We start from the raw sequence: 55,210 nt of genomic DNA on the forward strand, positions 1-55,210 counted from the left end.
GAGCGGGTGCGGGTCAGGCGGACTTGCCGACCTTGAGCATGTAGCCGAAGCCGCGCTTGGTCTGGATGAGGGATTCCTCGGTGTGCGGATCGATCTTGCGGCGCAGGTACGAGATGTAGCTCTCGACGATGCCCGCGTCGCCGTTGAAGTCGTACTCCCACACGTGGTCGAGGATCTGGGCCTTCGACAGCACGCGGTTCGGGTTGAGCATGAGGTAGCGCAGCAGCTTGAACTCGGTCGGGCTCAGCTCGATGGGCTCCTTGCCCACGTGCACGTCGTGCGTGTCCTGATCCATCGCGAGCTCTCCGGCGCGGATGATCGACTCCTCGTCGGCCTGCATGGTCCGGCGCAGGATCGCCTGGGCGCGTGCGACGATCTCGTCGAGGCTGAACGGCTTCGTCACGTAGTCGTCACCGCCCGCGTTCAGGCCCTCGATCTTGTCGTCGGTGCCGTCCTTCGCCGTGAGGAACAGGATCGGCGCGGTGAACCCGGCGCCGCGCAGCCGCTTGGTGACGCTGAAACCGTTCATGTCGGGCAGCATCACGTCGAGGATGATGAGGTCGGGCTCCTCCTCGAGCACGGCAGAGATGGTGGCGGCGCCGTTGGCGACCGTCTTCACCTGGAACCCCGCGAAGCTGAGGCCCGTGGAGAGCAGGTCACGGATGTTCGGCTCGTCGTCGACGACAAGGATGCGCGCAGCAGTCATGACCCCATTATGGTGACTCCGCCGATGCTCTGGCTGATTATCTGCCGGTGCGCCCCGTCCGCGGCATCCTTCCCGTCGCGAGAATGGCAGGTATCGGCGCTCAGACCAGCCGTCCGCGCGATCGGAGCGTCGTGTGCAGCCGCTCGTGCGACGGGACGCGCCGGCGGGGTCACCCGTGAAGCGCCGCGCGGACGCGATCCACCAGGATGCGGGGGCGGGCGAGTAGCGCGGCCGAGACCTCGATCACGTTCCAGCCCGCCGCCCGCAGCCGGGCGAGCCGTTCGATATCCGCAGCGTACGTCGCCGCATGATGTAGGCCGTGATACTCGATGCCCACCTTCTGCCGCGGGTAGGCGAGGTCCAGGCAGGCGATGAAGTCCCGTCGATCGTCGAACACGTCCAGGTTGAGTTCCGGCTCCGGCAGTCCCGCGTGCATCAGGAGGCAACGGACCTGAGATTCTCGCGGCGACCAGGAATCCTCGCGCACGAGCTCGATCGCTTCCCGAAGGCGCGGATTGCCTACCCTCCGCCCGGCGTTCAGCGCGGCTCGGAGTTCGTCTCGGGTGGCGAAAGGTGTGCGCCCGACGTGCCGACGACCGACGCCCTCGCGCCAGACTCGGCAGAAGTAGTCGCCGAGAGCGACCAGATCGTTGAGGGGCAGGTGCCCGAGACTGGCCCAGGTGCTCGCGGGCGAGGATGCGGCGACCCCATCGCGGCGGGCGATCTTCGTGGTCCGCGGACGCGCGCGGTGGCCGGAGACGTGCGGCTCCCGGGGGAGGGGGCCGTCACCGAAGATGCTCACGTGCACGGGGAAGCCGGGCCGCGCGCTGTCGTCGGTCAGGGGAAGCGGAGCACCCCAGATGGTTGCCGCCGTCTCATGACTGAAGAACTGTGTGTCGAGCATCCGCGGGAGCCAGGCGCGCGCCGCGGCCAGACGGGCGTCCGCCTGCCGAACGTAGGGATCGTGCGATGGGGGATCCATCGTCGGCCGCACGCGTACGCCGCGGAACGGGCGGTCGTACTGCGGATGCCGCAGCTGGCCGCGGCCCACACCGGCCGATGCCGCGTCCCGCGTGCTGAACGCACGCCCCAGTCGTGTCGGTATCGGTCGCGGTCTCTGCATCCCGAGACTCTGTCATCTCCCGACGCATCCCGGGACGGCTCTCCACAGGCGCTCCTTCCGTCGCACGAAGGGCTGCTGTGAGCGTTGAGAAGAGCCGCTCGCGCGACCGGAACGGACGGCGACGGCCGTTCGCGCGATGGGAAGGGCAGGAACGCGCGGGGGCTAGACCGAGGCGAGGTCGTGCGCGTCGAGGATCGTGTAGCTGTAGCCCTGCTCCGCGAGGAACCGCTGGCGGTTCTGCGCGTAGTCCTGGTCGATCGTGTCGCGGGCGATCAGGGTGTAGAAGCTGGCGGTGTGGCCCGACTGCTTCGGGCGCAGCAGACGGCCGAGGCGCTGGGCCTCCTCCTGGCGCGATCCGAACGATCCCGACACCTGGATGGCGACGGATGCCTCGGGCAGGTCGATCGAGAAGTTCGCGACCTTCGACACGACGAGCAGCTCGATCTCGCCCTCGCGGAATTGCCGGTACAGCTCCTCGCGCTCGTCCACCGGTGTGGCCCCGGTGATCTGCGGCGCATCGAGCGCTTGCGACAGCGTCTCGAGCTGGTCGAGGTACTGGCCGATCACGAGGATCCGCTCGCCCGGATGCTTCGCGATCAGTTCGCGCACGGCGTCGATCTTCGCCGGCGCCGACGCGGCGAGACGATAGCGCTCGTCGTCGGTGGCGGCCGCGTACTCGAGCCGGTCGTCCGGCGGCAGATCGACGCGCACCTCGTAGCAGGCGGCGGGGGAGATGAAGCCCTGCGCCTCGATCTGCTTCCACGGTGCGTCGAAGCGCTTGGGGCCGATCAGGCTGAAGACATCGCCCTCGCGGCCGTCCTCGCGCACGAGCGTAGCGGTCAGGCCGATGCGGCGGCGCGCCTGCAGGTCTGCCGTGAGCTTGAACACCGGCGCGGGGAGGAGGTGCACCTCGTCGTAGACGATCAGACCCCAGTCGAGCGCGTCGAGGAGCGCGAGGTGCGCGTATTCGCCCTTCCGCTTGGCCGTGAGGATCTGGTACGTCGCGATCGTGACCGGCTTGACCTCCTTGGACTGGCCGGAGTACTCGCCGATCTCCTCGGGGGTGAGGCTGGTGCGCTTGAGCAGTTCGTCGCGCCACTGGCGTGCCGACACCGTGTTGGTGACGAGGATGAGCGTGGTGGTTTTGGTGGCCGCCATGGCGCCGGCGCCGACGATCGTCTTCCCCGCGCCGCAGGGGAGCACCACGACCCCGGAGCCGTCCTTCGCGAACGCGTCGACGGCATCCTGCTGGTAGGGGCGGATCTTCCAGGAGCTCTCGGCGAGGTCGATCTCGTGCGGTGTGCCCGGCGTGTACCCGGCGAGGTCCTCGGCCGGCCAGCCGATCTTGAGGAGCTCCTGCTTGATCTGGCCGCGGGCCCAGGCGTCGACCACGAAGGTCTCGGGAGTCGGGTGGCCGATCAGCAGCGGTTGGATGCGCTTGTTGTGCGCGACCTGCGACAGCACGGCGGGGTCGGTGGAGCGCAGGATCAGCACGCCCTCGTCGTCGCGCTCGATCACGAGACGGCCGTAACGGTTCACCGTCTCCTTCAGATCCACGGCCACGGACGGCGGCACGGGGAAGCGCGACCAGCGGTCGAGGGTCTCGAGCATGTCGTCGGCGGTGTGCCCGGCGGCGCGTGCATTCCACAGTCCCAGGCGCGTGATGCGGTACGTGTGGATGTGCTCGGGGGCGCGCTCGAGCTCGGCGAAGATCGCCAGCTCGTGGCGCGCGCTCTCGGCATCCGCGTGGGCGACCTCGAGCAGCACGGTGCGATCGCTCTGGACGATCAGGGGGCCATCAGACATAGCAGACAATCCTACCCGCGCCCGGCTGTGCGGGCGCCTACGGGGCGACGATCGTCGCGCTGCGGATGCTCGACACCGGCAGGGTGCGCTCGACGTCGGCCGCTCGGTCGCGACCGCGCAGACGTCCGCCGCCGAGTCCGGTCGCTTCGAGGAGGAGGTCTCGGGTCGATCCGTCGGGCATGCCGACGGTCACGCGCAGCACGGCACGAGCGCGGACGGCGGCTTCGAGCTCGCGGTCGAGCCAGGCGGCATCCGCGTCGGGGCCCTGTCGGGAGCGCAGTCGGGCGATCAGCGGGGCGTAGTCGACGGCAGCGGGCGTCGGCGCGGAAGTCGTTCGCGGCGGATGCCGGTCGCCGAGGAGAGGCGCGCCGTCGGCGCCGATGAGTGTGGCCGGGTACCGCGCGTCGGTGAGCGCCCAGTAGACCGTGTCGCGGCCGACCTTGGTGGTGAGGGAGTCGACGTGAGCGGTCAGCCCGAGTGGGCGCAGGCTCTGGTCGACGGCCATCGCGTCGATGAGGTGCCGGTCGTCGCTCTCGATGCGTGTGCGTCCGGTTTCATCGTCGGCCGAGACGCGCACCAGCCCGTGACGCTGAGCGGTCTGGGCGATGAGGTAGGCGAGTGGCTGGGGGATGCCGGTCAGCGAGATGCCGCCGAGGAAGTCGAGGATGCCCTGTTCGCTCTCGCCGACGACGAAGGCGTGCGCGATCGACTCGGCGGTGAAGCGGTACGAGGATGCCTGCGCTGCGGATTCGCGGGCGGCGATCGTGCGCAGCCGTACGTCGAGCGCGGGCGCGAGGGGGCCGGGGGCGATCGCCGTGAGGTCGTTCTGGAGGAAGATGCGATCGACCTCGGCGGGAAGCAGAACGTTGAGCGCCGAGGTGTCCGCGGGGGATCCCTCGCGCAGCGGCGTCGCCCAGGCGGGCTCGCTGCCGTCTCCGGCGACGAGTCCGAGCAGTCCGGCCGTCTCCCGCAGCGCGCGGCTGCGGTCGGGCCAGGCAGGATCCCACGGGTGGGCGTCGATCCACGCGTCGGTGGCGATCCATCCGCCGCTCGGGGTGCGCACGCCGCGGGGGAGCGCGTCGCGGAACGACGTCGCGAGTCTCGTCCAGCGATCGGATGCCGAGGAGCGCAACCAGCCGTCGCCATCCGCGGTCACGCGCAGGCGACGCTCGGCCGCGGTGGCGAGCCGGGCATCGACGGCGATCGACACGAGGGCGTCGACCAGGTCGACCGCGATCCCCGCGTCGGCGAGCTGGCGCTTCTCCGCGGCGCTCACGGTGCCGCCCGCGAGGAGCGAGAACGGGGTGTCCCGGGTGATCATCAGCAGGTCGGCGAGGACGGCGACCGTGGTGAAGGCGCGTTCCGCGGCGTGCGCCGACGCCGCGGGGTCGGAGGGGCGGGGCACCGAGACGTCGAGCGGTGCGGGGGCGGGGCGGCCCTCGAGCGTCGTCGCGAGCTCCGGCCAGGTCGAGCCGTCGGGCGTCAGCAGTGCAAGGGAGTCGAGGGCCTCGCGCTGATCACCGGCATCGCCCGCGCCGTCTGCACGCAGCAGGGCCGCCGCCTCCTCCGAGGTCAGCCGGGGCAGCGCCTTGGCCAGTGACGACGGATCGAGCAGGGCCTCGGCGGCGTCGAAGAAGTCGTGCCACCCGGGATCGGCGCGCACACCGCGCGCGGCGAAGAGCCGCGTGAGGTCGTCGTCGCCCGCCGCAGCCAGGCGATCGGCCAGCGGTCGTGCGTGCGTGCTCATGACGAGGCCGCCCTCAGGGTCGCGATGCGCGACCCTTCCGGATGAAGCTCATGGTCAGCAGCGTGATGATCATCGCGAAGGCGAGGGGGAGTCCCCAATAGGGGATGAAGGCGATGATGGGCCAGATGCCGTCGCCGAACGCCTTCTGGTCCATGCCGAGCGCGGTCCCGATGATGATCGCGAAGAAGCAGATGACGGATGCCGCGGCGATGCCGAGCGCCGTGAAGGCCAGGATCCGATCCACTCGGCGGATCGGAACATCCGGCTGGGAGTTCTGCGTGCTCATCAGTCTCACCCTACCCGCACCGGGACCTTCGAGATCTCGCTGCCGGCGACCGGTAGGCTGGAGGGGGTCGCGCACGGGCGCGGCTGTCTTGTTCTGCACCGATTCAGCGAGGTTTCTCCCATGCCCACCGGCAAGGTCAGGTTCTACGACGAAGACAAGGGCTTCGGTTTCATCGCATCCGATGACGGCCAGGACGTCTTCCTGCATGCGTCGGCGATGCCCGCCGGCACCGCCGTCAAGGCGGGCGCCCGCGTCGAGTTCGGCGTCGCCGACGGCAAGCGCGGTCTGCAGGCGCTCTCGGTCCGCGTGCTCGAAGCGCCCGTGAGTCTCGCGAAAGCGAAGCGGAAGCCGGCCGACGACATGGCGATCATCGTCGAGGATCTCGTGAAGCTGCTCGACGGTATCGGCGGCGATCTGCGTCGCGGACGCTACCCGTCCTCCTCCCACGGCCGTAAGATCGCGGCCGTCCTGCGCAAGGTCGCTGATGACCTCGAAGCCTGACGCCGACGAGCGTCTCATCGGAGCTCACGATCTCGCGCTCGCCGCACTGCGCGAGATCACTCCCGCGAACACCATCGGTCCCGCCGCCGGCTTCCTCCCCGAGGAGGACGGTTCGGTCTCGCTGCGTTTCGAGAACCGTCTCGCCGGCTATCCCGGCTGGTACTGGATCGTGACGGTCGCACGGGTCGACGACGAGGACCCGACGGTGCTCGAGGTCGAGCTGCTGCCCGGCGACGGTGCGCTTCTCGCTCCCGAGTGGGTGCCGTGGGCCGAGCGCCTCGCCGATTACCGTGCGCATCAGGTCGAACTCGCCGAGCAGGCGGCGGCCGCCGGTGACGATTCCGCCGAAGCGGTCGACGACTCCGACGACGACGATCTCGACGATGACGATCTCGATGACGACGCGCCGGACATCCTGCACGCCGGGGATCTCGACGGTGTCGACATCGACGAACTCGACGATGCGGAGGACGAGGCGTCGGAAGAGGAGGACTCCGACGAGGAGTCGGATGACGATGCCGACGACGAGGGTTCCGACGAGGACTCCGACGACGAGGAGTGATCCTCTCCGGCATCCGGGGAGAGGCGCGGGCTCAGGGCCCGCGCCCGCACCTCAGGAGGCGGTGTTCGCGAGCACGAAGTCGAGCGCGCGGGTGAGCTGGCGCACGTCGTCCGGCTCGATGGACACGAAGGTCGCGACGCGCAGCTGATTGCGCCCGAGCTTGCGGTACGGCTCCGTGTCGACGATCCCGTTGGCGCGGAGCGTCTTCGCGATGGCCGCCGCGTCGATGCGGTCGTCGAAGTCGATCGTGACGACCACGGGGGAGCGGTACGCCGCTTCCGTGACGAACGGCGTCGCGATCTGCGACGCCTCCGCCCAGTCGTACAGCACGCCCGAGGACTCGGCGGTGCGGGCGGCGGCCCAGCTCAGACCCCCGTTGTCGAGGATCCACCGCAGCTGGCTGTCGAGCAGGTGCAGGGTCGTCAGCGCCGGGGTGTTGAGCGTCTGGTTCAGTCGCGAGTTGTCGAGCGCGTTCTTCAGGCTCAGGAACTCGGGGATGTACCGATCGGATGCCGCGATCCGTTCGATGCGCTCGATCGCCGCCGGCGAGGCGACGGCGAACCACAGCCCTCCGTCGGATCCGAGGTTCTTCTGCGGAGCGAAGTAGTAGAGGTCGGCCTGCGTGACGTCGAAGTCGATGCCGCCCGCGGCGCTGGTCGCGTCGATGACGGTCAACGCCCCCTCGGAGGCGACGCGCTCGACGGGCACGGCCACGCCGGTGGAGGTCTCGTTGTGCGGCCAGGCGTAGACATCGACGCCCTCGACGACCTGCGCGACCGTCGCCGATCCCGGTTCGGACTTGCGCACGTCGGGGGCGTCGAGCCAGGGAGCGCCCGCAGCGGCGGCGAACTTTCCGCCGAACTCGCCGAAGACGAGGTTCTGGCTGCGGCGCTCGATGAGGCCGAAGGCCGCCGCGTCCCAGAATGCCGTGGACCCGCCGTTGCCGATCAGGATCTCGTATCCCTCCGGCGCGCGGAACAGGGCGGCGAGCTGCTCGCGCACGCTGCCCACGAGGTTCTTCACGGGAGCCTGTCGGTGCGAGGTGCCGAGGATCGACGCTCCCGCGGTCACGAGAGCCTCGAGCTGCGCGGGGCGCACCTTCGAGGGTCCGCAGCCGAAACGGCCGTCGACGGGCAGGAGGTCACGCGGAATCTCGATCGCCATGCGTCGATTCTACGGGGCGCGCATGGCGTGTTTCACCGTGCGCGAGCCCGATGTCCGTGCGGGAATGTAGGCTTGCCTAAGAACCTCGGAGGGCCAGAACATGACGGATCTGATCGACACCACGGAGATGTACCTCCGCACCATCCTCGAACTCGAGGAGGAGAACATCGTTCCCCTGCGTGCCCGCATCTCCGAGCGCCTCGGCCACTCGGGTCCCACGGTCTCGCAGACCGTCGGTCGGATGGAGCGCGACGGCCTGGTGATCGTCTCCGAGGATCGCACGCTCGAGCTCACCGAAGCCGGGCGGCGCAAGGCCGTCGACGTGATGCGCAAGCATCGCCTCGCCGAGCGCCTCCTCTCCGATGTGATCGGACTCGACTGGGCGTTCGTGCACGAAGAGGCCTGCCGGTGGGAGCACGTCATGAGCGAGCAGGTCGAGCGTCGTCTCGTCGAGCTCCTCGGCCACCCGACCGAATCGCCGTACGGCAACCCGATCCCCGGTCTCGATCAGCTCGGCGACGTTCCGGCGCGCACCTTCGACGAGGGCGTCATCGGCCTCGTGCAGAAGCTGAACGCCGCGGGTGAGCCGATCGACGGCACCGTCCGTCGACTCGCCGAGCCCGCGCAGGTCGACCCCGAACTGCTCGAGCAGCTGCGCGACGCGGGCGTCATGCCCGGTGCGCGCGGCGACTTCCGCTTCAACGAGGGATACGTCCTGATCCAGATGGAGGGCAAGGACGACGGGCTCGAGCTTCCCGTCGAGCTGGCCTCGCACATCTTCCTCGTGGGGGAGCCCGCCTGAAAATGGCTCCTGAACTGGCTCTCCGAGGATTGTCAGGTTCACAGGGTGACATGATCGTTATCTTCCGGTAACCTCGGTCGAGTCGTCCGCGAAGCCCGCAGACGATGAACCGCGTCGGTTGCCTCCCAGGCTCGTCGTCGATGCGGTGAGAAACGCACGACGTACCCGAGATACACACGTGCCACGAGAGCAGAGTGCCGACGAGTCAGCGCTACCCGAGCGCGCAGGCGCTGGAGGATGTTTTGGTCGCAGACAACGAATTGCCCGTGAAGAAATCTGAAGACCGCGCTGTCGCTCGCCGAACCGGTGGGAAGAACGGCACCCGCTCCATCGCGAAGCCGATGCGCTCGGTCGCCATCTTCGGGGCAGTCGGTGCTCTCGTCGCCGCCGTCGCTCTGCCCGCTTACGCCGCCACCAAGCCGGCAGAGGCCGCCACCACCGTCCAGCAGCTCGCCGCCGTCGACGCGCAGTCGCTCGTCGTGGCATCCGAGGCCACCGCTGCTCCTCTCGATCGCGGTACCTTCACCGCGACGACGCCGGAGGAGATCGAGAAGAAGAAGGCCGAAGAAGCTGCCGCCGCACGCGCCGCCGAGGCGGCGAAGGCCGCCGCTGCCAGCACCAGCACGAGCTTCAACACCGCGGGCTACGCGCTCGTCGCCCCCGGGTCGGGCGAGGTCCGCTACCCGCTGCCCCTCGGCTCCTGGAACGTCAGCCGCACGGTCGGCGGCGGTCACAACGGCGCCGACATGCTCGCCCCCGCCGGCACCCCGATCTATGCGGCCGCTGCCGGCGTCGTCCGCGCCTCGGCCGAGAGCATCGGCGGATACGGCGTCTGCGTCATGCTCGACAGCGTGGTCGGCGGCCAGCGCGTGCAGACCACCTACGGCCACATGATCTACGGCTCGCGCCAGGTGCAGCAGGGGCAGACGGTCGAGGCCGGCCAGCTCATCGGTTACGTCGGCAGCACCGGTCGCTCGACCGCCAACCACCTCCACTTCGAGGTGTGGGTCAACGGCGGACTCGTCGAGCCCATCGGTTGGCTCGGCGCCAACGCCGGCTGACCTCTCCGAGCGGTCGGTGTGGGCGAACACGCCCGAACGTTCACCGGCCGTTTCGCCCCTGCACCGTCCGCAATGGGTTAGCCTGAACCCGTCGTCGAACCGACGGGAGAAGCCGATGGACAGGAAACCGAGTATCCGAACCATGGATGCCCTCGGCCGTCACGTCCTCCGGCATTGCCCGCAGGGACGCCGCGGTTCTTCCGCGCGCAGAAGGCGCTGTCTCTAGACAGCGCCTTCTTTCGTCTCTGCGATCATTCCTCCGCCGGCACGGCGCCGTGTGAGTCGAGAGTGCCGGGAAGCCGTCCCGGCGGATCGAGAGGATGACGAATGCGCACACTTGTCCTGAACGCGGGCTACGAGCCCCTGGCGATCGTGTCGTTCAAGCGAGCCCTCGTGCTCGTGATGAACGACAAGGCCTCGGTGATCGAACGCATCGAGGGGGACCCCGTCTGGGGGAGCCGCGGTGCCTACGACCGCCCGGCGGTGATCATCCTCTCGCGCTACGTGCGCGTGCCGAACAGTCGACGGGTGCCGGTCACCCGTCGCGGCGTGCTGCGCCGCGACAACCATCGCTGCGGCTACTGCGGCAAGGCGGCGTCGACGATCGACCACGTGATGCCGCGTTCGCGAGGCGGAGCAGACTCGTGGGAGAACCTCGTCGCCTGCTGCCTCCGGTGCAACAACGTCAAGAGCAATCGCACCCCGCAGGAGATGCGCTGGGAGCTGCGGTTCGTGCCCCGCCCTCCGCACGGCACCGCATGGACCGTGCGCGGTACTGAGCGCAGCGACCCGCGGTGGGAGCCGTACCTCGCCCTCGCGGCCTGACCGCGCGAGTCGGCGCGGCTCAGGGCACGACGATCAGAGGAAGTAGTCGAGCGCGAGCTTCGCGAGGATGCCGATCGAGCCGAGGACGATCCCGACGACGGCCATCGTCGTATGGGCGCCGCTCGTGGGGAGTCCCTGCCGACGGGCGGTCGACTGCGTGCGGAGGGTGAACACGCCCATTCCGATGCCGATGAATCCGGCGATCCAGGGGAGGACGATGATCGAGACCGCTCCGGCGATGACCGAGATGATGCTGCTGGTCTGCGGTGACGTCTGCCGGCGACCCGCGGGCGCGGGGGCCTGACCGGGATGACCGGAGGGTGCGACCTGCTGCGCGGGCTGGACGGGCTGCGGCGGCGTCGAGTACTCCGGTGCCGCCGGTGGCGCGTACTGCGGCGCGGGTGGCGGCTGGTAACTGAACGGGCTCGCGGTCGGCGCCGGGGGGACGGGCGGGACCGACGCGACGGGCGGGACCGACGCGGCCGGCGGGACGGGCGCGCCCGGTGCGGGCGGCGGCACGTACGGGTTCTGCGTCGGATCGGTCATCGTCGTGTCCCACTCGTCGTCGGATGATCATGATCGTGCCCTCGACAGGATTCGAACCTGCGACCTGCCCTTTAGGAGAGGGCTGCTCTATCCTGCTGAGCTACGGGGGCCTTGTCTCCAGTCTAGCGACCGGACACGCTGGGCCCCCGAGGCTCGGCAGGGAGTCAGCCCAGCCCCCGGCGCCAGAGCTTCGACGGCCACCAGATCTTCTTGCCGATGTCGTAGGCGAGCGCGGGCACGAGCAGCGACCGCACGATGAACGTGTCGAGCAGCACTCCGAACGCCACGATGAACGCGAGCTGCACGAGGAACAGGATCGGGATGACCGAGAGCGCGGCGAAGGTCGCGGCCAGCACGAGGCCGGCCGAGGTGATGACGCCTCCCGTGATCGACAGGCCGCGCAGCACACCCTCGCGCGTGCCGTGCGCCAGCGACTCCTCGCGCACGCGCGTCATCAGGAAGATGTTGTAGTCGATCCCGAGGGCGACGAGGAAGACGAAGCCGTAGAGCGGCACGGCGGGATCTGCTCCGGGGAAGTCGAAGATGCCGTCGAAGACCAGCGCCGAGACGCCCATCGCGGTGCCGAACGACAGCACCGTGGTGAGGATCAGGAGCACCGGCGCGAGGATCGAACGCAGCAGCAGCATCAGGATCAGCATGATGACGACGAGGATCACGGGGATGATCAGATTGCGATCGTGGATCGAGGCGTCGTTCGTGTCGATCGCGGTCGCCGTCACCCCGCCGACCAGGGCATCGACGTCGTCCAGCTCGGCCCGGAGGGAGCGAACGGTCTCGGCCGCGGCATCCGAATCGGCGGCGTCGGTGAGCGTCGCCTGCAGCAGCACCTCGCCGCCGATCACGGTCGGGTCGGGTGCAGGGGTTCCGGGAGGGCCGACCGCGACGATGCCGTCGGTCGTCACGCTCGCGGTTCCGCTGGGGGAATCGGATGCCGTGACCGCGACGCTGTCGACGCCGTCGTTCGCGAGCAGTACGTCCGCGGCATCCTGCAGCGAATCCTCGGCGACGATCACGTAGGCCGGGCTGCCCGAGCCGCCCGGGAAGTGCTCACCGAGCGCCGACTGGCCATCGCGCGCCTCGGACGCGCCCAGGACGAGGTCGGACTGCGGCACACCCACCGCGTTCAGCTGGGTGATGCCCGCGGCGCCGACGATCAGCACCAGCGTCGTGACGATCCAGATCACACGCGGGCGACGGGTGATGCCCCCCGCCAGGCGCGCCCAGAGGCCCGTGGTGCGCATGCCGTGTCCCTCGGCGAGGACCTCCGGCTCGAAGCGCGGTCGACGCGGCCAGAACACCGCGCGGCCGAAGAGGAGCAGCAGAGCAGGCAGCAGGCTGAGCGCCGCGAGCATCGCGAAGACGATGCCGATCGCCGCGACCGGGCCGAGGGTGCTGTTCGACTTGAGATCGCTCAGCAGCAGGCACAGCAGGCCCGCGATCACCGTGCCACCGGAGGCGACGATCGGCTCGAACGACCCCTTCCACGCGGCCATGACCGCCGTGCCCTTGTCCTCTGCGATGCGCAGTTCTTCGCGGAAGCGCGCGACGAACAGCAGCGCGTAGTCGGTCGCGGCGCCGATCACGAGGATGAAGAGGATCCCCTGGGTCTGACCGCTCAGCAGCAGGACCTCGAACTTCGCGAGCCACCACACGACGAGCAGCGCGACGCAGAGCGCGAAGAGGCTGGTGGACAGCACCACGAGAGGCAGCAGCAACGATCGGTAGACGAGCACGAGGATCACCAGGACGGCGAGCAGCGCGACGCCCAGGAGGAGTCCGTCGATGCCCGCGAAGCCGGCCGCGAGATCGGCGGTGAATCCGGCGGGACCCGTGATGTAGACGCTGACGCCGTCGGGGGCGGAGGCGCGCAACTCGGCGCCGAGCTCAGCTGTGACGTCCTTCAACTCGGCGTCCCCACTGATCGGGATGAACGCCTGCACGGCGTATCCGTCGTCGGAGACGATCGCGGGCGAGACGTCGTCGGCGATGCCCTCGAGTGAGGGCGTGTCGGCGATGGCGTCCGTGATCGCGGAGATCTCGGCATCCGTCAGCGTCGTCTCGGAGGTGAAGACCGCGATCGCGGGGATCTCGTCGCTGTCGCGGAACTCGCCCAGCAGCTCCTGCACCTGGGTGGCGTCCGCCGACTCGGGGAGATAGGTGGTCTGGTCGTTGGAGGAGACCTCGTCGACCTTGCCGAAGAGCGGCCCGCCGAGCGACGCGCCCACGAGCCAGACCAGGATCAGCGCGACCGGCAGGAACACGCGCACCCAGGAATGGCGCCGAGCGCGTTCGCGGACGCTCGGTGTCGTGGCGCGGTCTGATCGGGGCATGGGTGAGGGCCTTTCGGGTACTGCGGGGGTCAGGAGACCCAGGCGAGGATGAGGATCATCGTCGCCAGGAAGCCGGCGAAGTAGTTCAGGAAGATGAAGCGACGCCAGGCTCGGTTGGTCGCGCCGGAGTCTTCATCGCTCACGCGCCACCAGGGCGCGGCGTTGACCAGATAGGGGAGGGCGAGCAGGGCACCGAGGGGTCCCGGCCAGGCCGTCAGCAGCATCAGGATGCCGGCGAGCGCCCACAGCCCCAGCGAGAGCCGCACGGTGGCGGCTGCGCCGATCACCGTCGCCACCGATCCGATGCCGGCTTCGCGATCGGGACCGACGTCCTGCACCGCGCCGAACGCGTGCGCCGCCATCCCCCAGAGGAAGAAGGCCACGAGCACGAGCACCGTGTCGCGCGTGACCCCCGAGCCCGCGAGGGCGAGTCCGACGATCGCCGGAGTCACGAAGTGCAGGCTCGAGGTCACCGAGTCGAGGAACGCGCGCTCCTTGAAGCGCAGGCGCGGCGCCGAGTACGCGATCACCGCGAACACGCTGACCGCGAGCCACGCAGTCGACGCGGCGTTGCCCGCCGCCACGAGGTAGACGAGGAACGGGACGTTCGACACCGCGGCGGCCCACAGCGTCGGGCGGTGCATCCGCGGGGCGAGGAGCGCGCCCTCGATGCCGCCCTTGCGCGGGTTCGCCAGGTCGGAGGCGTAGTCGAACACGTCGTTGATCCCGTACATGGCGAGGTTGTAGGGGATCAGGAAGTACACGAATCCGATCACGAGTGTGAGATCGAGCTCGCGAGTGGTGAGCAGATACGCGGCGGCGAACGGGAACGCGGTGTTGATCCAGCTGATGGGGCGCGACGAGAGCAGGATCTGCCCGAGGTCGCGGGCCGGCGACGGGCGCGCGGCGGGGGCGGTCATGCGCGGGTCCTGTCAGCGGAGAGGGCGTCGCCCGGAGCGGTGCGCCGCGAGCGGAGGGCGGCCCACAGCGCCGGCAGCAGCAGGGCGCCGGCGAGCGGGTACGCGAAGTCCTCGATCGGGGCGAGCCCGATGTGCACGCCGAGCAGCTGCGGCCCGGCATAGTGGAAGAGCTCGCTCGCGATCATGATCGTGTCGAACACCGCCGTCAAGGTGAGCATCACGAGCACGGTCAGGGCGACGGCACCGGCGTGCGGACCTCGACCGCGGGCGAGGAGCGTCAGAGCGATCGCGATCACCACGGCGGCGCCCAGGAACCATCCGGCGAGCTGCAGGTAGGTCATCGGGCCTGCTCCTTCCGCGCGGGGAGACGGCGACCGAGGGGGAGCACCCGCACCGCCCCGGTGTAGGCGATCATGGTGCAGATCACCAGGAACGTGAGGAAGACGGGCTCCTCGAGCGGCATCTCGGGAGCGAGCACGATACCCGTCGCGATCGCCCCCTCGCCCCGATAGAAGATGCCGGTGACGATGCCGAACACGTCCCAGATCAGGAAGAACGCCAGACCTGCGGTCGTGACGACGGTCGCCGCGATCGCATCGCGCCAGAAGAAGAGTCGGAAGCGCCGATCGAGCAGCAGCATGCAGCCCGTCGAGATCAGCAGGGCGGCCAGGTACACGAATCCCATCAGCGCGCCGTCGATCCGTGGGGAGTGCGCGCGGGCTCCGGAAGCGGGCCGGCGGAGTGATCGCCGCGGATGCGCTTGAGCACGATCTCCGCGCTGATCAGGCACATCGGCACACCGACGCCCGGGGCCGTGGTCGCCCCCGCGTAGTAGAGGCCGCGTACGCGCTTGGAGGCGTTCTGCGCGCGGAACATCGCGCTCTGCGACAGGATGTGCGCCGGCCCCAGCATCCCCCCGCTCCACGAGTGGTAGTCGTCGAGGAAATCGGCCGGGCCCTTGGTCTCGCGCACCACGATCCGTTCGCGGAGGTCGGGGATGCCCGCCCACGTCGAGACGAGGTCGATCGCGGCATCGGCCGCCCGCTCGATCGTCGCAGATCCGGTGCCGTCGGAGCCGCCGTGGCCGAGGTCGGGGTCGGCGGGGATCGGCACGAGGATGAAGAGGTTCTCGTGCCCGGCCGGCGCCACGGCGTCGTCGGTCGCGCTGGGGCGGCAGACGTAGGTCGAGGCGGGTGAGGGGATGCGCTGCTCGGATCCGAAGATCGCGTCGAAGTTCGCGTCCCAGTCGTCTGTGAAGAACAGCGAGTGGTGGGGGAGCTCGGGGAGCGCACCACGCACGCCGAGCATGACGAGCACCGCTCCGGGGCCACTCGTGCGCCGCGTCCACCAGGACTCGGGATAGCTGCGCTGCTCGGCGGGCAGGAGCGCGGTCTCGGTGTGGTGCAGATCGGCACCGGAGACCACGATGTCGGCGTCTTCGACGTGGCGTTCGCCCGCGGCATCCGTCCATTCCACGCCGGTCGCGCGCGTCGCCCGACCGCGGCCGGTGGTGCGGATGCCGGAGACCTCCGCCTCCGTCACGATGCGCGCGCCCGCTTCGCGTGCCAGCGACTCGATGCGCAGGGCGACGCCCCAGAAACCGCCCTGCGGATAGCTGACCCCCTCGTCGAGGTCGAGCGCGCTCATGAGGTGGTACATCGCGGGAGCGCTCCGCGGATCGGTGCCGAGGAAGACCGCAGGATAGCCGAGGATCTGCCGGAGCAGCGGATCGCGGAATCGCCGGCCCGCGAAGGCCTGCAGGCGCGTGCCCAGGAGGGAGAACAGCCGCGGCGCCGCGCGCAACACTTCGCCGGTCGTCAGCGTCGTCAGCCGGGTGAACGGGTTGTAGAGGAAGTACTTCTCGGCCATCGAGGTCGCGTGGTGGGCCGAGTCGAGGTAGTCGGAGAGCGCCCTCGCCGCACCCGGCTCGCGCGACTCGAACAGTCGGGAGACGGCTTCGCGTCCCGCCGGCACCGTGACCTCCGAGATCTCCGCATCGCCGTGGGGCTGCCGGAACACGCGGTATCCGGGGTCGAGCGGAACGAGGTCGAGCTGCTCGGCGGCCGAGGTGCCCATCATCGCGAACCAGTGGTCGAACACCCCCGGCATCAAGTACCAGGAGGGACCGGTGTCGAAGCGGAAGCCGTCGCGCTCGATGCTGCCCGCGCGCCCGCCGACCTGGGCGTTCTTCTCGAGCACGAGCACCTCGTGGCCGTCGCGCGCGAGCAGACCCGCCGTCGCGAGACCCGCGACGCCGGCGCCGATCACCACCACCCGGCTCATCGGGGCTCCACCGCGGTGACGAGCACGGAGCGTGCGGCGAGCAATCCCTTGATCGGGTCGGGTACGCGCACGCGACGCCGGTAGAGATCGTCGACGGGGGTCTTCGCGACGCGTCGGGTGAGTGCGGCGAACAGGGCGAGCGCGCTGCGCACGGCGGCGCGCGCATCCTTCGGCAGGAGCGGGATCGAGGCGCGGGCGTCGTCGAGTTGGGTCTCGACGGTCGCGACCCAGGCGTCGCGATCCGCGTCGGTGAGGCGCTCGGCCGTGCCGAGATAGCTGCGACGCAGCCGGTCGGTGTCGTCGGCGAGGTCGCGCAGGAAGTTCACGTTCTGGAATGCGGCGCCGAGCTGACGTGCGCCGTGCTCGAGAGTCTCGAGCTGCGCGGGCGTACGCTCGGCGTCCCGCAGGAACACGCGCAGGCACATCAGGCCGACCACCTCCGCGGATCCGAAGACGTAACGCGCGTGGGCATCGGCGTCGAACGCGGCCGCGGCGTCAGCCGTCGGGATGTCGGCGCGCATCGAGTCGAAGAACGGCTGCGTGAGGTCCTCTCCGATGCCGCACGCGCGCGCGGTCTGCGCGAAGGCGTGGAGGATGAGGTCGCTGCTGTACCCGGTGCGCAGAGACCGGTGCGTCTCGGCGATGTACGACGTCAGGGCGTCGGCCTGCGCTCCCGCGTCGAGTCCGGCCTCAGCGGCCACGCCGTCGACGATCTCGTCGGCGATCCGCACCATGGCGTAGATGTTGCGGATGTGCTGGCGGTGACGGGGCCCGAGCAGTTTGGTCGCCATGCCGAAAGACGTGGAATAGGCGCGGATCACGCCGGCGGTGGCGATCTCGGCGGTCCTGTTGAAGCGGCGCAGCGATTCATCGCCCCCGGTGGTGGGCGACGCGGTCACGATGCCCGCCCCTCGATGCGCGCGATCAGGCCGCGGATGCTGTCGATGACGTCGCCCGAGACGATGTGCGCGGACTCGATATCGACCGCGACCGCGGATGCCGCGGCGAGTTCATCGGTGACGAGGCCCTGAACGAAGCGCTCGGCGCCGCAGTCGCGCAGATGCTCGCGGATGCGCACGGCCTCGCGCTCGTCGAGCATCGTGGAGCCGAAGTGCTGACGGATGTGGGGCCACGCGGTCGTCATCCGTGCATAGGCGATGATGGCCGTCTCCTTGCCCTCGCGCAGGTCGGAGAAGGCATCCTTGCCGTGCACCTCGTGATCGCCGAACACGCAGAGCAGGTCGTCCTGCAGTTGGAAGGCGAGTCCGAGATGGCGGCCGATCGCCGCGAGATCTCCTTCGAGCTCGGCCGAGGCTCCGGCGAGGATCGCCGCCGCGCGCAGGGGGAGCGAGAACGAGTAGGTCGCGGTCTTGTAGGTGCTCATCTCGAGGATCGTGCGGAGGTCGGGTTCGATGATCCCGTCGCCCAGGCCGACGTCGATGTGCTCCCCGGCGACGGTCTCGACGATGGTGTGCTCGATCAGGTCGAGCAGGCGCAGACGTGCGGCGGTCGAGACGCGGGCGCGTGCGAAGCCGAGAACCGACGTCGCCAGCAGCAGGTCGCCCATCAGGATGGCGCTCGAGCGCGCCCAGTGCAGTTCGGAATCCTCGCGCGCCCGGCCCGTCGATGCCGCGAGGGTGCCGATGAGGTTCGGCTGCCGCCGACGCACGAGGTCGCCGTCGATCACATCGTCGTGCAGGAGGAAGGCGTAGTGGAGCAGCTCGACCTCCGCGGCGATCTCGACGGCTGCCGTCTGGTCGACTCCCGAGCCGGATGCCGCCAGGGCCCGGTGCGCGTCGAGGAGCAGGCGAGGACGGATCATCTTGCCGCCCATCGCGTGCGCGGCGGCGGAGCGCCAGAGCGCGGCGAACGGTTCACCGTAATTCTCGGCGGCGGAGCTGCGCTCGGCGAAGCGTTGCCGGAGGGCCTCTTCGACGCGGGTGCCGAGCTCGTCCTGAGTCGCGACGGAAGCCATGGTCAGAGTGCTCCGCTCTCTCGGAGCAGCGGGAGCTGCTCGACCAGCCAGGGGCTGAACGCGAAGGGGGCTCCGGCCACCGCGGCGGCGATGTCGGCGGCATCCGCCCACGCCCATTCCGCCACCTCGTCCGGCCGCGGGGAGAGGTCGCCGTCGAGTCGGGCGACGTAGACGGGGCACACCTCGTTCTCGACGATGCCGCTCGCGTCGACGGCGCGATATCGGTAGTCGGGGAGCGCGGGCCGCAGGTCGACGACGGTCGCTTCGAGTTCTTCGTGCGCTCGGCGGTGAACGGCATCCGCGATCTCTTCGCCGGGGCGGGGGTGCCCGCAGAAGCTGTTCGTCCAGACGCCGGGCCAGGTCTTCTTGGCGAGCGAACGGCGGGTGAGGAGGACCTGCCCTCGCTCGTTCACGAGGTGGCAGGAGAACGCCAGATGGAGCGGGGTGTCGGTGGTGTGGACGTCGCTCTTCGGCAGGGAACCGATCGCGGTTCCCTGCTCGTCGACAAGGGTCACGTCGTCCATGGCGTCCTCTGAGGTCTTTTTGCTAGCTTGGCGAGTATTTAACTTAGCATGAAATAGATCGTTGTGTAACATGATCGCATGGACACTGCACCCGGCACTACCCCGAAGGCGGGGTCGCCGGTCGACGACTCGCGATCGGATGCCGCGGTCGACGGGCTCAGCCATGCCGCGATCTACGACGTCGAGGCAAGCGACCCGCGCAGTGCGCTCGTCGATCGCTCGGGGGTCGCGCCGGAGGATCTGCAGCAGATCGCGCTCGTGATGGGAGCGCTCGGCGAGTTGCGAGAGGCCGAGCAGAAGCTCTCCCGCGCCTCGCGCCGCTATATGCAGCTCAACGAGACCGACATGCGCGCCCTGCACTACCTCATCGTCTGCGCCAACCGGAACACGATCGCGACCCCGGGGGGTATCGCGCAGCACCTGGCGATCTCGACCGCATCGACCACCAAGCTCCTCGACCGCCTCGAGAAGGGCGGCCACATCGTGCGCTCGCCGCATCCGTCCGACCGGAGAGCGCTCGCGATCACGATCACCGAGGAGACCCGCCACGCGGCGATGCAGACGGTCGGGCGTCAGCAGGCGAAGCGGTTCTACGCCGCGGCCAGGCTCACGCGCGAGGAGCGTGCGGTCGTCATCCGCTTCCTGGAGGACATGACGCAGGAGATCGCCCTGCCCGACGAGGCATGGGTGACCGACCGCGACGAATGAAGGCTCCCCCGGAGGAGAGCCTTCATCAGTCGTCGTATGCGATCAATGCGCTTTGTTATATGCCTCGATGACGGGTGCGGGAATTCGTCCGCGCTCCGAGAGCGAATATCCGTTGTCATTCGCCCAGGCGCGGATCGCCGCGACCTCCGGGTTGCGCGCGGGGCGCTTGCGTGCGGAGCCCGACGAGCTGCGCGGGGAGCTCGCGGAACCGGCACGGCGCCCGGCGGAGATGTAGGGCTCGAGCGCCGCTCGGAGCTCTTCGGCGTGGGCCGAGTTCAGATCGATCTCCCATGCCGTGCCATTGAGGGAGAAATGCACGGTCTCCCCTTCGCCGATCTCCAGGACGCTGCCGTCGATATCGTCGACCAGCTGATGCACAATTCGTCTCGCCATAGAGTGAACATTACTCGCCGCGGCGAATTGCGGCAATCAATTCCACGGCGATTCCCGTTGCATACACGAGTGAATGCAAATGGTATTCCGATGTGATTTACGCGATCACGGGAGGAGCCCCGCGCGCCGGGCGCGGGCGACGGCCGAATGCCGGGTCGATGCGTCGAGCTTCGACATGGCGGTGCCGAGGTACGCCTTGACCGTCCCCTCACGGAGGCCGAGCTGCGTCGCGATCTCGGCATTCGTCGCCCCGAGTGCGGCACAGGACAGGACGTCGGTCTCGCGCGGGGAGAGGCGGACCACGGGGGACGGGCCGGTCGCGGTCGTCGTGTGCTCACCCGAGAGGGCGAGCAGGCGCCCCTCGACGCGCGCGAGCCGGGCGCGCAGCTCGTCGTCGTCGATCGATGCGGCGATGCTGCGGAGATCGGCGAAGGTCTCGCGCAACTGCTCGCGCTGATCGGCCTGCAGCGTGGCGGATGCCGGGGCGTCGGCGCGAAGCCGACGTTCGACTTCTTCGCGGATGCGTAACTCGTCGGCGACCGACTGTGCGACCTGCATGGCCGGGGCGGTGGTGATCCCGCCGATCTGCTCGTCGTCCCAGGCGCCCGCGTAGAGCACGCCACGGGATCGTCCCCCCACGACGATCGGGACCGCCAGGAGTGTGCGCAGCCCCTCGCCGAGCACGAAGACGTCGTAGTCGTGCGTGATCTGCTGCGAGGATCCGTAGTCGCTGGTCATGCGCGGACGGAGCTCCATCATCGCTCGTCCTCCGAGTCCGCGCTCGGGTCGAACGCGCAGGCCGTCGAGACTGCGGGTGCGGTTTCCGACGATCGTCGTCACGTGCACGACGCCGTCATCGAGGAGTCCGCCGAAGGCGACCGGGAACCGGGTACGGCGGGCGAGTTCCCGCACGGCACGGGCGACGAGCTCTGTGTCGGATTCGGCACCGATCGGAGTGCTCATGGCCACCTGCCTTCCGCGTGACGGCGCCGTTCCCGCCACGCGGTGAGATTACCACCGACGCCCCTCCGGCGCGGGTCCCGGCGGCCTACTCGACGGGACCCGCGTCGGTCCTGTGGGCCCTAAGCGCTGGGCGCTCGGTGTTGGGTGTTCGGCGTGCGCGATTCGAGGTCGAGGAGGAACCGCTTGCGCTCGGGGTGCGCCCCGTAGTGACCCGGAGAGCCGTCGGAGCGGATGACGCGGTGCACGGGCACGATGATCGAGAACGGGGTGACGCGACAGGCCGATCCCACGGCGCGGGCCGCGCCCGGGTGGCCGGCGAGGACGGCGACCTCTCCGTAGCTCAGGGTCTCGCCCCACTCGATCGTTCCGATCGCCTCGAGGGCCCGCCGATGGAAGCCGTCGACGAGGCGCCAGTCGAGAGAGAGGTGCTCGTCGAACCGGATCGGTGCGCCGTCGAAGTACCGGTCGAGAAGGCCGGCGAGCTCATCGGCCGCACCCGGGTCGGGCTCGGGCACCGCACGCAACTCCCGGGTGACGTTCTCGAGGAGCCAGGGGACCGACGGATCCTCCGACTCGGACAGGTCGAAGCGCACGATGCCCTCGTCGGAGAACACCGCGAGCGCATCGCCGAACGGCGTGGGGGCGAAGTCGTAGCGGAAGCTCATGCGTCCATCCTGACGTGCGGCGCCCGTCTGCCGGGAGGTGCGCACCGCGGACGGGGGGAGAGGCGCTCTCGACGGGCCGCGGTGCAGAAGGAGTCAACCGCGGCATCCTCGACCGGAATTCCGCGAAACCCGCCCGGGATACCGGGCCTCGCGCCCCGCGCGCTTAGTGTGTGAGTTGTGTGGCGACGGGAAGGCAAGACGGTAGAAGACACGGGAGCAGCGCTCGCCGTGACCCTCAGCGACCTCCGGACGTCGTCGACCGGCGTCGTCGTGACCCACGCGGCGGAGGGCGAACGCTCGAGACTCCGCAGTGAAGCCGCCGATCTGGGCGGCCCCTCGCCGCTGACCAGCTTCAGAGACGGGGCCGAGTCCGGCATCGACATCTCCAAGGCGCACCCCGGCAGTCTCCCGCAGTTCATCACCGGCAAATCGACGTTGCTGTCGAACCTCTTCCGCGACGAGGTCGGTCTGCGCACCGCGCGTCTCGCTGCCGAGCGAATCACCGCGAAGAACACCGAGCTGCGCACCGTGCGCGGCATCGAGGCCGTACACCTCGCCGTCGGCGTCGCCCGCTGGCGGATCGGGGGAGCGTTCTTCGCCGCGCCCGTGCTGCTGCGCCCCCTCGCGATCCGCCGCCACCACTCGGACTACGAGCTGAAGCTGCAGGGGGCGTTCGAGGTCAATCCCGAACTCGTCCGCATCGCCCGCGAGCACTTCGGCATCTCGATCGATGCGTCGACCCTGGCATCCCTCGCCTACGACGGCGGCATCTTCAAGCCTCAGCCGGTCATCGACAGTCTGCGCGCGATCACCCGCACGATCGACACCTTCTCGGTCGAGCCGCGCCTGGTCGTGTCGACCTTCGCCGACGTCGCCGGCTCCATGTCGCGCGACACCCGAACGCTCGACCACCAGGTGCTCAACGCCCTCGCCGGTCATGTCGGCGACCGCGAGCAGGTCAGGGCGCCGCGGGCCACGCCGCACTTCACCGGGCCGGACGACCGTGCGCCGGCATCCGACACCCTGCTGCTCGATGCGGATGCCGAGCAGGAGGCCGTGCTCTCGCGAATCGCCGCCGGCCACTCGCTCACCGTCGCGACGCTGCCCGGTACCGGTGGCACGCAGACCGTGATCAACGCGCTGGGCGAGCTCGTGCGGGCGGGGAAGCGCGTGCTCGTCGTCTCGGCGCGACGCTCGACGCTCGACGGGGTCCGCCACCGCCTGGCCGGGATCGGTCTCGACAGCCTCGCGATCTCGCCGGTGAGCGTGCGGCGTGACCTCGTGCGCGCCATCGGCCGCAACGAGAAGGCGACCGCCCCCAAGGTCGGTGAGGTGGACGACGCGCTCGTGCGCCTGCGCACCGTGCTCCGCGACTACCGCCACGCACTCACCTCTCCCGTGCCCGGGATGGATGCCTCCGTGCTCGAGGCGACCCGCCACCTCACCCGACTCGCCTCCCTGCCGACCCCGCCGTCGACCACGGCGCGACTCAGCAACGAGTCCCTGCGGCGTCTCGCCGGCGATCGCGGGCCGGCTGCCGCCGCCCTCGCGCAGGCAGCGCGTCTCGGGGAGTTCCGCTTCGGCCCCGACGATTCGCCCTGGTACGGCGTCACCTTCACCACCACCGAGGCCGCCCGCGCCGCGCACGAGCTGGCGGGCCGCCTGCACTCCGACAGCGTTCCCGCGCTTCTCGAGCGCGGCTACGAACTCATCGCCCAGACCCACATGCGGCCGTTCTCGACCATCGACGAGCTCGGCGACTACCTGAGACTGCTCGAGGGCATCCGCGATTCGCTCGACCGCTTCAGCCCGACCGTGTTCGAGCGCCCGCTGGGAGAGCTGATCCAGGCGCACGGGTCGCGCCGCGATGCGCCCGGGATGTCGTCGGCGAACCGCCGGCGGTTGCGTCGCCTGGCGAAGGAGTACGTACGCCCGGGCGTGCACGTCACCGAGATGCACGAGTCGCTGCTGCGCATCCAGACCCAGCGCACGCAGTGGCAGCGCTGCGTCGATGCGGGGGTCGCCCCCGAGATCCCGCTGGGTCTCGGAGAGGTCGCGGCCGCGTGGCAGCGCGTCGAAGCCGAACTCGCCGAACTCGACGCGGCCCTCGGTCGACGTGAACCGCTGGCGACGCTCCCCGTGGCGCGTCTGGTGCGCACACTCGCCGGTCTCGCGGCGAAGTCCGATGTCTTCGAGAACCTGGTCGAGCGCGCGGAGCTGCGCGACGAACTCGCCCTCCTCGGTCTCGAGCCCCTGCTCACCGATCTCTCGGTGCGTCACGTCTCCGAGTCACGCGTGGGCGACGAGCTCGAGTTCGCCTGGTGGCAGTCGCTCCTCGAGCGCGCCCTGCAGGACAACCGCGCCCTCCTCGGCGCGAACACGGCGGTCGTCGATCGCCTCGAGCGCGACTTCCGTCTCGTCGACGAGGCGCACGCCGCGATGGCCGGACCTCTCCTGGCCTGGCAGCTCGCCAACCAGTGGAAGATCGCGATCGTCGACGAGCCGCAGGAGTCGGCGAACCTGCGTCGTGCGCTGACCCAGAGCACGACGACGTCCGCCGAGGTCGTGAGCGCCGCCCCGACGCTGGTCTCCACGCTCGCTCCGGTCTGGATCTCTTCGCCGTATCTCGTGCCCGAGATCCCGGACTCGGTCGAGTTCGACGCGGTCCTCCTGGTGGATGCCGCGGCGATCAACCTCGCCGAGGCTGCGCCCGCGATCCGTCGTGCGCGCCAGGTCGTCGCGTTCGGCGACCCGGTGACCCAGCGTCCGTCGCCGTTCCAGATCGCCGTCGACCCCGATGACCTCTGGGAGCCCGAGGTCGAGTTCGACGAGACCTCGGTGTTCGAACGCCTCTCCGAGCTGCTCCCGGTGATGACGCTCACCCGTAGCTACCGCGCCGGGGGAGAGGACCTCGCCGAGCTCATCAACGACGCCTTCTACGGCGGCGAGATCGTGTCGCTGCCCTGGGCCGGGTCGTACCTCGGTCGGGGAAGCCTCACGGTCGACTACGTCGAGGGCGGCACGGGAACGCCCGACCCGATCTCGGGTGCGGTGGAGAGCCCCGACGCGGAGGTCGCCCGGGTGGTGACTCTCGTGGTCGAGCACGCCGTGCATCGCCCGTCCGAGTCGCTCATGGTCGTGACCGCGAGCGCGCGTCACGCCGAGCGTGTGCGCGCCGCCGTCACGGCAGCCTTCGCCGGACGCTCCGATGTCGCCGACTTCGTGGGGCGCGATACTGCGGAGCCCTTCGCCGTCCTCACCCTCGAGCAGTCCGTGGCCGAGAGCCGCGACCGGGTGATCTTCTCGCTCGGATTCGGCCTCACCAAGCACGGTCGAGTGCTCAGCGACTTCGGCGATCTCTCGACGCCCGACGGCGAGCGGCTGCTGACGGTCGGCATGACCCGCGCGCGTCGTTCCATGGTGATCGTGTCGTCGATCCGTCCGTCCTCCTTCGATGATGGACGCCTCGAGTACGGCGCTGCGACACTCATGTCGATCCTCGGCGGGCTGGCCGCACGTGCCCGAGACGCGCGTCTCGAAGACCTCGCCGACCCGTTGACGCTCGCGCTCGCGCGTGAGCTGCGCCGACTCGGGGCATCCGTCGACGTGGACTACCGCGGTCTGCTCCCGCTGGTCGCGCAGCACGGCGGCAAGGCCGTCGTGATCGAGTGCGACCCCGAATCCCGCGGCGACTCGCTGCGCGAGACCCTGCGTCTGCGCCCGCATGTGCTGCGCCGACTCGGCTGGCACTACGTGCGCGTGCACGCGTTCGACCTCTACAGCGACCCGGCGACGGCGGCGACGCGGATCGCCTCGGTGCTCGGCATCTCACCGTCAGCCGCGCGTGCCGAGAACGACACGCAGCCGCTCGACCTCGACGACGGCACGGACGGCTGACCGGACGGATGCCTGAGGACGCCTCTTCCGGGGACCCCGCATCGGATGCTCCGCGGCAGCGCGTCGAGCGCGTGCCGGGTTCCCGCCGCGCGCGCCTGACGCCGGTGGCGGGGAGTGATCCCGACCCCGAGGGCGGCCCCCGGGCGGTCGTGAAGGACGGGAAGCGGCGCCCGAGCGGTCCCGCGGGTCCCAATGACGACCGCATGATGCAGGACGTCCCGCCCCACTACTGAGCGTCGTACGACGCTGCCAAGCGGAACGGGACGTCCGGTGCAGCTGCTCTCGCAGCGACGGGTGTGCCCCTCAGTCGCGGGCGTTGCTCTTCGCGAGCAGGTCGCGGATCTCGACGAGCAGCTCGGCCTCGGTCGCGGCGGCCGGCTCCTCCTCGGGCTGCTCGGCGGCAGTTCCCTTACGGGCCTCGACGTGGGCCTTGAACGTGTTCATCGGCAGCACGAACACGAAGTACACGACGAGGGCGACGGCGAGGAAGCTGATGACGGCCGAGATCAGGTCGCCGAGGGGGAACGTGACCGTATCGCCGTAGATGTTGGTGACCTGCGGGCCGAAGCCGCCCATCGAATCCGCCTTGAAGAAGAGCGCGACGAGCGGGTTGATGACACTGGCGACCACGGCGTTGACGATCGCGGTGAACGCCGAGCCGATGACGACGGCGACCGCGAGGTCGATGACGTTGCCGCGGAGGATGAAGTCCTTGAATCCTTTGAGCATGCGAACCTCCGAGTGGTGGGGAATCAGGATGAGGTCGGGCTCGACGCGGGCGCGGGGGCACTCGTGCTCGTCGACTCCTTCTTCGATGATGTCGAAGCGTCCGATGATCCGCCACTCTTCGCTCGCGAGTCCGTGCGATAGAAGCCGGAGCCGTTGAAGGTCACGCCGATCGACCCGTACTGCTTGCGCAGGGCGCCGCCGCATTCGGGGCAGACGGTGAGCGACGCGTCGGCGAAGCTCTGCACGGCGTCGAAGCGGTGGCCGCACGATGTGCAGGCATAGGCGTAGGTGGGCATGGTGTCCTCAGGGGTCAGCGTCGCGGCTGCGACAGGGAGAGGGTCTGCGTCGGCGTCACGATGCCGTCGACCGGCTGGTCGTGCACCTCGCGCGGGAGGGAGTCGAGTATCTCGGAATCATAGATGACCGCGTACACGGGAGGGCACTTCTCCATCGACCCGATGGTCTTGTCGAAGTAGCCGCGGCCCCAGCCCATCCGCATGCCCGAGCGGTCGACAGCGGCGGCGGGCACGATCATCAGGTCGACGTCGTTCACCGCGATGGGCCCGAGCACCTCGCCGGTCGGTTCGGGCAGGCCGAAGAGTCCCTCGGCGACGTCGTCGTCATCGTTCGCGACGGCCCAGTCGAGCAGTCCGTCGGCGCGGGTGACGGGGAGCAGCACGCGGATGCCGCGGCGCACCGCCCGGGTGACGAACTCGCGGGTCCCCGGCTCGGCGGTCGCCGAGAGGTAGCAGGAGATCGACCGTGCACCGAGGGTCTCGACGAGCTCGTCGAGGCGTTCGCCGATCGAGGAGGCGGCGGCGTCGCGCTGCGCATCGGAGAGGAGCGCCCGGCGTTCGCGGAGCTCGGCGCGCAGTGCGCGCTTGGCGTGCTCGACCTCGTTCGACATGGCTCAGAGTCTACGCGGCGCCCACCGGTAGGCTGTCGGGATGGGTACACAGAAGTTCAAGGCGGTCATTCCTGCGGCAGGTCTGGGGACGCGCTTCCTGCCAGCCACGAAGGCCATGCCGAAGGAGATGCTGCCGGTCGTCGACAAACCGGCCATCCAGTACGTGGTCGAAGAGGCGGCGGATGCCGGGATCGACGACATCCTCGTCATCATCGGGCGCAATAAGAACGCGATCTCCAACCACTTCGACTCGGTGCCGGAACTCGAGGTCAAGCTCATGGAGAAGGGCGACCACGGACGTCTGGAGCGCGTCGTGCGTTCGAGCGACCTCGCCGACATCCACTTCGTGCGCCAGGGCGAGCCGAAGGGCCTGGGCCACGCGGTGCTGCGCGCTCGCACGCACGTCGGCGACAGTTCTTTCGCGGTGCTGCTCGGTGACGACCTCATCGACGAGCGCGACCCGCTGCTGACCGAGATGCTGGCCGAGCACGAGCGCTCCGGCGCCGCCGTGATCGCCCTGATGGAGGTCGACCCCGCGAACATCCACATGTACGGCGCCGCTGCGGTCGAGCAGATCGAGGGTTCGGACGCCGTGCGCGTCACCGGACTCGTCGAGAAGCCCGCGCGCGAGGACGCCCCGTCGAACCTCGCCATCATCGGACGGTACGTGCTGCCCGCCTCGATCTTCGACATCCTCGAGCGCACCGAGCCCGGTAAGGGCGGCGAGATCCAGCTGACCGACGCGCTGCAGGAGATGGCTGCCGACCCGTCGGGCCCCGGCGTGACCGGTGTGATCTTCCGCGGACGCCGCTACGACACGGGCGACCGCGTCGACTACATCAAGGCGATCGTGCAGCTGGCCTCCGACCGCGACGACCTCGGTCCCGAGCTGCGTCCCTGGCTGAAGGAATTCGCCGAGCGCCTCTAGGCCGCAGGCGGGTCGGGCGCGAGATGATGGATCTCATGGCGGGCATGCGACACGGATCGATCGAGCTGCGACTCGTGCGCACGAAGGATGCCCGCGTGCTCCAGCAGGAGCTGCTCGCGAATCGGTCCTGGTTGCAGCCGTGGGAGGCCACGGTGCCCTATGGCTCGGTGTCGTTCGACATGCGCCTGAGCATCCGTCGTCTGCTCCAGCAGTACCGCGACGGCGCCGGCTATCCGTTCGTCATGGAGTACGACGGCGAGATCGCCGGTCAGCTGAACGTGTGGGGGGTCTCGCGCGGGTCGCTCTGCTCGGCGACGATCGGGTACTGGGTCAGCGAAAAGTTCGCGGGTAAGGGCATCACGCCCACCGCGGTCGCGCTGGCGACGGATGCGTGCTTCGTGGAGTACGGCCTCCACCGGATGGAGATCTGCATCCGCCCGGAGAACGCGGCGAGCCTGCGCGTCGTGCAGAAGCTCGGGTTCCGCTACGAGGGACTGCGCCGGCGGTACATCCACATCGACGGCGATTGGCGCGACCACTACGCGTTCGCGCTGACGAAGGAGGACGTGCCGCAGGGGGTGCTGGCGCGCTGGTTGAACGGCCAGGTTCCTCCGGATGCGGCGACGATCCCTCCGTCGGACCGCCTCTCGGTCTGACGACACGCCGATTCCGGCGATATCTCTGGTCGCGACACGCGCCCGGCTCTCGGCTCGGGCAGGGTTGTTCCCTTACCGTTATCGATATGGACGGGCCGGTGCTGAGCGGGGGAGTGATCGTGCTCGTCGCCGTGCTCCTGTGGATGCTCTATCTGCTGCCCTCGTGGCGTGGCCGTTTCCAGTACAACGCCGCCGAGCGCAATGCTGTTCGGCTCAACCAGGCACTGCGGATCCTCGCCGAGACGAGCGAGACCCCCGAAGAGGTGCGTGTCGAACTGAGCGCTCGTACCGCGCTGGCGCAGCAGAAGCTCGCCAAGCGCGTGCAGTCCGAGCGCGAGTCCGCGGAACTCGAGTCGCTGCGTGCCGAACTCGCGGCGACGCGGGCCGACCCGGTGATCCGTCAGGCGCGTGCGCGCCGTCGGGTGCGGATGCTGTCGACCGTCGCCGCTCTCGTCGGAGTGGTGCTCGCGGGACTCGGCGTGTGGCAGCTGCTCGCGACCGGAGCATCGGTGCTGCTGTGGGTCGGCGGGGCTCTGGCCCTGCTCGGCGCGATCGCGCTGCAGCGGATGGCCGCCGTCGCTGGTCGAGTCGCCCGTGCGAGTCATGTGGTCGCCGAGGCGCCCCGAGAGCGCGTCGCGCCCGAGATCCACGACCAGGGTCGTGCGACGTGGACCCCGCGTCCTCTGCCCGAGCCGCTCGTCGCGGTCGCCGGGTCGCGCGCCCAGACCGCCCGCGCCGAGATCGATGCGCAGGAGCAGCTCCGCAAGGCTGCGCGGCTCGCGGAACTCCGTGCCCGCGCCGAGCAGATCGCCGCCGAGCAGGCTCCGGCGCCCGTGCAGATTCCCGCCCCGCGTCCGGCGCCCGCCGCCGAGGCTTCGCCCTACGCGAAGATGGGATTCGTCGACGATGCCGAGATCGAGGCGCACGTGCGCGACATGCTCGCCCGTCGCGCGGCCGGGTGATCGCGACGTCCGAACAGGGGTCGACGTCGTGATAATGTTGATCTCCGTAAGGGCCTATGGCGCAGTTGGTAGCGCGCCTCGTTCGCATCGAGGAGGTCAGGGGTTCGAATCCCCTTAGGTCCACCACCACAACAGAAGGCCCCGGGTTCTCCCCGGGGCCTTCTGCTTCTCCTCAGCGCGCGGCGAGCCCGGCGAGCAGCTCCAGCACGCACAGCGCGGCGAGTCGCACGGTGCGGGCGTCTTCGGAATCCGCCGTCGCATCGACCTCGGCGAGGTCGGCGCTGACGACGCGGGGATCGGTGGCGACCGCGCGGGTCAGGGCGCGCAGCTCCCACGCCTGCAGGCCGCCGGGCACGCTCGCGGGGCAGCCGGGGGCGACCGAGCGGTCGCAGACGTCGACGTCGATGTCGAGGTGGACGCGGGCATCTGATCCGGCACCGGCGATCTCGAGGGCTTCGTTCACGACGTCGTCGACACCGCGGCGGCGCACCTCATCGAGCGTGATCACCCGGATGCCCCAGTCCGCCGCCCGGCGGGCGTAGGCGACCGAGTTCGCGAAGTCGGCGATGCCGATCTGCACGATGCGCGTCGGATCGATGCGCGCGGTGTCGAGCGTCGAGAGTGCGGGGACGTCTTCGACGAGCCGGCGCACCGGGGTTCCGTTCGACACGCCGTCGCGCAGGTCGAAATGCGCGTCGAAGGTGATCAGTCCCGTCGCCCGGGAGCCCAGCGCCACGGGATAGGTGAGGGAGTTGTCGCCGCCGAGCGCGATGACGAAGGCGTCCGAGAGCTCGCGCACCCGGGTGATGACGGATGCCTCGCCCTCGTCCCCGTCGGGCTCGTGCACGTCGCCGGCATCCGTGATGCGCAGAACCTCGTTCAGGTCGACCGCCGGCGGGCCCATCAGCGCCGTGCCGTAGCGCGGGAGGGCGGCGCGGATCGCGGCCGGAGTCGCCCCGGCGCCCGTGGGCGAGAGCGACGTGCGCCAGACCGGGACGCCCAGCAGCACGGCATCCGCGTCATCGACCGCGTCGGGGGTGGGCCAGGCTCCGGCGCGCGGCCAGAGGGGATCGTGCGAGAGGGCCATGTCAGACTCCGGGAATGAGGGCGTGGGCGATCGAGAAGATGACGAGGCCGGCGAGGGCGCCGACGAACGTTCCGTTCAGACGGATGTACTGCAGGTCGCGGCCGACCATGAGTTCGATCTTCTCGGTCGTCTCGGCCGGATCCCAGCGTTCGACGGTGTCGGTGATGATCGATGCGATGTCGTGGCGGTAGCGATCGACGAGGAAGACCGCGGCATCCGACACCCAGGTGTCGACGCGCCGCTGCAGCGCGGCATCCGTCGTCAGACGCTCGCCCACCTCCTGCAGGGCCTGCACGGCCCGGCGGCGCAGGCCGCTCTCGGGGTCGGCCAGGGCGGTGAGCAGACCGTTCTTGGCGGTGTTCCACGCCTCGGCGGCGAGGGCGCCGACGCGGGGGCTGTCGAACAGCGACGCCTTCGCGTTCTCGAGCTTCGCGCGGGTGGCCGGGTCGTTCTGCAGACTGTCGGCGAGGCGACCGAGATAGCCGTCGATCGCCAGACGGGCCGGATGCCGGGGGTCGGCCTGCACGGCCTGCACGAACTTCACGGCCTCGTTGTAGACGGTGTCGTCGACGAAGCGGTGCGCGAGCCGCGGCACCCATGAGGGCAGGCGCCGGGAGACGAGGCCGGAGAACGACTCGGCGTTCGCCTCGAGCCAGCGCCCGATGCTGTCGGCGGCGAGATCGACCGCACCGTGATGGGCGTCGGCCTCGACGATCTTCTCGAGCCAGGCGCCCGCGGGCGGACCCCACTCGGGCGAGACGAGGTGCTCGCGGGCCAGGTCGGAGATCAGATCGCGCACGTCGTCGTCGCTGAGGCCGTTGAGGATCGCGGTGGCGATCGTGGCGCCCTCGGCGCCGACCCGCTCGGCATGCGGAGTCTCTCGCAGCCACTCGCCCGCACGCTGCGCGATCGCGGTCGACGACAGCTTCGTGCGCACCACGCTCGCCTCGAGGAAGTTCGTCTCGACGAACTCGCCCAGGCTGCGGCCGATCTCGTCCTTGCGGCTCGGGATGATCGCGGTGTGCGGGATGGGGAGGCCCAGCGGGCGGCGGAAGAGCGCGGTCACCGCGAACCAGTCGGCGAGGGCACCCACCATTCCGCCCTCGGCCGCGGCGCGCACGTACCCGAGCCACCCCATGCGCTCCTGGAACGCGAAGGCGAACACGAACACGACGGCCATGAAGATCAGCGCCCCCAGGGCGACCGCCTTCATACGGCGCAGCGCGCGGAGACGGACCTGATCGGCGGGCGAGAGCATCGCCATCGGTGTGCGCGGCATGAAGGCATCCTTTCACGGACCCGAGACCGCGACCCGGAGTAACCTCGATGGCGTGATCGAAGACATCAAGAAGCGCGCCCTGCACCGCACCGCCATCCTCGAGGGGCAGCTCCGCGGGGTCACGCGGATGATCGAGAACGAGGACTACTGCATGGACATCATCACGCAGTCCCGCGCCATCCAGAAGTCGCTCGAGTCGCTGAACCGCCTTCTTCTCGAGAACCATCTGCGCACCCACGTGACGCACATGTTCGAGGAGGGCGGGGAGGAGCGCGAGCAGGCGGTCGGCGAGCTGCTCAAGGCGTTCGACTTCGACGCGAAGTAGCCCTCCGTCGGTCGCGCTCCTCGCCGGTCACGACCTGCCGTCGAAGACCTCGCCCTCCATCGCGTCGTAGCCCTCGGCCTGCGGGTCTCCGTGCGAGCCGCCCGAGAGCGCGTACTCCTCTTCGGGGGAGAGCACGAGGCGGTGGCGGAAGAACAGGCCGAACCCGAGCAGGATGATGGCGTACACGATCGCGATCGCGATGATCGCGGGACCGAAGGTCGGGTTGAGCAGGAAGCCGACGAAGATGAGCGCTGCGATGACGAGCGCGATGACGGCGCCCGGGATTCCCCAGGGGCTGACGTACGGGCGATCGACGTTCGGGAACTTCCTGCGCAGGATGATGAACGACACGAGCTGCAGCCCGTAGGCGACGACGGCGCCCCAGACCGCGATGTTCAACACGATGGCTCCGGCCACGGTGCCCGCGCCTTCGGAGTCGACCGCGGTGAGCACGTCGAGCACGATCAGGGCGATGAAGCCGATCGCGGCGCCGACCGTGAGGGCGACCCACGGCGTCTGGCGCTTGCCCGTCAGCGAGAGGAATCGCGGGTAGTAGCCGGCGCGTGACAGGGAGTACATGTTGCGTCCGTAGGCGAACATGATCCCCTGCAGCGAGGCGAGCAGGCCGATCAGGGCGAACAGCGCGAGCACGGCCGCGAGCTGGTCGCCCACGATCGCGCGGAAGCCGTCGAGCAGCGGTTCTCCGGCGGTGCCGGTCGCCTCGGCGCCGATGACGCCGGTGTTGAGGAACAGCACCAGGAGGCCGGTGACGATCAGGGTGCCGCGCGCCCAGAACCCGGCCTTCGGGATGTCGCGGGTGGGGTTGTGCGATTCCTCGGCCGCGAGCGGAAGCTCTTCGATGCCGAGGAAGAACCACATGGCGAACGGCAGGGCGAACAGGATCGGCAGGACGCCGTGGGGCAGGAACGTCGACTGTCCCTCGTCGGGGACGATGTCCCACAGGGCATCCCAGGAGAACGCGCCGGAGAAGAGCGCCATGAGCGAGAAGACGAGGATGATACCGATCGAGATGACCGACACGACGATCGCGAAGCGGAACGAGATCGCCGCTCCCGCGGAGTTCAGCGCGATGAAGACCACATAGAGGATGAGGTACCAGACCCATCCGGGCAACTCGAGGCCGAGCAGTTCACTCGTGATCCCGTTGGCGTACGACGCCGAGAAGTAGACGATCACCGCCGTCGTCGCGACGTACTCGATCGTCTCGGCGGCACCGGTGACCAGTCCGCCCCACGGGCCCATGGCCGATCGAGCGAAGGAGTAGGCGCCGCCGGTGTGCGGCATCGCGGCCGCCATCTCTCCGATCGCGAAGATCATGCCGTAGTACATCGCCACGAGGATGACGAAGGCGATGAGCATTCCGCCGAAGCCCGCGAAGTCGATACCGAAGTTCCAGCCCGAGAAGTCTCCCGAGATGACGGCGGCGACCGCGAGGCCCCACAGACCCCAGACTCCGGCCGACCTCTTCAGCGTCCGTTTCTCGAAGTACTCGCTTCCGGCACGTGTATAGGTCGCTCCGGCGACCTTGCGGGATTCATTGCTCTGGCCAGACATACGTTCTCCGCTCACTCGCATGCAGGCGCCGGGTGCACCTTGCGGATGATTGTGACAGTCAATGGTGGTTTCGTCTACCTTTAAACGTCGAGGTGATCTACTCTGAGGGCGAAGCCGGTCGGCCGATCGCTTCACCGCAGGAGAACGGAGCGTCAGATGTCGGGAAACCTGAGCATCGAGCAGCTGGACGCCGGCATCGCCGCCGGTGAGATCGACACCGTGATCGTGGCCTTCGCCGATGCGCAGGGGCGTCTGGTCGGCAAACGCGTCTCCGCCCGCCTGTTCCAGGAGGACATCCTGTCGCACGGCGCGGAAGCCTGTGACTACCTGTTGTCGGTCGATGTCGACATGAACACCGTCGACGGCTACGCGATGTCGGGGTGGGACCGCGGCTACGGCGACATGGTGCTGCGGCCCGACGCCGAGACGCTGCGCAACATCCCGTGGCTCGAGGGGACGGCGCTCGTGATGGCCGACCTCGTCTGGCAGAACGGCGAACCGGTCGGGCCGTCGCCCCGGGCAATCCTCGACCGTCAGCGCGACCGCCTCGCCGAGCGCGGGTGGACCGCGTACTCGGGTACGGAGCTCGAATTCATCGTCTTCGAGGACACCTACCGCGAGGCCTGGGCGCGCAAGTACGAGGGACTCACCCCCGCGACCGACTACAACGTCGACTACAACCTGCTCGCGTCGACCCGGATGGAACCGCTGCTGCGCGACATCCGCAACGGGATGGACGGCGCAGGGCTCTACTGCGAGGGCGTGAAGGGCGAGTGCAACCTCGGCCAGCAGGAGATCGCCTTCCGCTACGCCGAGGTGCGCGAGACCGCCGATCAACACGCGATCTACAAGAACGGTGCGAAGGAGATCGCCGAACAGCACGGTCAGTCGCTCACCTTCATGGCGAAGTTCAACGAGCGCGAGGGCAACAGCTGTCACATCCACCTCTCGCTGCGAGATCAGTCGGGTGCTCCGGTGATGGCCGGTGACGGCGAGCACGGCTTCAGTCCCGTCATGGAGCACTGGATCGCCGGCATCCTGGCGACGCTGCGCGAGTTCACCCTGCTGTTCGCCCCGAACATCAACTCCTACAAGCGTTTCGCCAAGGGCAGCTTCGCCCCGACGGGAGTCGCCTGGGGCATCGACAACCGCACGTGCGCCCTGCGCGTCGTCGGATCCGGATCGGGACTGCGCGTCGAGAACCGGGTGCCGGGCGGAGACGTGAATCCCTACCTCGGCATCGCGGCGATCATCGCCGGCGGGCTGCACGGTGTCGAGAACGAGCTGCCACTGCCCGAACGCTTCACCGGCAACGCCTACGAGGCGGGCGTCGATCACCTGCCCACGACGCTGCGCGAGGCCGCTCAGCTCTTCCGCGAATCGCCGATCGCGCGGGCGGCGTTCGGCGACGACGTGGTCGAGCACTACCTGAACCAGGCGCGCATCGAGGTCGAGGCCTACGACGCGGCCGTCACCGACTGGGAGCGCATCCGTGGTTTCGAGCGCCTCTGACCCCGCGCCGCTGATCGGCATCACGACGTACCTGGAGCGCGCGCAGCAGGGGGTGTGGGACGTGCGGGCGGCCTTCCTGCCCGAGCAGTACCTCACGAGTGTGACGTCGACCGGTGGCATCGCGCTGCTGCTGCCGCCGCAGGACCCGGATGCCGCGGACGCGGTGATCGCGGGACTGGACGGGCTCGTGCTCTCCGGCGGCGCGGACGTCGCCCCCGAGCTCTACGGCGCGGGACGGCATCCGCTCACCGATCCCGCGCGGGTCGATCGCGACGCGTGGGAGCTCGCACTGTTCCGCGCGGCCGAGCGCCGCGGTATCCCGATGCTCGCGATCTGCCGCGGCCTGCAACTGGTGAACGTCGCTCGCGGGGGCACGCTGCAGCAGCACCTGCCCGATTCGCTCGGAACCGAGAGGTACCGGATCGGCGGCGGCGTCTTCGCCGAGAACGCCGTCGAGGTCGAGGTCGACACCGCGCTCGCCGGCATCCTCGGCGAGACCGAGGTGCGCGTGCACAGCTACCACCACCAGGGCGTCGACCGGTTGGGCGACGGGCTCGTCGCCGCCGCGCACTCGGATGACGGCCTCGTGCAGGCCTTCGTCGACACGACCGACGGGCACATCGTCGGCGTGCAATGGCACCCCGAGGAGAACGCCGAGGACCGGCGTCTCTTCGCCGATCTCGTCACACAGGCCCGCGCGTTCGCCGCGCGGCGGAAGGAGGACGCACGATGAGCGCGTTCACGGTCATCAATCCGTCGACGGGCGCGGCGATCCGCGAGATCGCGCGCGCCGATGTCGGAGAGACGGATGCCGCGATCGCGCGCGCCGTCTCCGCCCAGCGCCGGTGGGCCGCCCTCGCGCCCGTCGCACGCGCCGATGCGCTGCGGGCGTTCGCGCGCGCCGTCGAGGGCGCCGCCGAGGAGTTGGCGCAGCTGGAGGTGCTCAACTCCGGGCATCCGATCGGGTCCGCCCGTTGGGAGGCCGGTCACGTCGCCCAGGTGCTCAACTACTACTCCGCCGACCCCGAGCGACTCTCGGGCCGGCAGATCCCGGTGGCGGGTGGGCTCGACGTCACCTTTCACGACCCCTACGGCGTGGTCGGGGTGATCGTGCCGTGGAACTTCCCGATGACGATCGCCGCGTGGGCGTTCGCCCCGGCGCTCGCCGCGGGCAACGCCGTGGTGCTCAAGCCGGCCGAGCTGACGCCGCTGACCGCGATCCGCCTGGGCGAACTCGCCCTCGAGGCGGGGCTACCCGCGGGACTCTTCGAGGTGGTGACCGGATCGGGCTCCGTGGTGGGGCAGCGTCTCGTCGAGCATCCGGACGTGCGCAAGGTGGTCTTCACGGGGTCGACCGAGGTCGGCATCGAGGTCGCAGCGGGCTGCGCGCGGGCGCTCAAGCCCGTCACACTCGAACTCGGCGGCAAGAGCGCCAACATCGTCTTCGCGGATGCCGATCTCGAGAAGGCCGCCGCCGCCGTCCCGGGATCGGTCTTCGACAACGCGGGGCAGGACTGCTGTGCCCGCAGCAGGCTGCTCGTGCAGCGTTCGGTGTACGACCGGTTCCTCGAGCTGTTGGAGCCGGCGGTCGCGGCGTGGCAGGTGGGCGATCCGTCGAGCACCGAGACCGACATGGGTCCGCTCATCTCGGCCAGCCATCGCGACACGGTCGCCGGGTTCCTCGACGACGCGACGATCGCCTTCCGCGGGACCGCACCCACCGGGGACGGATTCTGGTTCGCGCCTGCCGTGGTGCTGGCCGATCCCGCCGATCGGATCGCGCAGCAGGAGGTCTTCGGTCCGGTCGTCGCCGTCATGCCCTTCGACGACGAAGCCGACGCGATCCGTCTCGCGAACGACACCGCCTACGGCCTCGCCGGCTCCCTCTGGACCCAGAACCTCGGCCGGGCGGTCCGCGTCTCGCGCGGTGTGCAGAGCGGCGTGCTGTCGGTGAACTCCCATTCCTCGGTGCGCTACGCGACGCCCTTCGGCGGCATGAAAGCCTCCGGACTCGGACGCGAGCTGGGTCCGGACGCCGCCGAGCACTTCACCGAGACCAAGAACGTCTTCTTCGCGACCGACTGAGCGCGACCCCGATCCCCTCGACCACCTGCAACGGAGAAACACACATGAGCATCGATCTGACCCAGCGCCTGAAGGACCGCGTCGCCATCATCACCGGGGGAGCGAGCGGCATCGGCTTCGCCACCGCCCAGCGCTTCGCCGCCGAGGGGGCGTTCGTCGTCATCGCCGACGTCGACCCCGCTTCGGGCGAGAGGGCGGCCGCCGAGGTCGGCGGGGCGTTCCGCCCGGTCGACGTCGCCGACCAGACCGCGGTCGACGCTCTGTTCGACGGCGTCGCGGCGGAGTTCGGGCGCATCGACATCGCCTTCAACAACGCCGGAATCTCGCCCGCCGACGACGACTCGATCGAGACGACCGAGCTGCCCGCCTGGGATCGCGTGCAGGACGTGAACCTCAAGAGCGTGTACCTGTGCAGCCGGGCGGCTCTGCGTCATATGGTGCCCGCGGGCCGCGGGTCGATCATCAACACCGCCTCGTTCGTCGCACTGCTGGGATCGGCGACCTCGCAGATCAGCTACACCGCGTCGAAGGGTGGCGTGCTCGCGATGTCGCGCGAACTGGGCGTGCAGTTCGCGCGGCAGGGCGTGCGGGTCAACGCGCTCTGCCCGGGGCCGGTGAACACCCCGCTGCTGCAGGAGCTGTTCGCGAAGGACCCCGAGCGCGCGCAGCGGCGCCTCGTGCACGTGCCGATGGGACGCTTCGCGGAGCCGTCCGAACTCGCCGCCGCCGTCGCCTTCCTCGCCTCCGACGACTCGTCGTTCATCACCGCCAGCGCCTTCGTCGTCGACGGCGGAATCACCAACGCCTACGTCACTCCCCTGTGAAGCGGGATGCTGCGACGTCGGATGCTGTGAACCGGAATCATGTCGCTGTGACAGGCTGAGAATCATGAGCGTTCCCCCTTCCGACGGCGATCTCGTCGAGGTGCGTCGGGCGGTCTATCGCCCGCTGCGCCGAGGGAACGCCCTCGAGGATGCGGTCGCTCGTCTCGTGCAGACCATCCGACTCGGAGTCGTCGCTCCGGGGGAGTCGCTGCCCCCGGAACGCGAGCTCGCGGCCTCGTTCGGGGTGAGTCGCGACACCGTGCGCGACGCCATCCGCGAGCTCGCCGACACCGGCTACCTGGTGCCGAAGCGCGGGAGGTACGGCGGCACGTTCGTCGCGGATCCGCTGCCCGAACCGTCGGATGCCGGGGCCGTGACCGCGGCCGAGATCGACGACGTCCTGGGCCTCCGGCGCGTGCTCGAGACCGGTGCCGTCCGAGCGGCGGCGAGCCGGACGCTGGACGCGGCGACACGGGCGGATCTGTGGGCGCGGCACGAGTCGGCCCTGCCGGCCGGTCCCGAGGAGTACCGCCGCCTCGACACGCTGCTGCATCTGGCGATCGCCGAGGCCGCGGGCATCCCGTCGCTCGTGGCGCTCGTCGCCGAGAATCGGGCCGACGTCAACGCCTGGCTCGACACCTTCCCCCTCCTGCCGCGCAACATCCAGCACTCGGGCGAGCAGCACGAGCGCATCGTCACGGCGATCCTCGCCGGTCGGCCCGACGTCGCCGAGGCCGCGATGCGCGACCACCTCGCGGGATCCGAGGCGCTGCTGCGCGGGTTCCTGATCTGACGCCGCTGCCGGCCCTCAGCCGGCTGCGGCCTCGTCCGCGACGGCCAGCGCGTCGTCGATGACGGCGAGCCCGCGAACCAGGTCGTCCTCGGAGATGACCAGCGGCGGGGCGACGTGCACGCGGTTGAAGTGCACGAACGGCCAGACACCGCCCTTCTTCGCCGCGGCGGCGAAGGCACCCATCGGCGCGGCATCCGCTCCGGAGGCGTTGAACGGCACGAGCGGTTCGCGGGTCGCGCGGTCGCGCACCAGCTCGATCGCCCAGAAGAGTCCGCATCCGCGCACCTCGCCGACGCTCGGATGCGTCTCGGTCCAGCGGCGCAGGGCCGGTTCGACGACGCGCTCGCCCAGATCGCGCACGCGCTCGAGGATGCCGTCGCGACGGAACACCTCGAAGGTCGCGACGCCCGCCGCGCACGCGAGCGGGTGCCCGGAGTAGGTGAGTCCGCCGGCGAACGGCATCTCGTCGAAGGCCGCGGAGATGCGATCGGAGATCACCACACCGCCCAGAGGCACGTAGCCGGAGTTGACGCCCTTCGCGAAGCTGATCAGGTCGGGCGTCGCATCGAAAGCGTCGATGCCGAACCACTCGCCGAGGCGACCGAACCCGACCATCACCTCGTCGGCGATGTAGACGATGCCGTAGCGGTCGCAGAGCTCGCGCACGCCGGGAAGGTACCCGGGCGGGGGCACGAGCACGCCGTTGGTGCCCACGACCGTCTCGATGATGATCGCCGCGATCGTCGCCGGCCCCTCGAGCTGGATCGTCTGCTCGAGGTGCGCGAGCGCGCGCTCGGCCTCCTGCTCGGGCGTCTTGGCGTGGAAGGTGGAACGGTACAGGTACGGTCCGAAGAAGCGCACCGTGCCGTTGTCGACCCCGTCGTTCGCCCAGCGGCGCGGGTCGCCGGTGAGCGAGATCGCGGTGGAGGTCGACCCGTGGTAGCTGCGGTACATCGAGAGCACCTTGCGGCGCCCGGTGAACTGGCGCGCCATGCGCACGGCGTACTCGTTGGCCTCGGCGCCGCCGTTCGTGAAGAACACCTTCTGCATGCCGGCGGGTGCGACCTCGGAGATCAGGCGGGCAAGCTCGCCGCGCACATCGTTCGCCATCGACGGCTGGATGGTCGCGAGCCGGCCGGCCTGCTGCTGGATCGCGGCGACGAGATCGGGATGCTGATGGCCGAGGTTGAGGTTCACCAGCTGGCTGGAGAAGTCGAGGTAGGCGTTGCCCGCGTAGTCCCAGAACGTCGATCCCTCGCCGGCGGCGACCGGCAGCGGATCGATCAGGGCCTGTGCGCTCCACGAGTGGAAGACGTGTGCGCGATCGTCGGCGCGCACCTGCGCCTCGGCATCCGGAGCGGGCAGCGCGTGGGCCGCCCCGTGGCGGTCGGTGAAGTTCGTCATCGGTCGGGCTCCTCGGGCGTGCTCGGGGTTCAGTGGTTGCTCGGGAAGCCGAGGTCGATCTGTGACGGCGTGTGGTCGGGCCAGCGGGTGGTGACCACCTTGGAGCGCGTGTAGAAGTGCACGGACTCGGGGCCGTAGATGTGGGAGTCGCCGAACAGCGAGTCCTTCCAACCGCCGAAGGAGTAGGCACCGATCGGCACGGGGATCGGCACGTTGACCCCGACCATCCCGACCTCGATGTCGAACTCGTACTGACGCGCCGTGCCGCCGTCGCGCGTGAAGATCGCGGTGCCGTTGCCGTAGGCGTTGGCGTTCACGAGCGCCACGGCGTCGGCGTAGGTGTCGACGCGCACGACCGACAGCACCGGGCCGAAGATCTCGTCGTCGTACACCTTCGTTCCCGGGGTGACGTGGTCGATGAGACTGACGCCCAGGAAGAAACCGTTCGAATCGAACTCCTTGGCGGTGCCGTCGACGACGACCGTGGCACCTTCGGCCGCCGCTCCGGTGACGTAGGAGGCCACCCGGTCGCGGTGCTCGCGCGTGATGAGCGGGCCCATCTCGCTGGCGGGATCGGTGCCGTCGCCGATCGTGAGTCCGTCGATGCGGGAGGCGATCGCCGAGACCAGGTCGTCGGCGACGTCGCCCACGGCGACGAGCACCGACACGGCCATGCAGCGCTCGCCGGCCGAGCCGTAGGCGGCCGAGACCGCGGCATCGGCCGCCGCGTCGATGTCGGCATCCGGCATCACGACCATGTGGTTCTTCGCGCCGCCGAGGGCCTGCACGCGCTTGCCCGCGGCGGAGGCCCGCTGGTAGATCGAGCGGGCGATGGGCGTGGAGCCGACGAAGCTGACGGCCGCGACGGTGGGGGAGTCGAGCAGAGCGTCGACGGCCTCCTTGTCGCCGTGCACGACGTTGAGCACGCCGTCGGGGAGACCTGCCTCCTGGAAGAGCTTCGCCAGCCACACGGCGGCCGACGGGTCCTTCTCGCTGGGCTTGAGCACGACGGTGTTGCCGCAGGCGATCGCCGAGGCGACCATCCACAGCGGCACCATGACGGGGAAGTTGAACGGCGTGATCGCGGCGACCACGCCGACCGGCTGCTTGACGGAGTGCACGTCGACGCCTCGCGAGACCTGCTCGCTGCGCTCGCCCTTGAGCAGGTGCACGAGACCGGCGGCGAACTCGACGTTCTCGATGCCGCGCGACACCTCGCCCGCGGCATCCGAGAGCACCTTGCCGTGCTCGGAGGTGACGATCGCCGCGAGCTCGGGCGTGCGCTCCTTGAGCAGCTGGCGCAGTCGGAAGAACACGTCGGCGCGCTTGATCAGGCTCGTCTCGCGCCAGGCGGGCGCGGCGGCCGCAGCGGCGGCGATCGCGCCGTCGACCTCGGCGGTCGACGCGAACGCGACCTCGCGGGTCACCTCGCCGGTCGCGGGGTTGAAGATCTGACCGGTGCGGGCCGCCGCGGCGGTCTCCGATCCGTTGATGACATGACGGACGACGTCCACAGTGCTCCTGGGGGTGTGAAGGGAAGGGGAGAGGGGCGGCTCAGAGAACGGCCTGCGCGCGGGTGAGCACGTCGCGCAGGATCTGCTCGATCTCGCGGAACTCGGCCGGGCCCACGGTCAGCGGCGGCGCGAGCTGGATCACGGGATCGCCCCGGTCGTCGGCACGGCAGTACAGGCCGGCCTCGAAGAGTGCGGGGGAGAGGAAGCCGCGCAGGAGCCGCTCGGACTCGGCGTCGTCGAAGGTCTCGCGCGTCGCCTTGTCCTTCACGAGCTCGATGCCGAAGAAGTAGCCGTCGCCGCGCACATCACCCACGATCGGCAGATCGCTGAGCTTCTCGAGCTCGGCGAGGAAGAGGGGCGAGTTCTCGCGCACGTGTGCGTTGAGACCCTCCTCGTCGAAGATCGCGAGGTTCTCGAGGGCGACCGCTGCCGACACCGGGTGACCGCCGAACGTGTAGCCGTGCGGGAACGACAGGTCGCCCGTCGAGAACGGCTCGTAGATGCGATCGCTGACGATCGTCGCGCCGATCGGCGAGTATCCGCTCGTCATGCCCTTCGCGCAGGTGATCATGTCGGGCACGTACCCGAGCCCCGTGCACGCGAAGGTGTGGCCGAGGCGCCCGAAGGCGCAGATGACCTCGTCCGAGACGAGCAGCACGTCGTGCCGGTCGCAGATCTCGCGCACGCGTTGGAAGTAACCGGGAGGCGGCGGGAAGCATCCGCCGGAGTTCTGCACCGGCTCGAGGAAGACCGCGGCGACGGTGTCGGCGCCCTCGAAAAGGATCATCTCCTCGATGCGGTCGGCGGCCCAGCGGCCGAAGGCCTCGAGGTCGTCGGCGGGCGCGCCCATCTCGGCCGCCCGATAGAAGTTGGTGTTCGGTACCCGGAAACCGCCCGGGGCGACCGGTTCGAACATGGCCTTCATCGCGGGGATGCCGGTGATCGCCAGGGCGCCGTGCGGGGTGCCGTGATACGCGACCGAACGCGAGATCACCTTGTGCTTGGTGGGCTTGCCCTGCAGCTTCCAGTAGTGCTTCGCGAGCTTGAGCGCGGTCTCGACGGCCTCACCGCCGCCGGTCGAGAAGAAGACGCGATTGAGGTCGCCGGGCGCCTCGTCGGCGAGGCGATCGGCGAGTTCGATCGCCGCCGGGTGCGCGTACGACCACAGCGGGAAGAACGCGAGCTCGGATGCCTGCTTCGCAGCGGCCTCGGCGAGGCGCCGTCGCCCGTGGCCGGCGTTGACGACGAAGAGGCCGGCGAGTCCGTCGAAGTACTCCTTGCCCTTCGCGTCCCAGATGCGGTGTCCGTCGCCCTTGACGATGATCGGCACGCCGGATTCGGCCATGGTCGACTGGCGCGTGAAGTGCATCCAGAGATGGTCCTGAGCCTTCGCCTGGAGTGCGGCCTCGGCCTCGGGTGAGAATGCGGAGTTCATCTGGTCCCCCAGTTGTAGAGCTGCTTCTGCAGTTTCGCGTAGATGAAGGTCTCGGTCGACAGCACGCCGTCGATCGGCCGGATGACGTCGTTGATCAGGGACAGCAGGTCTTCGTCGTCCTCGCAGACGACCTCGGCGAGCACGTCGAAGGCGCCGACCGTGATGACGACGTAGTCGATCGCCTCGATCTCGGCGACGGCCTCGGCGACGCGGCGCGCATCGCCGGACACGCGGATGCCGATCATCGCCTGACGGTGGAAGCCGAGCTGCATGGGGTCCGTGACCGCCACGATCTGCATCACCCCGGATTCGGTCAGCCGCTGCACGCGCTGGCGGACCGCCGCTTCGCTCAGGCCGACGACGCGGCCGATGTCGGAGTACGAGCGACGCCCGTCCTCCTGGAGCAGCTCGATGATCGTCTTCGAGACGGCATCGAGGGGGGACTGCTTCTTCGAGGAGACCATGGTGCGATCCTCGCATCCGTGGCCGGTCATTTCAACCGATTTCGCAGGATCCATTCGTTCAATCTGCGAATTCGGCAGGAAGTGTCAGGTTTCGCGGGGGCCGAGCCAGGCGCTCGCCGCCGTCGCGTGGGCGGATTCGGGATCCGAGGGGTGGAAGGCTCCGGCGAGCACGTCGCGGTAGAGGCGCGACAGCTCGTTGCTCGAGAAGTACGAGCCCCCTCCGGCGACGAGCATCGCGTCGTCGACGATCTGCTTCGCCGTCGTGATCGCGCGGTGCTTGAGCCCCGACAGCAGCGTGAACCAGCGGGCGCCGTGATCGACGCGCTCGTCGACGTCGCGCGCGAGGGTCTGGATCTGGGGCGGGAGCGCGTCGTAGGCGAGACCCATGTCGGCGATCCGCCAGCGGATGTCGGCATCCTGGCTGTACGCGGCGCCGGTGCTCTTCGAGCGGCGTCGGTGGGCCGTCTCGACCGCGAGATCGAGTGAGCGGCGGGCGAGCCCGGTGTAGACCGATGCCAGCAGCACCTCGAAGACGCTGAAGATGCCGAACACGATCGGGTCGGGGTTCGGTCCCGGATCGATGCGCCGCACGACGTGCTCGCGGGCGGCGGCCGCGCCCGACAGCCGCGTGGTGCGGCTCTGGGTGGCGCGCATGCCAAGGGTGTCCCAGTCCTCGCTCGTGACCACGGCATCCGTGCGTTCCACGAACGCGAAGACGAGCTTCGGGGCATCGGGGCTCGTCGTGTCGAGGCCGTGCAGCCCGAGCTTCGTCCACACCGGGGCGAGCGAGGTGAAGATCTTGGTGCCCGTGAACGTGTACCCGCCGTCGGCGGTGGGCACGGCATCCGTATCGCTGCCGAACAGTACGAGGTCGTTGCCGCCCTCGCTGATGCCGAAGGCGAAGACCTCGCCCGCGACGGCGCCGTCCTGGACGAACTCGAGTCCGGGCACGCCGCGGTCGGAGAACACCTTCGCGACACCCGTCCAGACGAGGTGCATGTTGATCGCCAGCGCGGTCGCCGGTGCGGCCGAGGCGAGGCGCTGCTGCAGGATCGCCGCCTCGGCGAGACCGAGTCCCGCGCCCCCGCGATCGGTCGGAACGAGGATCGAGAGGTATCCCGCGGCGCGGAGTTCGTCGAGATCCTGCCGGGGGAACGTGTTCTCGCGATCGTGGATCGGTGCACGCTCGCGGATGCGCTCGAGCAGATCGTCGGGAAGGAAGGCGGTCGGGTCGAAGGCGCTCATGCCAGGGCCTCCCGGAGCTGTCGGATCGACTCCTCCGGTCTGTCGCGATGCAGGGAGTGCCCGGCGCCGTCGACGATCGACATCGTGACGAGCGGGTTGGCGCTCAGCACACCGGTCGCGGTGTCGCCGGTGAAGATGCTGTAGACCTCGGGATCCGAGGCGATCACATGCGTGGGAACGGCGAGGCGTGCGGCATCCGCTCGGACGTCCCACGGGGTGTTCTGCACGCTGGTCTGCTCGACCGCCCAGGCGCTCGCCCGACGGACGGCGTCGACCTTGAGTTCCCAGTCCTGCGGGTGCCAGTGCGGATGCTCCTGCTGCACGACCTCGATCCGCTGGTCCGCGAACGCGCGCTCCTGACTCTTGCGCACGATCTTCGCGTCGCGGCCTTCGACGAAGATCGCGGGATCGAGCAGGATCAACCGGCGCGTCCAGTCCGGATCGGATGCCGCGGCCACGGTGCTCGAGGCGCCGCCGAGCGAGTGACCGACGACGGCGTCCCACGTACCACCGTGCTGCGGTCGCGCGATCGCGAGGTCCGCGGCGTACGCGGCGACGGTGTAGTCGAGGGCCCGCGGCGCGTCGCCGTGACCGCGCAGGTCGACGGCGACCGCATGCCACCCGGACTCGGCGAGGGCCTCGCCGAGGCGCCACATCAGCGCGCCGGACGACCCGAGTCCGTGCACGAGGAGCGCGTGGCGGTCGGCGGTCGGATCGCCCCAGGCGAGGCGGGGGAGCGTGAGCGGTGCGGCCATGCTCTCAGCCTAGAACCGCCGCGGAGGACCGTCGCGGTCCTGTGTCGATCGTCGTCATCCGAGCGGCGGCAGGTCTCCGTGGGTGCGGAGCACGTGCGCGGCGGCCGTGTGTCCGGCGGAGAGCCGCTCTGCCAGGTCTGCGCCGTCGAGCGTGGCGGCGAGGAAGCCGGCGGCGAACGCATCGCCGGCTCCGACCGGCTCGACGACCTCGACGCGCGGTGCGGGCACGAACACCGGCTCCGCGCTCGCGGCGAACGCGGTCGCGCCGACGTCGCCGTCCTTGACGACCAGCAGGGCGCAGTTCGGCAGATGCGCGCGCACGTCGGCGGCCGTCGCGGTGCCCCACAGGCGCTCGGCCTCATCGCGGCCGACGAAGGCGATGTCCGCGGCGTCGGCCAGGCGGGTCAGCGTCGCCCGCGCGTCGTCCATCGACCACAGTGCCCGGCGGTCGTTCACATCGAAGGAGACGAGGGCGCCTGCCTCGCGGGCGTCGGTGTAGAGGCCGTCGACCATGGCGCGGCACGAGGGGGAGAGCGCGGGTGTGATGCCCGTCGTGTGCACGATGCGCACGCCCCGCAGCCGGTCGACGGAGAGGAATCCCGCACCCATGCGGGAGGCGGCCGATCCGCGGCGGTAGTAGTACACCGACGAGGATTCGACACCCGGATCCTTGAACATGACGCCCGTCGGGGCCTCTGCGTCGCTCTCAGCCCAGATCTCGACGCCGCGCCGACCGAGCTCGCCGGTGATGCGCGTGCCGAGGGGGTCGTCGCCGAGGCGCGACGCCCATACGGCCCGATGCCCCGCGGCGACCAGACCGACCGCGACGTTCCCCTCGGCGCCCGCGATCCCGAGCGCGGCGGTCTCGGTCTCGGCCAGGGGAGCGCCGAGCGCGGTGACGAGACCCATGGACTCGCCGACGCAGACGACCTCGGGGGCGGACAGGGCAGAAGGGAGCGTGCTCATGAGGGGGTGACCGCCAGGGGTTCGGTGTCGGGATACGGGCTCGCGTCGCGGTGACGCAGATCGGGGAGGGCGCGGACGAACACGATCGAGACGATCAGTCCGAGCGCGGCGAAGAGAACGGCGGCGAAGTAGGCTCCGCGGGCATCGGTGGCGTCGACGAGGAAACCGGCCACCGCGGATCCGGCGGCGGCACCGATGAGCTGGCCGGTGCCCGCCCAGCCGAAGGCCTCGGCGGTCTCGCTGAACTTGACGCTCGCGGTCGTGATCGCGAACAGCACCGCGAGGGCCGGGGCGATGCCGATACCGGCGAGGATGAGCGTGCCGCCGAGCCAGAACACGTTGAGCGAGACCATGGTGAGCGCGAGGCCGACCGTCACGATCGTGAGGCGGCGGGCCATCGCCCACGGTCCGATCGGGATGTGTCCGAACGACAGTCCGCCCGCGAGGCTGCCCGCCGCGAAGACGGCGAGCACGAGGCCGGCCTCGAGACTGCCGTGCTCGAAGGTTGCGACCACGCCCACCTCGACCGCAGAGCAGGCGCCGATGAGGAGGAAGCCGATCATGGTGGCCATCAGCACCGGGGGCTTGAGCACCACCTTGCCGAGCGCGCTGCGGCTGCGCGGGATGCGCACGCGCCCGACCTCGGGGGAGAGGATGAACCACGAGCCGCCGCCGATGAGGAACACGGCCACGAGGAGCAGTCCCTGCGTGGTGCCGACCTGGGTCGAGACCAGCGTGATGATCACCGGGGCGAGGATCCAGATGATCTCCTGCAGCGAAGCGTCGAGGGAGAAGAGGGGAGTGAGCTGCTTGGCGTTGACGAGCTTGGGGTAGATCGTGCGCACCGCCGACTGCACGGGCGGTGTCGAGAGCCCGGCGATGAGACCGAGCGCCATGTAGCCCGGCAGGCTCAGGGGAAGCAGTGCCAGGCAGAGCACGGCGATGACGCAGACCGAGAGGGTGAGGGTGAGCACGCGACGCATGCCCCATGCGCCCATCCACCGGCTGGTGACGGGGCCGGCGACGGCCTGACCGACGCTCGTCGCGGCGAGGACGAGGCCCGCGGCGCCGTACGACCCGGTCTGCTGCTCGACGTGCAGCAGGATCGCGAGCGAAGACATGCCGTTGGGGAATCGCGCCGTCAGCTGCGCCGCGATCATGCGCGCCACTCCCGGCGTGCGAAGAAGGTCCTGATATCCCGCCACCAGACAACGGTACCGGCAGCCACGGACGCTCCGGGGACGGTCGGAGGCCCGGGTGCCGGCGACACGCCGACGACACGCCGAGCAGCAGTTTCCACAGGAATCCGAATGTCGGATGCCCGGCGTAGCGTGCGACCTGTGGATGGGATCTCTCACAGGTGCCTCCCAGCCGCGATTTCTCGCGGTTCGGGAGCCCTGCGCCCGCCCTTCCGCCTGTGGAAGAAACGGTGGAGAACCTGTGTTGTATCTGGGGAGAGCGGTGGAAAAACTACACGAATGTAACTACTACCCCTTGTGGTCACTCCGAGTGTCCGTCCCTATATGTAGTATTGAACTCCCGGCGGAGGACTGCCGGCCACACAACGATTCTGAGGGGAAACAGATGTCGATCACGGTCTACACCAAGCCTTCCTGCGTCCAGTGCAACGCGACCTACCGCGCCCTGGATGCCAAGGGCATCGAGTACGAGATCCACGACCTGTCGGAGGACCCGACGGCCCTGGAGCAGGTCAAGGCGCTGGGCTACATGCAGGCGCCGGTCGTCGTCACCGACGAGGACCACTGGTCGGGCTTCCGTCCCGACAAGATCGCAGAGCTCGCGACCCGTCTGGCCTGATCGGGCGGCCGCGAAGCGGGGTGAGAGAGCGAATCGACGCATGAACGCCATCGCGACCGCAGCACCGCTCCTCGTCTACTTCTCGAGCGTGTCCGGGAACACCGCGCGCTTCATCGAGAAGCTGGGCCTTCCCGCCCGACGTATCCCGCTCCACCGGAACGACGGAGAGCTCGTCATCGACGAGCCCTACGTTCTGGTCACCCCGACCTATGGCGGGGGCGAGGGGCGAGGCGTCGAGCGGGGCGCCGTGCCCAAGCAGGTGATCCGGTTCCTCAACGACGAGCGCAACCGTCGTCACATCCGCGGAGTGATCTCCGCAGGCAACACCAATTTCGGCGAGGCCTTCTGCCTCGCCGGCGACATCATCAGCCGCAAGTGCCACGTGCCTCACTTGTATCGGTTGGAAATCTTCGGCACACAGGACGACGTGGATCGCGTCAGCGACGGATTGGAACGAGTGTGGGCAGCGCAGTTGACGAGCAGACCGTGACACAGCAGGCGGCGTTCAAGATGAACCAGGCGTACGAGGGGCTGGACTACCACGCCCTCAACGCGATGCTGAACCTGTACGACGCGAACGGCAAGATCCAGTTCGATGCCGACAAGCGTGCGGCGCGGGAGTACTTCCTGCAGCACGTCAACCAGAACACGGTCTTCTTCCACTCCCTCAAGGAGCGTCTCGACTACCTTGTCGAGAAGGAGTACTACGAGCCGGCCGTGATCGAGCAGTACTCGCTCGAGTTCATCCAGAAGCTCAACGACCTGGCCTACGGCAAGAAGTTCCGCTTCGAGACGTTCCTGGGCGCGTTCAAGTACTACACGAGCTACACGCTCAAGACGTTCGACGGCAAGCGCTACCTCGAGCGCTTCGAGGACCGCGTCGTCATGACGGCCCTCGGACTCGCCGCCGGTGACGAGAAGCTCGCGATCGCCCTGGTCGAGGAGATCATCTCCGGCCGCTTCCAGCCCGCGACGCCGACCTTCCTCAACGCGGGCAAGGCGCAGCGCGGCGAGCTCGTCAGCTGCTTCCTGCTGCGCATCGAAGACAACATGGAGTCGATCGCCCGCGGCATCAACTCGGCGCTGCAGCTGTCCAAGCGCGGTGGCGGCGTGGCGCTGCTGCTCTCGAACATCCGCGAGGCGGGCGCCCCGATCAAGCAGATCGAGAACCAGTCCTCGGGCATCATCCCCGTGATGAAGCTCCTCGAAGACAGCTTCAGCTACGCCAACCAGCTCGGTGCCCGTCAGGGCGCGGGGGCGGTGTACCTGAACGCGCACCACCCCGACATCATGCGGTTCCTCGACACCAAGCGCGAGAACGCCGACGAGAAGATCCGTATCAAGACCCTCTCGCTGGGTGTCGTCGTTCCCGACATCACCTTCGAGCTCGCCAAGAACGGCGAGGACATGTACCTCTTCTCGCCGTACGACGTCGAGAAGGTCTACGGGGTGCCCTTCGGCGACATCTCGGTCACCGAGAAGTACCGCGAGATGGTCGACGACTCGCGCATCAAGAAGACCAAGATCAACGCGCGCGAGTTCTTCCAGACCGTCGCCGAGATCCAGTTCGAGTCGGGCTACCCGTACATCATGTTCGAGGACACGGTGAACAAGGCCAACCCGATCAAGGGTCGCATCAACATGTCGAACCTCTGCAGCGAGATCCTGCAGGTGAACACGCCGACGACGTACAACGACGACCTGTCGTACGACCAGATCGGCAAGGACATCTCCTGCAACCTCGGCTCGATGAACATCGCGCTGTCGATGGATGCCGATGACCTCGGTCAGACCGTCGAGACGGCGATCCGTGCGCTCAGCGCGGTGAGCGACCAGAGCCACATCCGCTCGGTGCGCTCGATCGAAGACGGCAACGACCGCTCGCACGCCATCGGCCTCGGCCAGATGAACCTGCACGGCTACCTCGCTCGCGAGCACGTCTACTACGGCTCCGAAGAGGGCATCGACTTCACGAACATCTACTTCTACACGGTGTTGTTCCACGCGCTCCGCGCCTCGAACAACCTCGCGATCGAGCGCAAGCAGGCGTTCGACGGCTTCGAGGACTCGACGTACGCCTCGGGCACGTTCTTCGACAAGTACATCGACCAGGAGTGGGTGCCGGCGACGGAGAAGGTCAAGGAGCTCTTCGCGGGCAAGCACATCCCGACGCAGGCCGACTGGGTGGCCCTGAAGTCCTCCATCCAGGAGCACGGCATCTACAACCAGAACCTGCAGGCGGTGCCGCCGACCGGCTCGATCTCGTACATCAACAACTCGACGTCGTCGATCCACCCGATCGCGTCGAAGATCGAGATCCGCAAGGAAGGCAAGCTCGGTCGCGTCTACTACCCGGCGGCGTTCATGACGAACGACAACCTCGAGTACTACCAGGACGCATACGAGATCGGCTACGAGAAGGTCATCGACACCTACGCCGCGGCGACGCAGCACGTCGACCAGGGTCTGTCGCTGACGCTGTTCTTCAAGGACACCGCCACGACGCGCGACATCAACAAGGCCCAGATCTACGCATGGCGCAAGGGCATCAAGACGATCTACTACATCCGTCTGCGTCAGATGGCGCTCGAGGGCACCGACATGACCGAGTGCGTCTCCTGCATGCTCTGACACTTCGACAGGCTCAGTGACCCCGACGATCGAGAAACGACGAACATGACTCCTCACCCTCCGCTCAAGCTGGTCGACAGCGTGCAGGCGATCAACTGGAACCGCATCGAAGACGACAAGGACCTCGAGGTCTGGAACCGTCTGGTGAACAACTTCTGGCTGCCCGAGAAGGTGCCGCTGTCGAACGACATCCAGTCGTGGAACACGCTGACCCCCGAAGAGCAGCTTCTGACGATGCGCGTCTTCACGGGTCTCACGCTGCTCGACACGATCCAGGGCACCGTGGGCGCCGTGTCGCTCATCCCCGACTCGATCACCCCGCATGAAGAGGCGGTGTACACCAACATCGCGTTCATGGAGTCGGTGCACGCGAAGAGCTATTCCTCGATCTTCTCGACGCTCGCGTCGACGAAGGAGATCGACGAGGCGTTCCGGTGGTCGACCGAGAATCCGAACCTTCAGAAGAAGGCTCAGATCATCATGGACTACTACCAGGGCGACGACCCGCTCAAGCGCAAGATCGCCTCGACCCTGCTCGAGTCGTTCCTGTTCTACTCGGGCTTCTACCTGCCGATCTACTGGTCCTCGAAGGCGAAGCTGACGAACACGGCCGACCTCATCCGTCTCATCATCCGTGACGAGGCGGTGCACGGCTACTACATCGGATACAAGTTCCAGAAGGGTCTCGAGAACGAGACGCAGGAGCGCCGCGACGAGCTGAAGGACTACACCTTCTCGCTGCTCTACGAGCTCTACGACAACGAGGTGCAGTACACGCAGGACCTCTACGACGGCGTCGGGCTGACCGAGGACGTCAAGAAGTTCTTGCACTACAACGCCAACAAGGCGCTCATGAACCTCGGCTACGAGGCGATGTTCCCGTCGACGGTCACGAACGTGAACCCGGCGATCCTGTCGGCCCTGTCGCCGAACGCCGACGAGAACCACGACTTCTTCTCGGGTTCCGGATCCTCCTACGTCATCGGCAAGGCCGAGGCGACGGAAGACGACGACTGGGACTTCTGAGTCCTGTGGTGCGGCTCGGTCCGCTCGGTGATCATCTCGCCTGATCGGTTCAGGCGCGCTCGTGATCGATTCAGGCGCGCTCGCCGGCCAGGCGAGCGCGCCGCTCTTCCTCGCGTTTCGAGTAGGTGGCGGCGCGGATCGAATCGTCCGACTCCAAGCCGGTGCCCAGTGCCCCGCCGAGCGTCGCGGCCGACGCGACGAACCACGTGAGCACGAACAGGTCAGGAATCGCGACGGCGCGGCCGAGGGCGTCGCTCATCACGGCCGTATCGAGGACGAAGAGCGCCCAGGCGAGGTTCACGGCGTACAGGGCCAGATAGCAGATGACGATCCCCACGGTGAGAGTCAGAATCGTTGAGGTGTTGTAGAGCCGGGATCTCTCCCGCGACGCGGGTGAGTCGTCCTCGGGGCGGTCCCACAGCTCGCCGTCGATCACGATCCAGGCGATGAGGATGGCGATGGAGGCGACCATCGCCGCCGTCAGGCGCCAGCCCGACAGGGAGATCGCGAGCGACCACACCGTCGGTTCGATCGTCGCCACGGCGCCTGTCGCCAGGGCGGCGACCAATGCCGACTTGAGCCCCGCGGCGAGCATCCATGGGCGGTTGGCCAGCACCATGCCCATGAGCAGGCGCCCGCGGGCGCTGATCCGGGGGAGCGGCAGGCGCTGATCCTCGCGCGTAGCGGGTTCGGCCATCTCATCCATGAGCCCTCGCACGGCGTGGCGTGCGCGCGTCTGCACCCTCACGCCGCCCAGAGCGGGCAGTGACAGCACCGCGGACCGGCGCCGTGCATCGATCGCCGCCAGCAGATAACGGCCGTCGTCGGCGCGCAGCGGGAGCTCGGTGACACCGATGACGAGATCCCACCCGTTCTGCTCCGCGTGCCCGCCGAGTCGAGCCACGGCGATGTCGACATCTTCGGATCCGAGGGTGAACGGTTCGCTGACGAGCTCGACCGTCCAGCCGACGGCCTCGGCGGTGATCGGCGGCGCGAGGTCGGTCATCCGACGAGCCACGGCCGTGGGTGAAGCCGGATCTGCGACGAGCCCTACGCGCAACGGCTCCATCTCGGCAATTTACACCCGCATCGCGTCTGCGCGCCAAGACTGAATCAACGTTCAAATTAAATTGCGGATGAAGTGTGGCGTACCCCTCGAACTCGACACTTCCTGTCCTATAGAGTGAGCCGCCGGTATATCGCGGGGGATTCGAAAGAACGCGATGCGCCGGCGATAACGCGCATCGGTATCCGACAGATGCGCGTAATGAACGGGCCGTCTCGGCGTCTCTTGAAGGGGAGCGTTGATGGGACGCTGCCCACCTTCACCCAGGGGAGAGCGCCAGTGAGCGTCAAGAAAATGTCGGCCTTCGCCGGCGCAGCAGCACTGTTGGCCATGTTGTTCACGGGAGTCGCAGCGGCCCCGGCTTCTGCCGCTCCGATCGAGTCGAGTTGCGGGTATGCCAACCCGGACGGGGGCGGGAAGTTCCCCGACTCGATCTGTTGGCTCGACTTCGCCGGTTACGACTCGGCTGTCGGCCTGACGGCAGAAGGCCAGCAGTTCGAGATGTCGCTCGGCGCCTACGACGTGTCGTACACGGTGACCGAGCGCCCGGTGCCCGGGTGGACGACGCGCGCGGTAGCGGCTGTGCCCGCAACAACTCCTCCCTTCGTCGTCGGAGTACCCGGCTACTACAACGGCATCCCGGGAAGCCCGTTCCTCTATTCATCGGCCGGCCAGCCCAATGGTGGCGTTCAGATCAACATCACCAATTTCCAGGTATCGCTGAACGGTACTCCGGTGACGGGCTACGACCTCGTCACGGCGGCACCGGAGACGACGGATGCCGCGACCGGCTTCCTCGGCGAGTTCATCAACTGGTCCTCCAACACTCCTCTCACCCTGATCGACAGCTATCCGACGATCACGACCGGGGGCGGATGCGCAATGCCGTTGAACGGCAACGGCACAGCGAACGTCTGGTGCTACCCGGGTGCTGCGGGATCATCCTCGGCATACGGTTCGATCCTCGCCGCGCCGTCGGCGACATCGATCTCCGGCACTCTCTACATGTACTCCCGTGGGGAGCGCGAGGGTCTCGGCTTCGGCATCCGCACCGCGAGCGTCTCGGTCGACAAGCAGGTGGTCGGTCGTGTCGATCCCGCCGACTCCTTCGACCTGAGCGTCGCTTCGAGCGAGGGTCCGCTCCTGGCGACCGCGTCGACGGGCGCCTCCGATTCGGCGTCGACCGACGTCGTCCCGGTGATCCCGAGCGGCCCGCTCACCCTCTCCGAAGCGCCGGCGGCGGGGTCGCCGAGCCCGGTGGACTACTACGACGCCGACTGGGCGTGCACGAACGCGAACGCGGCCAGCACGACGGTGCTGCCGGATGGTGCCGACACGAGCCAGCAGCTCGCCCTGGTCGCCGGTGACGCCGTCGACTGCACGGTCACGAACACCGCGAAGGCGGCGTCGCTGGGC

General features: G+C 69.1%; 54 protein-coding genes and 2 tRNA genes (1 of these 56 cut by a window edge). 22 read left to right on the forward strand and 34 right to left on the reverse strand.

The genetic code is table 11. The features are described from left to right. Positions 1-13: 13 nt before the first annotated feature. The 5 genes from ACIPVN_RS14270 to ACIPVN_RS14290 all read right to left on the reverse strand — a co-directional run bounded on the left by ACIPVN_RS14270 (position 14) and on the right by ACIPVN_RS14290 (position 5,668). The gene (locus tag ACIPVN_RS14270) at positions 14-706 is read right to left on the reverse strand and encodes a response regulator transcription factor (RefSeq protein WP_247624986.1); all 693 of its coding nucleotides are present in this window, start codon (positions 704-706) and stop codon (positions 14-16) included. Positions 707-875: 169 nt separating this feature from the next. After that, complete coding sequence (locus tag ACIPVN_RS14275; protein WP_400444042.1) at positions 876-1,829, reverse strand: hypothetical protein; 954 nt, start codon at positions 1,827-1,829, stop codon at positions 876-878. A 162-nt stretch (positions 1,830-1,991) separates the two neighbouring features. After that, positions 1,992-3,635 (reverse strand): DNA repair helicase XPB, encoded by a 1,644-nt coding sequence (locus ACIPVN_RS14280; RefSeq protein ID WP_400444045.1) that lies wholly within the window; start codon positions 3,633-3,635, stop codon positions 1,992-1,994. A gap of 37 nt (positions 3,636-3,672) precedes the next feature. Beyond that, positions 3,673-5,382 (reverse strand): helicase-associated domain-containing protein, encoded by a 1,710-nt coding sequence (locus ACIPVN_RS14285; protein ID WP_400444047.1) that lies wholly within the window; start codon positions 5,380-5,382, stop codon positions 3,673-3,675. A 13-nt stretch (positions 5,383-5,395) separates the two neighbouring features. After that, on the reverse strand, positions 5,396-5,668 hold the full coding sequence (locus ACIPVN_RS14290) for a multidrug ABC transporter ATPase (RefSeq protein ID WP_400444049.1): 273 nt from the start codon (positions 5,666-5,668) through the stop codon (positions 5,396-5,398). Between the two features lie 120 nt (positions 5,669-5,788). On the opposite strand from ACIPVN_RS14290, the gene ACIPVN_RS14295 reads away from it, so the two are divergent. Both ACIPVN_RS14295 and ACIPVN_RS14300 read left to right on the forward strand, forming a co-directional pair. Then, on the forward strand, positions 5,789-6,169 hold the full coding sequence (locus ACIPVN_RS14295; RefSeq protein ID WP_247624982.1) for a cold-shock protein: 381 nt from the start codon (positions 5,789-5,791) through the stop codon (positions 6,167-6,169). Further along, positions 6,153-6,731 (forward strand): DUF3027 domain-containing protein, encoded by a 579-nt coding sequence (locus tag ACIPVN_RS14300; RefSeq protein ID WP_400444052.1) that lies wholly within the window; start codon positions 6,153-6,155, stop codon positions 6,729-6,731. The genes ACIPVN_RS14295 and ACIPVN_RS14300 overlap by 17 nt, the downstream gene beginning before the upstream one ends. Positions 6,732-6,782: 51 nt before the next feature. On the opposite strand, the gene serC is transcribed toward ACIPVN_RS14300, so the two are convergent. Next, on the reverse strand, positions 6,783-7,895 hold the full coding sequence (serC, locus tag ACIPVN_RS14305; RefSeq protein WP_400444055.1) for a phosphoserine transaminase: 1,113 nt from the start codon (positions 7,893-7,895) through the stop codon (positions 6,783-6,785). A gap of 100 nt (positions 7,896-7,995) precedes the next feature. Between serC and ACIPVN_RS14310 the strand changes: the two genes are divergently transcribed. From ACIPVN_RS14310 to ACIPVN_RS14320, 3 genes are all read left to right on the forward strand, one after another. After that, a complete protein-coding gene (locus tag ACIPVN_RS14310) occupies positions 7,996-8,697 on the forward strand; it encodes an iron dependent repressor, metal binding and dimerization domain protein (protein WP_400444058.1) in 702 nt (233 codons plus the stop codon). Positions 8,698-8,963: 266 nt separating this feature from the next. After that, on the forward strand, positions 8,964-9,758 hold the full coding sequence (locus ACIPVN_RS14315; RefSeq protein WP_400444061.1) for a M23 family metallopeptidase: 795 nt from the start codon (positions 8,964-8,966) through the stop codon (positions 9,756-9,758). Between the two features lie 327 nt (positions 9,759-10,085). Then, positions 10,086-10,583, forward strand: a complete 498-nt coding sequence (locus ACIPVN_RS14320; RefSeq protein ID WP_247624977.1) for an HNH endonuclease — start codon at positions 10,086-10,088, stop codon at positions 10,581-10,583. A 33-nt stretch (positions 10,584-10,616) separates the two neighbouring features. Here the strand turns inward: ACIPVN_RS14320 and ACIPVN_RS14325 are convergent, their stop codons facing one another. The 10 genes from ACIPVN_RS14325 to idi form a co-directional block, all read right to left on the reverse strand. Then, positions 10,617-11,129: a hypothetical protein gene (locus ACIPVN_RS14325; RefSeq protein ID WP_400444064.1), complete on the reverse strand. Its 513-nt coding sequence runs from the start codon at positions 11,127-11,129 to the stop codon at positions 10,617-10,619. A 36-nt stretch (positions 11,130-11,165) separates the two neighbouring features. Continuing rightward, positions 11,166-11,239 (reverse strand) — tRNA-Arg (locus ACIPVN_RS14330). 54 nt (positions 11,240-11,293) lie between these two features. Further along, complete coding sequence (locus ACIPVN_RS14335; protein ID WP_400444065.1) at positions 11,294-13,480, reverse strand: MMPL family transporter; 2,187 nt, start codon at positions 13,478-13,480, stop codon at positions 11,294-11,296. A 29-nt stretch (positions 13,481-13,509) separates the two neighbouring features. Continuing rightward, positions 13,510-14,400, reverse strand: coding sequence for a prenyltransferase (locus tag ACIPVN_RS14340; RefSeq protein WP_400444068.1), 891 nt, complete (start codon positions 14,398-14,400; stop codon positions 13,510-13,512). Next, entirely contained in the window at positions 14,397-14,741 is a 345-nt protein-coding gene (locus ACIPVN_RS14345) for a lycopene cyclase domain-containing protein (RefSeq protein ID WP_400444071.1), read from the reverse strand. The genes ACIPVN_RS14340 and ACIPVN_RS14345 overlap by 4 nt, the downstream gene beginning before the upstream one ends. Further along, positions 14,738-15,085: a lycopene cyclase domain-containing protein gene (locus ACIPVN_RS14350; protein WP_400444074.1), complete on the reverse strand. Its 348-nt coding sequence runs from the start codon at positions 15,083-15,085 to the stop codon at positions 14,738-14,740. Before ACIPVN_RS14350 ends, ACIPVN_RS14345 begins: the two co-directional genes overlap by 4 nt. Then, positions 15,085-16,683 carry a phytoene desaturase family protein gene (crtI, locus tag ACIPVN_RS14355; protein ID WP_400444076.1) on the reverse strand — a complete coding sequence of 533 codons (1,599 nt, stop codon included), beginning with the start codon at positions 16,681-16,683 and terminating at the stop codon, positions 15,085-15,087. The genes ACIPVN_RS14350 and crtI overlap by 1 nt, the downstream gene beginning before the upstream one ends. Next, entirely contained in the window at positions 16,680-17,582 is a 903-nt protein-coding gene (locus ACIPVN_RS14360; RefSeq protein ID WP_400444079.1) for a phytoene/squalene synthase family protein, read from the reverse strand. Before ACIPVN_RS14360 ends, crtI begins: the two co-directional genes overlap by 4 nt. Further along, a complete protein-coding gene (locus tag ACIPVN_RS14365) occupies positions 17,579-18,658 on the reverse strand; it encodes a polyprenyl synthetase family protein (RefSeq protein ID WP_400444081.1) in 1,080 nt (359 codons plus the stop codon). The genes ACIPVN_RS14360 and ACIPVN_RS14365 overlap by 4 nt, the downstream gene beginning before the upstream one ends. Before the next feature lie 2 nt (positions 18,659-18,660). After that, complete coding sequence (gene idi, locus ACIPVN_RS14370) at positions 18,661-19,182, reverse strand: isopentenyl-diphosphate Delta-isomerase (protein ID WP_400444084.1); 522 nt, start codon at positions 19,180-19,182, stop codon at positions 18,661-18,663. Positions 19,183-19,260: 78 nt separating this feature from the next. Here idi and ACIPVN_RS14375 point away from each other — a divergent pair, with 78 nt between their 5' ends. Next, the gene (locus ACIPVN_RS14375; RefSeq protein ID WP_400444087.1) at positions 19,261-19,890 is read left to right on the forward strand and encodes a MarR family winged helix-turn-helix transcriptional regulator; all 630 of its coding nucleotides are present in this window, start codon (positions 19,261-19,263) and stop codon (positions 19,888-19,890) included. Positions 19,891-19,932: 42 nt separating this feature from the next. On the opposite strand, the gene ACIPVN_RS14380 is transcribed toward ACIPVN_RS14375, so the two are convergent. The 3 genes from ACIPVN_RS14380 to ACIPVN_RS14390 form a co-directional block, all read right to left on the reverse strand. Further along, positions 19,933-20,283 (reverse strand): Lsr2 family protein, encoded by a 351-nt coding sequence (locus tag ACIPVN_RS14380; RefSeq protein WP_400444702.1) that lies wholly within the window; start codon positions 20,281-20,283, stop codon positions 19,933-19,935. A 105-nt stretch (positions 20,284-20,388) separates the two neighbouring features. Beyond that, complete coding sequence (locus tag ACIPVN_RS14385; RefSeq protein ID WP_400444090.1) at positions 20,389-21,246, reverse strand: LuxR C-terminal-related transcriptional regulator; 858 nt, start codon at positions 21,244-21,246, stop codon at positions 20,389-20,391. Between the two features lie 119 nt (positions 21,247-21,365). Next, on the reverse strand, positions 21,366-21,911 hold the full coding sequence (locus ACIPVN_RS14390; protein WP_400444093.1) for a methylated-DNA--[protein]-cysteine S-methyltransferase: 546 nt from the start codon (positions 21,909-21,911) through the stop codon (positions 21,366-21,368). A 177-nt stretch (positions 21,912-22,088) separates the two neighbouring features. Here ACIPVN_RS14390 and ACIPVN_RS14395 point away from each other — a divergent pair, with 177 nt between their 5' ends. Then, a complete protein-coding gene (locus tag ACIPVN_RS14395) occupies positions 22,089-25,808 on the forward strand; it encodes an AAA family ATPase (RefSeq protein WP_400444096.1) in 3,720 nt (1,239 codons plus the stop codon). Between the two features lie 303 nt (positions 25,809-26,111). Here the strand turns inward: ACIPVN_RS14395 and mscL are convergent, their stop codons facing one another. From mscL to ACIPVN_RS14410, 3 genes are read right to left on the reverse strand one after another with little or no spacing between them, the layout of a single operon-like run. Next, positions 26,112-26,537: a large conductance mechanosensitive channel protein MscL gene (mscL, locus tag ACIPVN_RS14400; RefSeq protein WP_400444098.1), complete on the reverse strand. Its 426-nt coding sequence runs from the start codon at positions 26,535-26,537 to the stop codon at positions 26,112-26,114. Between the two features lie 23 nt (positions 26,538-26,560). Beyond that, the gene (locus ACIPVN_RS14405; RefSeq protein ID WP_400444100.1) at positions 26,561-26,833 is read right to left on the reverse strand and encodes an FmdB family zinc ribbon protein; all 273 of its coding nucleotides are present in this window, start codon (positions 26,831-26,833) and stop codon (positions 26,561-26,563) included. A 14-nt stretch (positions 26,834-26,847) separates the two neighbouring features. After that, positions 26,848-27,444: a 5-formyltetrahydrofolate cyclo-ligase gene (locus ACIPVN_RS14410; protein ID WP_400444102.1), complete on the reverse strand. Its 597-nt coding sequence runs from the start codon at positions 27,442-27,444 to the stop codon at positions 26,848-26,850. A gap of 40 nt (positions 27,445-27,484) precedes the next feature. Here ACIPVN_RS14410 and galU point away from each other — a divergent pair, with 40 nt between their 5' ends. The 4 genes from galU (at position 27,485) to ACIPVN_RS14430 (ending at position 30,116) form a co-directional block, all read left to right on the forward strand. Next, positions 27,485-28,372 (forward strand): UTP--glucose-1-phosphate uridylyltransferase GalU, encoded by an 888-nt coding sequence (gene galU / locus ACIPVN_RS14415; RefSeq protein WP_400444104.1) that lies wholly within the window; start codon positions 27,485-27,487, stop codon positions 28,370-28,372. Positions 28,373-28,416: 44 nt separating this feature from the next. Beyond that, entirely contained in the window at positions 28,417-29,028 is a 612-nt protein-coding gene (locus ACIPVN_RS14420) for a GNAT family N-acetyltransferase (protein WP_400444705.1), read from the forward strand. An 86-nt stretch (positions 29,029-29,114) separates the two neighbouring features. Then, the gene (locus tag ACIPVN_RS14425) at positions 29,115-29,990 is read left to right on the forward strand and encodes a hypothetical protein (protein ID WP_400444106.1); all 876 of its coding nucleotides are present in this window, start codon (positions 29,115-29,117) and stop codon (positions 29,988-29,990) included. A 50-nt stretch (positions 29,991-30,040) separates the two neighbouring features. After that, positions 30,041-30,116, forward strand: a tRNA-Ala gene (locus ACIPVN_RS14430). Positions 30,117-30,162: 46 nt separating this feature from the next. Here ACIPVN_RS14430 and ACIPVN_RS14435 read toward each other — a convergent pair. Beyond that, positions 30,163-31,077 carry an agmatinase family protein gene (locus ACIPVN_RS14435; RefSeq protein ID WP_400444108.1) on the reverse strand — a complete coding sequence of 305 codons (915 nt, stop codon included), beginning with the start codon at positions 31,075-31,077 and terminating at the stop codon, positions 30,163-30,165. A 1-nt stretch (position 31,078) separates the two neighbouring features. Then, positions 31,079-32,356 carry a DUF445 domain-containing protein gene (locus ACIPVN_RS14440; protein ID WP_400444111.1) on the reverse strand — a complete coding sequence of 426 codons (1,278 nt, stop codon included), beginning with the start codon at positions 32,354-32,356 and terminating at the stop codon, positions 31,079-31,081. Between the two features lie 52 nt (positions 32,357-32,408). Between ACIPVN_RS14440 and ACIPVN_RS14445 the strand changes: the two genes are divergently transcribed. Next, on the forward strand, positions 32,409-32,681 hold the full coding sequence (locus tag ACIPVN_RS14445; RefSeq protein WP_400444114.1) for a metal-sensitive transcriptional regulator: 273 nt from the start codon (positions 32,409-32,411) through the stop codon (positions 32,679-32,681). A gap of 27 nt (positions 32,682-32,708) precedes the next feature. Here ACIPVN_RS14445 and ACIPVN_RS14450 read toward each other — a convergent pair whose 3' ends face one another. After that, positions 32,709-34,256, reverse strand: a complete 1,548-nt coding sequence (locus ACIPVN_RS14450) for an amino acid permease (RefSeq protein WP_400444116.1) — start codon at positions 34,254-34,256, stop codon at positions 32,709-32,711. 156 nt (positions 34,257-34,412) lie between these two features. On the opposite strand from ACIPVN_RS14450, the gene ACIPVN_RS14455 reads away from it, so the two are divergent. From ACIPVN_RS14455 to ACIPVN_RS14475, 5 genes are all read left to right on the forward strand, one after another. Then, on the forward strand, positions 34,413-35,768 hold the full coding sequence (locus ACIPVN_RS14455; protein WP_400444119.1) for a glutamine synthetase family protein: 1,356 nt from the start codon (positions 34,413-34,415) through the stop codon (positions 35,766-35,768). Then, entirely contained in the window at positions 35,749-36,501 is a 753-nt protein-coding gene (locus ACIPVN_RS14460; RefSeq protein ID WP_400444121.1) for a gamma-glutamyl-gamma-aminobutyrate hydrolase family protein, read from the forward strand. Before ACIPVN_RS14455 ends, ACIPVN_RS14460 begins: the two co-directional genes overlap by 20 nt. Next, a complete protein-coding gene (locus ACIPVN_RS14465; RefSeq protein WP_400444123.1) occupies positions 36,498-37,853 on the forward strand; it encodes an aldehyde dehydrogenase family protein in 1,356 nt (451 codons plus the stop codon). The genes ACIPVN_RS14460 and ACIPVN_RS14465 overlap by 4 nt, the downstream gene beginning before the upstream one ends. Positions 37,854-37,897: 44 nt before the next feature. Continuing rightward, positions 37,898-38,677, forward strand: coding sequence for a 3-oxoacyl-ACP reductase (locus ACIPVN_RS14470; protein ID WP_400444126.1), 780 nt, complete (start codon positions 37,898-37,900; stop codon positions 38,675-38,677). Between the two features lie 64 nt (positions 38,678-38,741). After that, complete coding sequence (locus ACIPVN_RS14475) at positions 38,742-39,470, forward strand: FadR/GntR family transcriptional regulator (protein WP_400444129.1); 729 nt, start codon at positions 38,742-38,744, stop codon at positions 39,468-39,470. A gap of 15 nt (positions 39,471-39,485) precedes the next feature. Here the strand turns inward: ACIPVN_RS14475 and ACIPVN_RS14480 are convergent, their stop codons facing one another. From ACIPVN_RS14480 to ACIPVN_RS14515, 8 genes are all read right to left on the reverse strand, one after another. Next, entirely contained in the window at positions 39,486-40,874 is a 1,389-nt protein-coding gene (locus tag ACIPVN_RS14480) for an aspartate aminotransferase family protein (RefSeq protein WP_400444131.1), read from the reverse strand. A 29-nt stretch (positions 40,875-40,903) separates the two neighbouring features. Next, positions 40,904-42,388: a CoA-acylating methylmalonate-semialdehyde dehydrogenase gene (locus ACIPVN_RS14485; protein WP_400444133.1), complete on the reverse strand. Its 1,485-nt coding sequence runs from the start codon at positions 42,386-42,388 to the stop codon at positions 40,904-40,906. Between the two features lie 40 nt (positions 42,389-42,428). Then, on the reverse strand, positions 42,429-43,823 hold the full coding sequence (locus ACIPVN_RS14490; protein ID WP_400444136.1) for an aspartate aminotransferase family protein: 1,395 nt from the start codon (positions 43,821-43,823) through the stop codon (positions 42,429-42,431). Further along, positions 43,820-44,287 carry an Lrp/AsnC family transcriptional regulator gene (locus ACIPVN_RS14495; RefSeq protein WP_400444138.1) on the reverse strand — a complete coding sequence of 156 codons (468 nt, stop codon included), beginning with the start codon at positions 44,285-44,287 and terminating at the stop codon, positions 43,820-43,822. Before ACIPVN_RS14495 ends, ACIPVN_RS14490 begins: the two co-directional genes overlap by 4 nt. Positions 44,288-44,371: 84 nt before the next feature. Next, positions 44,372-45,532: an acyl-CoA dehydrogenase family protein gene (locus tag ACIPVN_RS14500; RefSeq protein ID WP_400444141.1), complete on the reverse strand. Its 1,161-nt coding sequence runs from the start codon at positions 45,530-45,532 to the stop codon at positions 44,372-44,374. Continuing rightward, positions 45,529-46,287: an alpha/beta fold hydrolase gene (locus ACIPVN_RS14505; RefSeq protein WP_400444144.1), complete on the reverse strand. Its 759-nt coding sequence runs from the start codon at positions 46,285-46,287 to the stop codon at positions 45,529-45,531. The genes ACIPVN_RS14500 and ACIPVN_RS14505 overlap by 4 nt, the downstream gene beginning before the upstream one ends. Before the next feature lie 54 nt (positions 46,288-46,341). Next, on the reverse strand, positions 46,342-47,253 hold the full coding sequence (locus ACIPVN_RS14510; RefSeq protein WP_400444147.1) for a sugar kinase: 912 nt from the start codon (positions 47,251-47,253) through the stop codon (positions 46,342-46,344). Beyond that, positions 47,250-48,458 carry an MFS transporter gene (locus ACIPVN_RS14515; RefSeq protein ID WP_400444149.1) on the reverse strand — a complete coding sequence of 403 codons (1,209 nt, stop codon included), beginning with the start codon at positions 48,456-48,458 and terminating at the stop codon, positions 47,250-47,252. The genes ACIPVN_RS14510 and ACIPVN_RS14515 overlap by 4 nt, the downstream gene beginning before the upstream one ends. A 379-nt stretch (positions 48,459-48,837) precedes the next feature. Between ACIPVN_RS14515 and nrdH the strand changes: the two genes are divergently transcribed. Genes nrdH through nrdF form a run of 4 tightly spaced genes read left to right on the forward strand, consistent with a single transcriptional unit; the run spans position 48,838 to position 52,728 of the window. Next, positions 48,838-49,071, forward strand: a complete 234-nt coding sequence (nrdH, locus tag ACIPVN_RS14520) for a glutaredoxin-like protein NrdH (RefSeq protein WP_046012882.1) — start codon at positions 48,838-48,840, stop codon at positions 49,069-49,071. A gap of 40 nt (positions 49,072-49,111) precedes the next feature. Next, positions 49,112-49,561 (forward strand): class Ib ribonucleoside-diphosphate reductase assembly flavoprotein NrdI, encoded by a 450-nt coding sequence (gene nrdI / locus ACIPVN_RS14525; protein ID WP_247624937.1) that lies wholly within the window; start codon positions 49,112-49,114, stop codon positions 49,559-49,561. Between the two features lie 20 nt (positions 49,562-49,581). Then, a complete protein-coding gene (gene nrdE, locus ACIPVN_RS14530; protein ID WP_400444708.1) occupies positions 49,582-51,702 on the forward strand; it encodes a class 1b ribonucleoside-diphosphate reductase subunit alpha in 2,121 nt (706 codons plus the stop codon). Positions 51,703-51,747: 45 nt separating this feature from the next. Further along, complete coding sequence (nrdF, locus tag ACIPVN_RS14535) at positions 51,748-52,728, forward strand: class 1b ribonucleoside-diphosphate reductase subunit beta (protein ID WP_247624936.1); 981 nt, start codon at positions 51,748-51,750, stop codon at positions 52,726-52,728. Between the two features lie 70 nt (positions 52,729-52,798). On the opposite strand, the gene ACIPVN_RS14540 is transcribed toward nrdF, so the two are convergent. Then, on the reverse strand, positions 52,799-53,734 hold the full coding sequence (locus ACIPVN_RS14540; protein ID WP_400444154.1) for a hypothetical protein: 936 nt from the start codon (positions 53,732-53,734) through the stop codon (positions 52,799-52,801). 339 nt (positions 53,735-54,073) lie between these two features. Between ACIPVN_RS14540 and ACIPVN_RS14545 the strand changes: the two genes are divergently transcribed. After that, positions 54,074-55,210: the 5' portion of a hypothetical protein gene (locus tag ACIPVN_RS14545; RefSeq protein ID WP_400444156.1), read on the forward strand. 849 nt of this gene lie beyond the right edge of the window; the window shows 1,137 of its 1,986 coding nt (coding positions 1-1,137); its start codon is at positions 54,074-54,076; the stop codon falls past the right edge of the window.

Source organism: Microbacterium sp. NPDC090003 (assembly GCF_044748385.1).
Taxonomy (GTDB): Bacteria; Actinomycetota; Actinomycetes; order Actinomycetales; family Microbacteriaceae; genus Microbacterium.

Excerpts from the sequence above, each read along its gene's own strand:
- ACIPVN_RS14270 (WP_247624986.1), bottom strand. The coding sequence starts at position 706 with ATGACTGCTGCGCGCATCCTTGTCGTCGACGACGAGCCGAACATCCGT.
- ACIPVN_RS14275 (WP_400444042.1), bottom strand. The coding sequence starts at position 1,829 with ATGCAGAGACCGCGACCGATACCGACACGACTGGGGCGTGCGTTCAGC.
- ACIPVN_RS14280 (WP_400444045.1), bottom strand. The coding sequence starts at position 3,635 with ATGTCTGATGGCCCCCTGATCGTCCAGAGCGATCGCACCGTGCTGCTC.
- ACIPVN_RS14285 (WP_400444047.1), bottom strand. The coding sequence starts at position 5,382 with ATGAGCACGCACGCACGACCGCTGGCCGATCGCCTGGCTGCGGCGGGC.
- ACIPVN_RS14290 (WP_400444049.1), bottom strand. The coding sequence starts at position 5,668 with ATGAGCACGCAGAACTCCCAGCCGGATGTTCCGATCCGCCGAGTGGAT.
- ACIPVN_RS14295 (WP_247624982.1), top strand. The coding sequence starts at position 5,789 with ATGCCCACCGGCAAGGTCAGGTTCTACGACGAAGACAAGGGCTTCGGT.
- ACIPVN_RS14300 (WP_400444052.1), top strand. The coding sequence starts at position 6,153 with ATGACCTCGAAGCCTGACGCCGACGAGCGTCTCATCGGAGCTCACGAT.
- serC (WP_400444055.1), bottom strand. The coding sequence starts at position 7,895 with ATGGCGATCGAGATTCCGCGTGACCTCCTGCCCGTCGACGGCCGTTTC.
- ACIPVN_RS14310 (WP_400444058.1), top strand. The coding sequence starts at position 7,996 with ATGACGGATCTGATCGACACCACGGAGATGTACCTCCGCACCATCCTC.
- ACIPVN_RS14320 (WP_247624977.1), top strand. The coding sequence starts at position 10,086 with ATGCGCACACTTGTCCTGAACGCGGGCTACGAGCCCCTGGCGATCGTG.
- ACIPVN_RS14325 (WP_400444064.1), bottom strand. The coding sequence starts at position 11,129 with ATGACCGATCCGACGCAGAACCCGTACGTGCCGCCGCCCGCACCGGGC.
- ACIPVN_RS14335 (WP_400444065.1), bottom strand. The coding sequence starts at position 13,480 with ATGCCCCGATCAGACCGCGCCACGACACCGAGCGTCCGCGAACGCGCT.
- ACIPVN_RS14340 (WP_400444068.1), bottom strand. The coding sequence starts at position 14,400 with ATGACCGCCCCCGCCGCGCGCCCGTCGCCGGCCCGCGACCTCGGGCAG.
- ACIPVN_RS14345 (WP_400444071.1), bottom strand. The coding sequence starts at position 14,741 with ATGACCTACCTGCAGCTCGCCGGATGGTTCCTGGGCGCCGCCGTGGTG.
- ACIPVN_RS14350 (WP_400444074.1), bottom strand. The coding sequence starts at position 15,085 with ATGGGATTCGTGTACCTGGCCGCCCTGCTGATCTCGACGGGCTGCATG.
- crtI (WP_400444076.1), bottom strand. The coding sequence starts at position 16,683 with ATGAGCCGGGTGGTGGTGATCGGCGCCGGCGTCGCGGGTCTCGCGACG.
- ACIPVN_RS14365 (WP_400444081.1), bottom strand. The coding sequence starts at position 18,658 with ATGGCTTCCGTCGCGACTCAGGACGAGCTCGGCACCCGCGTCGAAGAG.
- idi (WP_400444084.1), bottom strand. The coding sequence starts at position 19,182 with ATGGACGACGTGACCCTTGTCGACGAGCAGGGAACCGCGATCGGTTCC.
- ACIPVN_RS14375 (WP_400444087.1), top strand. The coding sequence starts at position 19,261 with ATGGACACTGCACCCGGCACTACCCCGAAGGCGGGGTCGCCGGTCGAC.
- ACIPVN_RS14380 (WP_400444702.1), bottom strand. The coding sequence starts at position 20,283 with ATGGCGAGACGAATTGTGCATCAGCTGGTCGACGATATCGACGGCAGC.
- ACIPVN_RS14385 (WP_400444090.1), bottom strand. The coding sequence starts at position 21,246 with ATGAGCACTCCGATCGGTGCCGAATCCGACACAGAGCTCGTCGCCCGT.
- ACIPVN_RS14390 (WP_400444093.1), bottom strand. The coding sequence starts at position 21,911 with ATGAGCTTCCGCTACGACTTCGCCCCCACGCCGTTCGGCGATGCGCTC.
- mscL (WP_400444098.1), bottom strand. The coding sequence starts at position 26,537 with ATGCTCAAAGGATTCAAGGACTTCATCCTCCGCGGCAACGTCATCGAC.
- ACIPVN_RS14405 (WP_400444100.1), bottom strand. The coding sequence starts at position 26,833 with ATGCCCACCTACGCCTATGCCTGCACATCGTGCGGCCACCGCTTCGAC.
- ACIPVN_RS14410 (WP_400444102.1), bottom strand. The coding sequence starts at position 27,444 with ATGTCGAACGAGGTCGAGCACGCCAAGCGCGCACTGCGCGCCGAGCTC.
- galU (WP_400444104.1), top strand. The coding sequence starts at position 27,485 with ATGGGTACACAGAAGTTCAAGGCGGTCATTCCTGCGGCAGGTCTGGGG.
- ACIPVN_RS14420 (WP_400444705.1), top strand. The coding sequence starts at position 28,417 with ATGCGACACGGATCGATCGAGCTGCGACTCGTGCGCACGAAGGATGCC.
- ACIPVN_RS14425 (WP_400444106.1), top strand. The coding sequence starts at position 29,115 with ATGGACGGGCCGGTGCTGAGCGGGGGAGTGATCGTGCTCGTCGCCGTG.
- ACIPVN_RS14435 (WP_400444108.1), bottom strand. The coding sequence starts at position 31,077 with ATGGCCCTCTCGCACGATCCCCTCTGGCCGCGCGCCGGAGCCTGGCCC.
- ACIPVN_RS14440 (WP_400444111.1), bottom strand. The coding sequence starts at position 32,356 with ATGCCGCGCACACCGATGGCGATGCTCTCGCCCGCCGATCAGGTCCGT.
- ACIPVN_RS14450 (WP_400444116.1), bottom strand. The coding sequence starts at position 34,256 with ATGTCTGGCCAGAGCAATGAATCCCGCAAGGTCGCCGGAGCGACCTAT.
- ACIPVN_RS14455 (WP_400444119.1), top strand. The coding sequence starts at position 34,413 with ATGTCGGGAAACCTGAGCATCGAGCAGCTGGACGCCGGCATCGCCGCC.
- ACIPVN_RS14465 (WP_400444123.1), top strand. The coding sequence starts at position 36,498 with ATGAGCGCGTTCACGGTCATCAATCCGTCGACGGGCGCGGCGATCCGC.
- ACIPVN_RS14470 (WP_400444126.1), top strand. The coding sequence starts at position 37,898 with ATGAGCATCGATCTGACCCAGCGCCTGAAGGACCGCGTCGCCATCATC.
- ACIPVN_RS14475 (WP_400444129.1), top strand. The coding sequence starts at position 38,742 with ATGAGCGTTCCCCCTTCCGACGGCGATCTCGTCGAGGTGCGTCGGGCG.
- ACIPVN_RS14480 (WP_400444131.1), bottom strand. The coding sequence starts at position 40,874 with ATGACGAACTTCACCGACCGCCACGGGGCGGCCCACGCGCTGCCCGCT.
- ACIPVN_RS14490 (WP_400444136.1), bottom strand. The coding sequence starts at position 43,823 with ATGAACTCCGCATTCTCACCCGAGGCCGAGGCCGCACTCCAGGCGAAG.
- ACIPVN_RS14495 (WP_400444138.1), bottom strand. The coding sequence starts at position 44,287 with ATGGTCTCCTCGAAGAAGCAGTCCCCCCTCGATGCCGTCTCGAAGACG.
- ACIPVN_RS14500 (WP_400444141.1), bottom strand. The coding sequence starts at position 45,532 with ATGAGCGCCTTCGACCCGACCGCCTTCCTTCCCGACGATCTGCTCGAG.
- ACIPVN_RS14505 (WP_400444144.1), bottom strand. The coding sequence starts at position 46,287 with ATGGCCGCACCGCTCACGCTCCCCCGCCTCGCCTGGGGCGATCCGACC.
- ACIPVN_RS14510 (WP_400444147.1), bottom strand. The coding sequence starts at position 47,253 with ATGAGCACGCTCCCTTCTGCCCTGTCCGCCCCCGAGGTCGTCTGCGTC.
- nrdH (WP_046012882.1), top strand. The coding sequence starts at position 48,838 with ATGTCGATCACGGTCTACACCAAGCCTTCCTGCGTCCAGTGCAACGCG.
- nrdI (WP_247624937.1), top strand. The coding sequence starts at position 49,112 with ATGAACGCCATCGCGACCGCAGCACCGCTCCTCGTCTACTTCTCGAGC.
- nrdE (WP_400444708.1), top strand. The coding sequence starts at position 49,582 with ATGAACCAGGCGTACGAGGGGCTGGACTACCACGCCCTCAACGCGATG.
- nrdF (WP_247624936.1), top strand. The coding sequence starts at position 51,748 with ATGACTCCTCACCCTCCGCTCAAGCTGGTCGACAGCGTGCAGGCGATC.
- ACIPVN_RS14540 (WP_400444154.1), bottom strand. The coding sequence starts at position 53,734 with ATGACCGACCTCGCGCCGCCGATCACCGCCGAGGCCGTCGGCTGGACG.